Origin of the sequence: Rhodovulum bhavnagarense (assembly GCF_004343505.1) — a bacterium.
Classification (GTDB): domain Bacteria; phylum Pseudomonadota; class Alphaproteobacteria; order Rhodobacterales; family Rhodobacteraceae; genus Rhodovulum; species Rhodovulum bhavnagarense.
The window spans coordinates 54695-110708 of the sequence record NZ_SLXU01000001.1; the positions used below are offsets into that span (position 1 = coordinate 54695).

The 56014-nt window shown below is 66.2% G+C and carries 53 protein-coding genes (2 of these 53 cut by a window edge); 29 read left to right on the plus strand and 24 right to left on the minus strand.

Annotated features, from left to right (window positions below):
- From EV663_RS00285 to EV663_RS00295, 3 genes are all read left to right on the plus strand, one after another.
- Positions 1-211, plus strand: the 3' end of a protein-coding gene (locus EV663_RS00285) for an RrF2 family transcriptional regulator (protein ID WP_132949774.1). 224 nt of this gene lie to the left of the window's left edge; 211 of the gene's 435 nt are visible here — the last part of the coding sequence; its start codon lies beyond the left edge, outside the window; its stop codon occupies positions 209-211.
- A gap of 59 nt (positions 212-270) precedes the next feature.
- Positions 271-1575, plus strand: a complete 1305-nt coding sequence (locus EV663_RS00290; protein WP_425057110.1) for a glycerate kinase type-2 family protein — start codon at positions 271-273, stop codon at positions 1573-1575.
- A 111-nt stretch (positions 1576-1686) separates the two neighbouring features.
- Entirely contained in the window at positions 1687-2571 is an 885-nt protein-coding gene (locus EV663_RS00295) for a LysR family transcriptional regulator (RefSeq protein ID WP_132949775.1), read from the plus strand.
- On the opposite strand, the gene EV663_RS00300 is transcribed toward EV663_RS00295, so the two are convergent.
- A complete protein-coding gene (locus tag EV663_RS00300; protein ID WP_132949776.1) occupies positions 2568-2897 on the minus strand; it encodes an ArsR/SmtB family transcription factor in 330 nt (109 codons plus the stop codon). The genes EV663_RS00295 and EV663_RS00300 overlap by 4 nt on opposite strands.
- A gap of 194 nt (positions 2898-3091) precedes the next feature.
- Here EV663_RS00300 and EV663_RS00305 point away from each other — a divergent pair, with 194 nt between their 5' ends.
- The 5 genes from EV663_RS00305 to EV663_RS00325 all read left to right on the plus strand — a co-directional run bounded on the left by EV663_RS00305 (position 3092) and on the right by EV663_RS00325 (position 5653).
- Complete coding sequence (locus EV663_RS00305; RefSeq protein ID WP_132949777.1) at positions 3092-3427, plus strand: AtpZ/AtpI family protein; 336 nt, start codon at positions 3092-3094, stop codon at positions 3425-3427.
- Between the two features lie 2 nt (positions 3428-3429).
- Positions 3430-4179: a F0F1 ATP synthase subunit A gene (locus EV663_RS00310; RefSeq protein ID WP_279432529.1), complete on the plus strand. Its 750-nt coding sequence runs from the start codon at positions 3430-3432 to the stop codon at positions 4177-4179.
- A 46-nt stretch (positions 4180-4225) separates the two neighbouring features.
- Positions 4226-4462 (plus strand): F0F1 ATP synthase subunit C, encoded by a 237-nt coding sequence (locus EV663_RS00315; RefSeq protein ID WP_074220027.1) that lies wholly within the window; start codon positions 4226-4228, stop codon positions 4460-4462.
- 80 nt (positions 4463-4542) lie between these two features.
- Entirely contained in the window at positions 4543-5082 is a 540-nt protein-coding gene (locus EV663_RS00320) for a F0F1 ATP synthase subunit B' (RefSeq protein ID WP_132949778.1), read from the plus strand.
- A 4-nt stretch (positions 5083-5086) separates the two neighbouring features.
- Positions 5087-5653, plus strand: a complete 567-nt coding sequence (locus EV663_RS00325; protein WP_132949779.1) for a F0F1 ATP synthase subunit B — start codon at positions 5087-5089, stop codon at positions 5651-5653.
- A gap of 193 nt (positions 5654-5846) precedes the next feature.
- Here the strand turns inward: EV663_RS00325 and EV663_RS00330 are convergent, their stop codons facing one another.
- From EV663_RS00330 to EV663_RS00340, 3 genes are all read right to left on the minus strand, one after another.
- A complete protein-coding gene (locus EV663_RS00330; protein ID WP_132949780.1) occupies positions 5847-6617 on the minus strand; it encodes an FCD domain-containing protein in 771 nt (256 codons plus the stop codon).
- Between the two features lie 88 nt (positions 6618-6705).
- A complete protein-coding gene (locus tag EV663_RS00335; RefSeq protein ID WP_132949781.1) occupies positions 6706-7371 on the minus strand; it encodes a YiaD family glycine zipper/OmpA-like lipoprotein in 666 nt (221 codons plus the stop codon).
- Between the two features lie 38 nt (positions 7372-7409).
- A complete protein-coding gene (locus EV663_RS00340) occupies positions 7410-8318 on the minus strand; it encodes a methylated-DNA--[protein]-cysteine S-methyltransferase (protein WP_132949782.1) in 909 nt (302 codons plus the stop codon).
- A 127-nt stretch (positions 8319-8445) separates the two neighbouring features.
- On the opposite strand from EV663_RS00340, the gene nth reads away from it, so the two are divergent.
- Both nth and EV663_RS00350 read left to right on the plus strand, forming a co-directional pair.
- Positions 8446-9090: an endonuclease III gene (nth, locus tag EV663_RS00345; RefSeq protein WP_132949783.1), complete on the plus strand. Its 645-nt coding sequence runs from the start codon at positions 8446-8448 to the stop codon at positions 9088-9090.
- A complete protein-coding gene (locus EV663_RS00350; protein WP_132949784.1) occupies positions 9087-10082 on the plus strand; it encodes an adenosine kinase in 996 nt (331 codons plus the stop codon). The genes nth and EV663_RS00350 overlap by 4 nt, the downstream gene beginning before the upstream one ends.
- Before the next feature lie 278 nt (positions 10083-10360).
- Here the strand turns inward: EV663_RS00350 and EV663_RS00355 are convergent, their stop codons facing one another.
- A complete protein-coding gene (locus EV663_RS00355; RefSeq protein ID WP_132949785.1) occupies positions 10361-10909 on the minus strand; it encodes a pseudouridine synthase in 549 nt (182 codons plus the stop codon).
- Positions 10906-11850: an ABC transporter ATP-binding protein gene (locus tag EV663_RS00360; protein ID WP_132949786.1), complete on the minus strand. Its 945-nt coding sequence runs from the start codon at positions 11848-11850 to the stop codon at positions 10906-10908. Before EV663_RS00360 ends, EV663_RS00355 begins: the two co-directional genes overlap by 4 nt.
- Before the next feature lie 97 nt (positions 11851-11947).
- On the opposite strand from EV663_RS00360, the gene EV663_RS00365 reads away from it, so the two are divergent.
- From EV663_RS00365 to EV663_RS00375, 3 genes are all read left to right on the plus strand, one after another.
- Positions 11948-12157, plus strand: a complete 210-nt coding sequence (locus tag EV663_RS00365) for a zinc-finger domain-containing protein (RefSeq protein ID WP_132949787.1) — start codon at positions 11948-11950, stop codon at positions 12155-12157.
- 83 nt (positions 12158-12240) lie between these two features.
- A complete protein-coding gene (gene polA, locus EV663_RS00370; RefSeq protein ID WP_132949788.1) occupies positions 12241-15054 on the plus strand; it encodes a DNA polymerase I in 2814 nt (937 codons plus the stop codon).
- Between the two features lie 43 nt (positions 15055-15097).
- Positions 15098-16000, plus strand: a complete 903-nt coding sequence (locus EV663_RS00375; protein ID WP_132949789.1) for a cation diffusion facilitator family transporter — start codon at positions 15098-15100, stop codon at positions 15998-16000.
- 313 nt (positions 16001-16313) lie between these two features.
- Here EV663_RS00375 and EV663_RS00380 read toward each other — a convergent pair whose 3' ends face one another.
- Positions 16314-16880: a DUF1285 domain-containing protein gene (locus EV663_RS00380; protein ID WP_132949790.1), complete on the minus strand. Its 567-nt coding sequence runs from the start codon at positions 16878-16880 to the stop codon at positions 16314-16316.
- An 83-nt stretch (positions 16881-16963) separates the two neighbouring features.
- Between EV663_RS00380 and EV663_RS00385 the strand changes: the two genes are divergently transcribed.
- From EV663_RS00385 to EV663_RS00400, 4 genes are read left to right on the plus strand one after another with little or no spacing between them, the layout of a single operon-like run.
- Positions 16964-17971, plus strand: coding sequence for an AAA family ATPase (locus EV663_RS00385; protein WP_132949791.1), 1008 nt, complete (start codon positions 16964-16966; stop codon positions 17969-17971).
- Positions 17968-18840, plus strand: a complete 873-nt coding sequence (locus EV663_RS00390; protein WP_132949792.1) for a DUF58 domain-containing protein — start codon at positions 17968-17970, stop codon at positions 18838-18840. Before EV663_RS00385 ends, EV663_RS00390 begins: the two co-directional genes overlap by 4 nt.
- Entirely contained in the window at positions 18840-21602 is a 2763-nt protein-coding gene (locus tag EV663_RS00395) for a DUF4159 domain-containing protein (RefSeq protein WP_132949793.1), read from the plus strand. Before EV663_RS00390 ends, EV663_RS00395 begins: the two co-directional genes overlap by 1 nt.
- Positions 21599-23653, plus strand: coding sequence for a hypothetical protein (locus EV663_RS00400; protein WP_132949794.1), 2055 nt, complete (start codon positions 21599-21601; stop codon positions 23651-23653). Before EV663_RS00395 ends, EV663_RS00400 begins: the two co-directional genes overlap by 4 nt.
- 44 nt (positions 23654-23697) lie before the next feature.
- On the opposite strand, the gene EV663_RS00405 is transcribed toward EV663_RS00400, so the two are convergent.
- A complete protein-coding gene (locus tag EV663_RS00405; protein WP_132949795.1) occupies positions 23698-24399 on the minus strand; it encodes a DUF599 domain-containing protein in 702 nt (233 codons plus the stop codon).
- Positions 24400-24483: 84 nt separating this feature from the next.
- On the opposite strand from EV663_RS00405, the gene EV663_RS00410 reads away from it, so the two are divergent.
- From EV663_RS00410 to EV663_RS00430, 5 genes are all read left to right on the plus strand, one after another.
- Positions 24484-25917: an FAD-linked oxidase C-terminal domain-containing protein gene (locus tag EV663_RS00410; RefSeq protein WP_132949796.1), complete on the plus strand. Its 1434-nt coding sequence runs from the start codon at positions 24484-24486 to the stop codon at positions 25915-25917.
- A gap of 64 nt (positions 25918-25981) precedes the next feature.
- Positions 25982-27181 carry an FAD-binding protein gene (locus tag EV663_RS00415; RefSeq protein WP_132950382.1) on the plus strand — a complete coding sequence of 400 codons (1200 nt, stop codon included), beginning with the start codon at positions 25982-25984 and terminating at the stop codon, positions 27179-27181.
- 4 nt (positions 27182-27185) lie between these two features.
- A complete protein-coding gene (gene glcF / locus EV663_RS00420; RefSeq protein ID WP_132949797.1) occupies positions 27186-28478 on the plus strand; it encodes a glycolate oxidase subunit GlcF in 1293 nt (430 codons plus the stop codon).
- A 60-nt stretch (positions 28479-28538) separates the two neighbouring features.
- Positions 28539-29360: a trypsin-like serine peptidase gene (locus tag EV663_RS00425; protein WP_243697834.1), complete on the plus strand. Its 822-nt coding sequence runs from the start codon at positions 28539-28541 to the stop codon at positions 29358-29360.
- Positions 29361-29493: 133 nt separating this feature from the next.
- On the plus strand, positions 29494-29985 hold the full coding sequence (locus EV663_RS00430) for an Hsp20 family protein (protein ID WP_132949798.1): 492 nt from the start codon (positions 29494-29496) through the stop codon (positions 29983-29985).
- Between the two features lie 211 nt (positions 29986-30196).
- Here EV663_RS00430 and EV663_RS00435 read toward each other — a convergent pair whose 3' ends face one another.
- Both EV663_RS00435 and EV663_RS00440 read right to left on the minus strand, forming a co-directional pair.
- On the minus strand, positions 30197-31429 hold the full coding sequence (locus EV663_RS00435) for a glycosyltransferase family protein (protein ID WP_132949799.1): 1233 nt from the start codon (positions 31427-31429) through the stop codon (positions 30197-30199).
- Between the two features lie 18 nt (positions 31430-31447).
- On the minus strand, positions 31448-32230 hold the full coding sequence (locus tag EV663_RS00440; RefSeq protein WP_132949800.1) for an HAD-IIB family hydrolase: 783 nt from the start codon (positions 32228-32230) through the stop codon (positions 31448-31450).
- Positions 32231-32352: 122 nt separating this feature from the next.
- On the opposite strand from EV663_RS00440, the gene EV663_RS00445 reads away from it, so the two are divergent.
- The 3 genes from EV663_RS00445 to EV663_RS00455 are packed head-to-tail and all read left to right on the plus strand — an operon-like array spanning position 32353 to position 36653.
- Positions 32353-33060, plus strand: coding sequence for an ABC transporter ATP-binding protein (locus EV663_RS00445; RefSeq protein ID WP_132949801.1), 708 nt, complete (start codon positions 32353-32355; stop codon positions 33058-33060).
- A gap of 5 nt (positions 33061-33065) precedes the next feature.
- Entirely contained in the window at positions 33066-35429 is a 2364-nt protein-coding gene (locus EV663_RS00450) for an ABC transporter permease (RefSeq protein WP_132950384.1), read from the plus strand.
- A gap of 3 nt (positions 35430-35432) precedes the next feature.
- Positions 35433-36653 carry an efflux RND transporter periplasmic adaptor subunit gene (locus EV663_RS00455; protein WP_132949802.1) on the plus strand — a complete coding sequence of 407 codons (1221 nt, stop codon included), beginning with the start codon at positions 35433-35435 and terminating at the stop codon, positions 36651-36653.
- Here the strand turns inward: EV663_RS00455 and ppk2 are convergent.
- On the minus strand, positions 36647-37570 hold the full coding sequence (gene ppk2 / locus EV663_RS00460) for a polyphosphate kinase 2 (RefSeq protein ID WP_132949803.1): 924 nt from the start codon (positions 37568-37570) through the stop codon (positions 36647-36649). The two genes, EV663_RS00455 and ppk2, sit on opposite strands and share 7 nt — an antisense overlap.
- Positions 37571-37722: 152 nt before the next feature.
- Here ppk2 and EV663_RS00465 point away from each other — a divergent pair, with 152 nt between their 5' ends.
- On the plus strand, positions 37723-38499 hold the full coding sequence (locus EV663_RS00465) for a phosphoadenylyl-sulfate reductase (RefSeq protein WP_243697835.1): 777 nt from the start codon (positions 37723-37725) through the stop codon (positions 38497-38499).
- 118 nt (positions 38500-38617) lie between these two features.
- Here EV663_RS00465 and EV663_RS00470 read toward each other — a convergent pair whose 3' ends face one another.
- From EV663_RS00470 to EV663_RS00535, 13 genes are all read right to left on the minus strand, one after another.
- Complete coding sequence (locus tag EV663_RS00470) at positions 38618-39307, minus strand: ABC transporter ATP-binding protein (RefSeq protein ID WP_132949804.1); 690 nt, start codon at positions 39305-39307, stop codon at positions 38618-38620.
- Positions 39304-40059 (minus strand): ABC transporter ATP-binding protein, encoded by a 756-nt coding sequence (locus EV663_RS00475; protein ID WP_132949805.1) that lies wholly within the window; start codon positions 40057-40059, stop codon positions 39304-39306. Before EV663_RS00475 ends, EV663_RS00470 begins: the two co-directional genes overlap by 4 nt.
- Positions 40052-41035, minus strand: coding sequence for a branched-chain amino acid ABC transporter permease (locus tag EV663_RS00480; protein ID WP_132949806.1), 984 nt, complete (start codon positions 41033-41035; stop codon positions 40052-40054). The genes EV663_RS00475 and EV663_RS00480 overlap by 8 nt, the downstream gene beginning before the upstream one ends.
- Position 41036: 1 nt before the next feature.
- Positions 41037-41945, minus strand: coding sequence for a branched-chain amino acid ABC transporter permease (locus EV663_RS00485; protein ID WP_425057111.1), 909 nt, complete (start codon positions 41943-41945; stop codon positions 41037-41039).
- A 60-nt stretch (positions 41946-42005) separates the two neighbouring features.
- Positions 42006-43145: an ABC transporter substrate-binding protein gene (locus tag EV663_RS00490; RefSeq protein ID WP_132949808.1), complete on the minus strand. Its 1140-nt coding sequence runs from the start codon at positions 43143-43145 to the stop codon at positions 42006-42008.
- 336 nt (positions 43146-43481) lie between these two features.
- Positions 43482-43928 (minus strand): molybdenum cofactor biosynthesis protein MoaE, encoded by a 447-nt coding sequence (locus EV663_RS00495; RefSeq protein WP_132949809.1) that lies wholly within the window; start codon positions 43926-43928, stop codon positions 43482-43484.
- 4 nt (positions 43929-43932) lie between these two features.
- The gene (moaD, locus tag EV663_RS00500; RefSeq protein WP_132949810.1) at positions 43933-44181 is read right to left on the minus strand and encodes a molybdopterin converting factor subunit 1; all 249 of its coding nucleotides are present in this window, start codon (positions 44179-44181) and stop codon (positions 43933-43935) included.
- Positions 44178-44744 (minus strand): CDP-diacylglycerol--glycerol-3-phosphate 3-phosphatidyltransferase, encoded by a 567-nt coding sequence (gene pgsA / locus EV663_RS00505; protein ID WP_132949811.1) that lies wholly within the window; start codon positions 44742-44744, stop codon positions 44178-44180. The genes moaD and pgsA overlap by 4 nt, the downstream gene beginning before the upstream one ends.
- Positions 44745-44761: 17 nt before the next feature.
- Complete coding sequence (uvrC, locus tag EV663_RS00510) at positions 44762-46639, minus strand: excinuclease ABC subunit UvrC (protein WP_132949812.1); 1878 nt, start codon at positions 46637-46639, stop codon at positions 44762-44764.
- A gap of 297 nt (positions 46640-46936) precedes the next feature.
- The gene (locus EV663_RS00515; RefSeq protein ID WP_132949813.1) at positions 46937-47719 is read right to left on the minus strand and encodes an SDR family oxidoreductase; all 783 of its coding nucleotides are present in this window, start codon (positions 47717-47719) and stop codon (positions 46937-46939) included.
- Positions 47716-48690: a calcium/sodium antiporter gene (locus tag EV663_RS00520; protein ID WP_132949814.1), complete on the minus strand. Its 975-nt coding sequence runs from the start codon at positions 48688-48690 to the stop codon at positions 47716-47718. Before EV663_RS00520 ends, EV663_RS00515 begins: the two co-directional genes overlap by 4 nt.
- A 192-nt stretch (positions 48691-48882) precedes the next feature.
- The gene (locus tag EV663_RS00530) at positions 48883-49686 is read right to left on the minus strand and encodes a S49 family peptidase (RefSeq protein WP_132949816.1); all 804 of its coding nucleotides are present in this window, start codon (positions 49684-49686) and stop codon (positions 48883-48885) included.
- Between the two features lie 77 nt (positions 49687-49763).
- Positions 49764-53114 carry a transglutaminase family protein gene (locus tag EV663_RS00535; protein ID WP_132950386.1) on the minus strand — a complete coding sequence of 1117 codons (3351 nt, stop codon included), beginning with the start codon at positions 53112-53114 and terminating at the stop codon, positions 49764-49766.
- 147 nt (positions 53115-53261) lie between these two features.
- Between EV663_RS00535 and EV663_RS00540 the strand changes: the two genes are divergently transcribed.
- The 3 genes from EV663_RS00540 to EV663_RS00550 all read left to right on the plus strand — a co-directional run.
- Positions 53262-54680, plus strand: a complete 1419-nt coding sequence (locus EV663_RS00540; RefSeq protein ID WP_132949817.1) for a circularly permuted type 2 ATP-grasp protein — start codon at positions 53262-53264, stop codon at positions 54678-54680.
- Positions 54673-55653, plus strand: coding sequence for an alpha-E domain-containing protein (locus EV663_RS00545; protein WP_132949818.1), 981 nt, complete (start codon positions 54673-54675; stop codon positions 55651-55653). The genes EV663_RS00540 and EV663_RS00545 overlap by 8 nt, the downstream gene beginning before the upstream one ends.
- Positions 55654-55744: 91 nt before the next feature.
- Positions 55745-56014 carry the 5' portion of a proteasome-type protease gene (locus EV663_RS00550; RefSeq protein WP_132949819.1) on the plus strand. The gene runs 462 nt beyond the window's last position, so the window shows 270 of its 732 coding nt (coding positions 1-270); the start codon lies at positions 55745-55747; the stop codon falls past the right edge of the window.

Below are 56014 nucleotides of genomic sequence, written 5' to 3' on the forward strand. Positions count from 1 at the left end.
GGGCGAGGTCTTTCGTCATCTTGAGGCCGGGGTGCCCTTTGCCGAATGTTTCGACCCCGAGACGAATACCTGCCCGATCGCCTGTTCCTGCCGACTCAAGCTGACGCTGCACAAGGCGCTGGCCGAATTCTACGCGACGCTGGATTCCGTTACCCTGGCCGATCTGGTCGTGGGCAACCAGCGGCTGGAAGAAACCCTTCTTATGGTCTGAGCGGCCTTGTCAAAGGCCCTGGCCGAACTCGCCCGTTTCCTGACCGGAGCGTGCCCTTGATCGAACCCGGCTTTTTTTCTCCCGCCGATCCCGGCACCTTCTTGCGGGGTCTTTTCGATGCCGCCGTGGCGGCGGCAGATCCTATGCGCGTCGTGCCCGCCGCCCTGCCGCCGCGCCCCGGGGGGCGGGTGGTGGTGGTGGGCGCGGGCAAGGCCTCGGGCCGGATGGCCGAGGCGGTCGAGGCCGCATGGGGCCCCTGCGAGGGGGTAGTGATCACCCGCTATGGCCATGCCCGGCCGACGGCCGGCATAGAGATCGTCGAGGCCGCCCATCCGGTGCCGGATTTGGCCGGCGCGGCCGCGACCGCCCGTATTTTGCGCCTTCTTGAGGGGTTGGGTGAGGACGATTTCGTGCTGGCGCTGATCTCGGGCGGGGGGTCGGCCCTGCTGGTGCAGCCCGCGGGCGGGATCACGCTGGATGAAAAACGGCGGATCAATAGCGCGCTTCTGGCCTCGGGGGCGCCGATCGGCCAAGTCAACACCCTGCGCAAGCATCTGAGCGGCGTGAAGGGCGGGCAACTGGCGGCCGCGGCCTGGCCTGCGCGGATGCTGTCGCTGATGATTTCCGATGTGCCGGGCGATGATCCGGCCTTCATCGCCTCTGGCCCGACGGTTGGCGATGTCAGCACGCCCGCGCAGGCGTTGGCCATACTCGAACAGTGGTCGATCACACCGCCAGACTCGGTTCTCGCTGTGCTGAGGGGGCAGAGCGGCGTTCTTCCGCCCGGAGCCAAGGTTCTGGGTCGGGTGGACAACCGCGTGATTGCCGCGCCCGCGCGGTCGCTGAACGCCGCTGCCGATAGTGCCCGACGGGCAGGCTGCGAGGTGGATATCCTGGGCGATGCGCTGGAAGGAGAGGCACGCGAACTGGCGGCCGGGCACGCCCGGTTGGCATTGGCGCGGCAGGCGGCCATGTTGCCCGGGGCGGCGCCTTTGGTCCTGTTGTCCGGCGGCGAATGTACCGTCAGGCAGCGCGGCGACGGCCTGGGCGGCCCGAACGCGGAATATGCCCTGGCGCTGGCCTGCGCGCTGACGGGCGCGCGGGGTATTCATGCCCTTGCTTGCGATACCGACGGGGTGGATGGCGCGGCCGAGGTCGCGGGCGCCCAGGTCGACCCCGATACGCTGGCGCGCGCCCGTGCCGCGGGGCTAGATGCGCGCGCCGCGCTCGCCAGGAATGATAGTCACACGTTTTTTGCCGCGCTGGGCGCACAGGTCGTTTCCGGTCCCACGCTGACCAATGTCAACGATTTCCGCGCGATCCTTGTCCAGCCGCCCGCGTATCGGGGCCCCGCTGATCGGTGATCCGGGCCATCCCCTGTAAAGACGCGGGGCAGGCCATTTCGTAAAGAAAGGACGGCTCTGGAATCTTGCGTGAATGCACAATAGTTTTCTCTGGAAACGCGTTTTGTGAGGATGCGCACAGTGGGACTTGAGACATGGGACGAAATCCGTACCGCCTATCAGGTGGCGCGGTTGGGCACGGTCAGTGGCGCGGCAGAGGCGCTGGGCGTTCATCATGCGACCGTTATCCGTCATGTCGACGCCCTGGAATCGCGGCTGGGGGTCAAGCTGTTCCAGCGTCACGCACGCGGCTATACACCCACCGAGGCCGGGCAGGATCTGATGCAGGTCGCCCAGGTCACGGCCGAGCAGTTCAGCCAGCTCGCCGGACGGCTGAGAGGCCATGGAAGCGCGATGACCGGCGAATTGACGCTGACCACCGTGGAATCCCTGACGCCGCTGCTCGTGCCGGTGCTGGCCGAGTTCGAGGTCGAGCATCCCGACCTCTCGGTTCGCCTGTTGGCCGATCAGCGTCTGTTCCGGCTTGAATATGGCGAGGCCCATGTCGCGGTGCGCGCGGGCGCACGGCCCGACGAACCCGACAATATCGTGCAGGAACTGGGGGCGCTGCGCAGCGCGTTATGCGCCCATCGTCGATATGTCACTGCGCACGGGCCGCTGGGCGACGATTTCGGCGCCCATGATTTCGTAGGTCCGGCCGACGAACGCCATCGCGCCCCTTTCTATCGCTGGCTCGCGGCCCATGTGCCCGCCAGCCGGGTGCGGTTTCGCGCCTCCGATGCGCGCGCCTGCATAGAGGCGGTAGAGGCGGGTGCCGGGATCGGTTTCGTGCCCCTCTGGCGTGTCCGCAACAATCCCGACCTGGTGGAAATGCGCCCTGCCGAGGCTGATTGGGCGGTGCCGCTTTGGCTGGTGACCCACGTCGATCTGCACCGCACCGCCAAGGTGCAGGCGCTGACCGCGCGGCTGAAAGAGGCGGCGCGCACCTGGCCCTAGAATGCGCTTTTCAGCTCAGTTTCCAGGAATTTCTCGAAAGCGTCGAGGTTGACCGCCTCGAACTGGCCGAAACTCTGCATCCAGATGCTCGCATCGCGCAGGCTGTCGGGTTCCAGCTTGCACCACTTTACCCGTCCGCGTTTTTCCTGGCTGATCAGGCCGGCACGGGTCAGGATGGCAAGGTGTTTCGAGATCGCGGCAAGCGACATCTCGAACGGCTCGGCCACATCGGTCACGGCCATGTCATCCTCCAGCAACAACACCAGGATGGCCCGCCGGGTTGGGTCGGCAAGCGCCGAGAAAACGAGATCAAGCCTTTCATCCATCGCTGGATTCTGCGCGCTGGTGCGGTTTTCGTCAACCGATCGGTTGAATATGTTTGCGGGGCAACCGTTGCCATCCCCCGTCGTTATGAAAGATCGAAGTTGTTTATTTTCAATGCTTTGGGGCGTATTCATCGCGCTTGACTCCTGTCGGGTCGCTCTCTAGGTTCGCGGCGACTGTCCAGGGGGCAATCGCGATGATAGATCCGGCCGACAAAGAGCGGCTTGAGCGGCTGGAGGAGCGGCTCAGGCAAAAGCGAAAGGCCGAATTTGCTCAGACCGCGAAATCCCACCAGGACGAACATTATTCCCAGGCTCAACTGGCCTGGCGGATGGTGATCGAGCTTGTCGCCGGTCTTGGGATCGGTTTCGGCATCGGGTTTGCGGTGGATACCTGGTTGGGAACCATGCCGCTGTTCCTGGTGCTGTTCATATTGCTGGGCTTTGCCGCCGGGGTGCGCGTGATGATGCGTTCGGCACAAGAGGTCCAGGCACAACAGGCGGCGCAGGCCGCGGATGAGACGAGGGATTGAACGTGGCGGAAGAAGCGACCGGCGGCCTGCAAATCCACCCGATGGACCAGTTCATCGTGAAGCCTCTCTTCGGTGGTGATGCCATTCACTGGTATACGCCCACCAACGTGACGCTGTGGATGGCGATTTCGGTGCTGTGTGTGGTGCTGCTGCTGGTCATCGGCACGCGCGGTCGGGCGATCGTGCCTTCGCGCATTCAGTCGGTTGCGGAACTTGCCTATGGCTTCGTCTACAAGATGGTCGAGGATGTCGCGGGCAAGGACGGTCTGAGGTATTTCCCCTACATCATGACGCTGTTCATCTTCATCGTCTTTGCCAACTTCCTTGGCCTGATCCCGACGGCCTTCACCACGACTTCGCATATCGCGGTCACCGCGACGATGGCACTGGGCGTGTTTTTCTTCGTGACGGTTCTCGGTTTCGTAAAGCATGGCGCCAGCTTCCTGCGCCTGTTCTGGATCGACCAAGCACCGCTGGTGCTGCGCCCGATCCTTGCGATCATCGAGATCATTTCTTACTTCGTGCGGCCGGTCAGCCACTCGATCCGACTTGCCGGCAACATGATGGCCGGGCACGCCGTGATCAAGGTGTTCGCGGGCTTTGCGGGCGTCCTTGGCGTGGGGGCCGTGTTCCCGCTGGCCGCCATCACTGCCGTCTACGCGCTGGAGACTTTGGTGGCCTTCATCCAGGCCTATGTCTTCGCGATCCTCACCTGCGTCTACCTGCGCGATGCGCTTCATCCGCATCACTGAGGCGCAATCACAGAATCTGCCAATTCCAACGTAAGGAGTAATCGACATGGAAGGCGATATCGTTCAAATGGGTGCCTACATCGGTGCCGGTCTCGCGTGCACCGGCATGGGCGGCGCCGCCGTCGGTGTGGGCCACGTTGTCGGCAACTACATCTCTGGTGCGCTGCGCAACCCTTCGGCGGCCGCGTCGCAGACCGCCACGATGTTCATCGGTATCGCGTTTGCCGAAGCCCTGGGGATCTTTTCGTTCCTCGTCGCGCTTCTGCTGATGTTCGCCGTCTAAGGCGCGCCTGATCCGATCCTTACGGCCGGGTGGGGGCAGATGCGCCCGCCCGGTGTAATTCCGGGTTGCAGGGGGACGTCATGGCAACAGAAACGCAAGTGGCCGAAGGCGCCGCGCATGCCGCTGAACAGGTGGGTATGCCGCAGCTCGACTTCGCGACCTTCCCGAACCAGATCTTCTGGCTCGTCGTCACGCTGGTCGTGATCTATTTCGTGCTGTCGCGCATCGCGCTGCCGCGCATCGGCGCGGTTCTGGCCGAACGCCAGGGCACGATTTCCAATGATATCGCCACCGCCGAGGAGCTGAAGCTTCAGGCGCAGGAGGCAGAGCGCGCCTATCAGAAGGCGCTGGCCGACGCCCGCGCCGAGGCGCAGCGGATCGTGGCGGCCACCAAGGCCGAGATCAAGGCCGATCTCGACGCGGCGACCGCCAAGGCAGATGCCGAGATCGGCGCAAGGTCGGCCGAGGCTGAAAAACAGATCGCAGAGATTCGCGCCGGCGCCTTGCAAAGCGTCACCGAGGTCGCAAAGGCCACGGCACTCGACGTTGTCGCCGCCATGGGTTTTCGTGCCGACCCCACCGTGGTCGACGCGGTGGTCGATGCCAAGCTGAAAGGGTAGACCGATGAAGAAACTCGCTCTCGCGCTGCCCCTCGCCGCCGCGGCCAGCCCCGCGCTGGCGGCCTCGGGGCCGTTCTTTTCCTTGTTCAACACCAATTTTGTGGTCCTGATCTCGTTCGTCGCCTTCATCGCGGTTCTGGTTTACCTGCGTGTGCCGGGCAAGCTGATGGCGATGCTGGACAAGCGCGCCGAGGGCATCCAGTCGGAACTGGACGAGGCCCGCGCGCTGCGCGAAGAGGCGCAGACGATCCTGGCGTCTTACGAGCGCAAGCAGAAAGAGGTTCAGGAGCAGGCCCAGCGGATCATCGATACCGCGCGCACCGAGGCCGAGTCGGCTGCCGCCAAGGCCAAGCAGGATCTCAAGGTCACGATCGAGCGTCGCCTCGCCAGCGCTGACGAACAGATCGAACAGGCAAAGGCGGGCGCTGTAAAAGAGGTCCGGGACCGTGCCATTACCGTGGCGGTTTCCGCCGCGCGCGAGGTGATCGCCCACCAGATGACCGCGCAGGCAAGCGATACCCTGGTCGATCGCGCGATCGCCGATGTGCAGGGCAAGCTGAAGTTGCACTGACAAGTCGAGTCGTTACCAAGAGCATTGAAAAGTTCTCGTGCAGGGCCCGTCGATATTCTCGTCGGGCCCTTGCCATTTGTGTGGCCCCTGTCGTTTTCAACCCCGCCCGCGTTTCCGGCCTCGAAGGCGGTATCATGGGTATTTTCGCCAAGAAGAAGACAAGCTCGGCGCGGTGCCTGAAGGGGGCGGAGGCTCAGCCCCTGCCGAGTTCGTGTTCCAGCCGCTGACGGGCGATGGCCTCGTTGCGTTCGGACAGGAGGTGGTCGTGAAGCGCGTTCTCGACATAGTTCAGATGCTGTTCCACCGCGGCGCGGGCGGCGCGCGCGTCACGGGCCTGGAGTGCGACATTGATCGCGCGGTGCTGGTCCAGCAGCATCGCGCGGGTTGTGCGTTGGCGGAACATGACCTGGCGATTGTAGAACACCCCCTCGCGCAGCAGGTCGAACATCGCCCGCATCATGTGCAGCATCACAACGTTATGGCTGGCCTCGATGATGGCGAGGTGAAACTCGGCGTCGAGCCCGGCCTCGTCTGCGGGGTTGCGTTTTTTATGGGCGCTTTCCATCTTGCGAAACACTGCGTCGACCACCTGGAGATCGGTATCAGAGGCCAGGCGCGCCGCGCGTTGCGCGGCCAACCCTTCGAGGTCACGACGAAAGGCTATATAGTCGAACAGGGCCTCCTGGTGGGTGCCCATCAGCCGCAGCAGCGCGTCGGAAAAGGCGCTGCCCAGGACTTCGGCGACGTAGATCCCCGCGCCTGCGCGGCTGACCAGCAGGCCGCGATCTTGCAACTGGGCAATGGCCTCGCGCAGCGAAGGGCGCGAGACGCCCAGTTTTTCTGACAGGTCGCGTTCGGAGGGCAGGCGTTCGCCCGGCCGCAGGATGCCGCGCAGGATCAGAAGCTCGATCTGGCGGACCACGGCATGCGAGAGCTTTTCGGGCTGGATTTTCTGGAAGGGCATGGGCTGGCTCCTGAACTGGTCAAGATATATGACCAGCCCGGTGCGCGCGCAATGGCGGGCGCCCCAGCAGAGGCGCCCGCGCCATGGCTCAGGCCGTGGGCCGGATCACGATTTCCACCCGACGATTCTGCGCCCGACCCTCGGGCGTGAGGTTCGAGGCAATCGGCGCATCCTCACCCCGGCCGTAAGAGCGTATCCGCGAGGGCGCGACGCCCGAACCTGTCAGGACCGCTGATACCGCGGCCGCGCGGCGGGCTGAGAGATCCTGATTATAGCCGGCCGCGCCGGTATTGTCGGTATGGCCGATGACGTCCACGGTCGAGGCGGGGTACTTGTTCAGATTGGCCGCCAGAACCATCAAGTCGGACCGAAGATCGGGTCGCACGGCGGCGCTGTCGGTGGCGAACAGGATATCCTGGGGCATGGTCACCACCAGTTCCGAGCCGGTATTGACCACGTTGATATCGTCATTGTCAAAGCCCTGGCGCAGGTCGGCGGCCTGTTGGTCCAACGCGTTGCCGATGACCCCTCCGGCGATCGCCCCGCCGACAGCCCCGATAACCGCGTTCTTGGCATCATCGCCCCCCTCTTTGGACAACAGAAGCCCGGTAAGCGCGCCAAGGCCTGCCCCGATGGCCATGCCCTCCTTGGTGCGCTGGCGCGGGTCGCCGGTATTGGCAGAGGGATCGGTGCAGGCGCTGAGCGCCAGCAGGCCGGCACTGGCCAGCAGGAGAATGCGGGGGACTCGGGTCATGTCTGCCTCTTGGTCAGGGCCGGTTACCGGCATCATGTCTAGAATATAGTCCGCGCTGGAGCTGGCTGCGAGGGGGTATGGGCGCGATATTGCCGATGGGTTTGTTCGCAAGGGATCGCATCGGCGCGCGCCGCCTCCCAGGCCAGCATGGCGCGCTTGACCGGAAGGCCCCAGTGATATCCGCCAAGCGCACCGCTCTTGCGCAGCGCCCGGTGGCAGGGGATCAGGTAGCCGATCGGGTTGCGGCCAACCGCCGTACCCACCGCGCGCACCGCGCGGGGATGGCCCACGGCGCGGGCGATCTCGGAATAGGTCGTCACATGACCTTGGGGAATCGCCATCAGAGCCTCCCAGACCTTGATCTGGAAAGGCGGGCCGATCAGGTGGAGCCGCGTCATGCCGTGGCGCGAAAGGGCCGTCGCGGCCAGCGCGCTCGCCCTGTCAGGGGCGTGGAGGAACTCGGCCTCGGGCCAGCGGGCCATCATGTCGGCCAAAGCCGCGTCGCGCCCGGTTTCTTCGGTGAAGGCCAGCCCGCATAATCCCTTGTCGGTGACCATGGCCAGCGCCTCGCCAAATTGGCTTGGCAGGACACCGTAGCAAACCGTCAGGCCGGCGCCGCGGCGGGCATACTCGCCCGGGGTCATGGCCTCCCAGCGCAGGAAAAGGTCGTGCAACCGGCCTGTGCCCGACAGCCCCAGCGCGTCCGCGGTCTCAAGCGTGGTGAATCGCGCGCGCATCAGTGAACGGGCGTGATCGAGGGTGAGGTATTGCTGATAGCGCTTGGGCGAGACGCCGACCCAGCGCGAGAACAGCCGCTGGAAATGCGCCGGGCTCATGTTCATTTCGGCGGCAAGTCGATCAAGCGTCAGCGCCTGTCCCCCGGCCGCGTCGATGCACTCGATCGCGCGGCGAATGACGGCATAATGATAATGCTCGTCCTGCTCCATGCCTGGTCTCCCCTTGGGCTGTTGTCGCAAGATAACCCGACCGGGCCGACCGGGCGACCCGGAACCTGCGTGAAGCGGCATCCGCCACGGCCTTGCCCCGGCCGCACCGACAGGGCATAGACGGCGCATGGCAAAGCCGCTGGACTATCATACGATCAAGGCGATCTTCACCCGGTTTCACGGGGTCGAACCCGAACCCAAGGGCGAGCTTGAGCATGTCAACGCCTATACCCTGCTGGTCGCCGTGGCGCTGTCCGCGCAGGCGACGGATGCGGGGGTGAACAAGGCCACGCGGTCCCTGTTTGCCAAGGTCGACACGCCCGAGGCGATGCTGGCCCTGGGCGAGGAAGGCCTGATCGAGCATATCAAGACCATCGGTCTCTACCGCAACAAGGCAAAGAACGTCATCAAGCTCAGCCGCATCCTGGTGGAGGAGTATGGCGGCGAGGTGCCGTCCTCGCGCGCGGCGTTGCAGGCGTTGCCGGGGGTGGGGCGCAAGACGGCGAACGTGGTGCTGAACATGTGGTGGGGCCTGCCCGCGCAGGCGGTCGATACCCATATCTTCCGCGTCGGCAACCGCACCCGCATCGCGCCGGGCAAGACGGTGGATATCGTGGAACGCGCCATCGAGGACAACGTGCCGGCCGAGTTCCAGCGCCACGCCCATCACTGGCTGATCCTGCACGGGCGCTATCACTGCAAGGCGCGCAAGCCGATGTGCCCCACCTGCCTGATCCGCGATCTCTGCCCCTATGAGGACAAGACAGAATGACCAAACCCTATCACGTCGTCGGCATCGGCAACGCCCTTGTCGACGTTCTGGCCCATGCCGACGAGTCCTTCCTGGACTCGCACAGCATCGAAAAAGGCATCATGCAGCTTATCGACATGGAGCGTGCGGTGCATCTTTACGGCCAGATCGGGCCGGCTCAGGAAATCTCGGGCGGCTCCGCGGCCAACACGATTGCCGGGATCGCCCATCTGGGCGGGCGGACGGCCTATGTCGGCAAGGTCAAGGACGACCAGCTAGGCGCGATCTTTGCCCATGACCTGCGTGCGCAGGGGGCCGATTACGACACGCCCCCCGCGCCGAAGGACACCGATGGCGAGACCGGGCGCTGCATCGTGCTGGTCACGCCCGATGGCGAGCGGTCGATGAACACCTATCTCGGCGTGACCGAGCATCTGACGCCCGCCGATATCGACGAACGCCAGGTCGCCGGGGCGGAGTGGATCTATCTCGAAGGCTATCGTTTCGACGGCCCGGAAAGCCACGAGGCCTTTGCCAAGGCCATCGGGGCGGCCAAGGCTGCCGGGGGGCGCGTGTCGCTGACCCTGTCCGATCCGTTCTGCGTGGAACGCCACCGCGATGCGTTCCGCAAGATGATCCGCGAGGATGTGGACATGCTGTTCGCCAACCGCGCCGAGATCCTGTCGATGTACGAAACCGACGATTTCCACGAGGCGCTGAGCCGCGCCGCGGCCGAGATCGACATCGTCGCCTGCACCGATTCCGAGAACGGCGCGCATATCCTTTCCGGGGGCAACCACTGGCACGTCCCGGCGGTGCCCACGCAGATCGTGGACGCGACCGGGGCGGGCGACCTGTTCGCGGCGGCGTTCCTTTACGGCGTCACTCATGGGCATGACCTGGAAACCGCCGGCCGGATGGGCTGCGTCGCGGCCAGCGAGATCATCAGCCATATCGGCGCCCGGGCCGAGGCGGATCTGACCGCGCTGTTCAAGGACCACGGGCTGGTCTGACGCGATTGGTTCAGGGGTGAACGTCCGGGCCGCTTGCGGCCCGGGCAGCGCCCGACCCACCGCCATGGGGCAGACGTTCTGCGGTGCCCATCATGGGCGGCCGCTGGCGCTTTTCGCGTTGCCGGCGGAAGGGATCTGTTCCGTGCAGCACGATCCGGGGCGTGTGCGTCCGGTCGGCGTTGGCCGGTTCGGCAGGCTGCGCCGACCTGCTGGCGCAACGGTCCTGTCTCAAGCCGCCGGGTGGCTGTTCCCCGTCGTGTGGGCCGTGTGCAGGCCGATCACCCGTCCCGCCATTCCCCCGGCGGCAGATCCCCCAACTCCCATTGTCCGATCCGCGCCCGGATCAGCCGCAAGGTGGGGTGGCCCACGGCCGCCGTCATCCGCCGTACCTGCCGGTTGCGGCCCTCGGTGATCGTCAGTTCGATCCAGGTGTCGGGCACGGATTTGCGATAGCGCACCGGCGGGTCACGGGGCCACAGGCCCGGTGGTTCGTCGATACGGCGCACCCTGGCGGGCCGTGTCGGGCCGTCCTTCAGGCGCACGCCCCGGCGCAGCGCGTCCAGCGCGGCCGCGTCCGGCACCCCCTCGACCTGCGCCCAGTAGGTCTTGGGGCTCTTGTGCCTGGGGTTCGCGATCTTCGCCTGCAACCGCCCGTCATCGGTCAGGATCAGCAACCCTTCGCTATCGCGGTCCAGCCGTCCCGCCGGATAGACGCCGGGCACATCTATGAACTCGGCCAGCACGCGCCGGTCGGGCCGGGGCGGGCCGTCATCGGTGAATTGCGACAACACCCCCCAGGGCTTGTTGAACAGGATCACCCGGCTCACGCCGCGCCTTTCTTCTCCGAGGTCAGTTCCACGAAGACGTCCTGCAGATCCGGTTCCTCGGTGCGGATGTCGCGGATCACGATGCCCGCCTTGCGCACCGCCTCGACCACGGCGCCGGTGGCGATCTCGGACCGGCGGTAGGTGAAACAGAACGCCCCGTCGGCGCGCTGGCAGCTTTCCACGCCCGCCGGCATCTGCGGCAGCGCGACCTCTTCCTCGGGGTGGATGACCAGCGTCTTGGCATCCATCCGCCCGATCAGCGCCGACGTGCTGTCGCGCGCGATCACCTCGCCGTGGTTGATGATCGCGATCTCGTCGCACATCTCCTCGGCCTCTTCCAGGTAATGGGTGGTCAGGATGATCGTGGTGCCCTGTTCCTGGTTCAGACGCCGGATATTGGCCCACAGCATCTGGCGCAGCTCGATATCCACGCCGGCCGTGGGTTCGTCCAGCACCAGCACATGGGGGCGATGGACCAGCGCCTTGCCCAAGAGCAGGCGCCGCCGCATGCCGCCCGACAGGTTGCGGGCATAGGCCTCGGCCTTGTCCTCCAGCCCGATGGCCTTGAGGATGCGGTCGGTCACGCGCCTGGACTTGGGCACACCATACAGACCCGCCTGCACCTCCAGCGCCGCACGCGGCGTGAAGAACGGGTCGATGTTCAGCTCTTGCGGCATGACGCCGATCGAGGCCCGGCTCTGGCGCGGGTTCACGTCCTGATCGAATCCCCAGATGCGCACCTTGCCCGATGTCTTGACCACCAGCCCGGCCAGGATGTTGATCAGGGTGGATTTACCCGCCCCGTTCGGTCCCAGCAGGCCAAAGATGGACCCTGCCGGAATCTCCAGGTCAACGCCCTTCAGGGCATGCTTGGGCGGCTGGCTGCCGCTGGCGGCATAGGTCTTGGTCAGCCCCTCGATCTCGATCGCGTTCTCGCCCATCCTGGCCCCCTTGCCGCTTGCCCAACCCTGCCCATTCGCTATCATGCCCCTTCAGTTAAGGCGACCCCGTCGCCCCGGCAACGAGGAGCGCAAGTTCATGGCTGCGGAAACCGAAAAAGAACCCCAGACCATCGCCCCCCCCGAAACCGAAGTCGTCAGCGCATGGCGCGTATGCTGCGACGGCTCGGGTCCCGGCCTCGGCCACCCACGCGTCTGGCTGAGCATTCCGCATGACACCGGCTTTGTCGAATGCGGCTATTGCGACAAGCGGTTCGTGCATGAAAGTTTCGCCGACAAGGTGGGCTGAAATCCCGAACCCCCGGCAACCGTCTGGCACCGCGCGCCGCTTCGTGGCAAGAGCTGGGTAAGACGGCCAAGGGGGAAGCGATCATGAGCGTCAATTTCGGCAAGGGCTGCCATCTGCATCTGATCGACGGATCGGCCTTCATATTCCGCGCCTTTCACGCGCTGCCCCCGCTGACGCGGAAATCCGACGGGCTGCCGGTAGGCGCGGTGTCCGGTTTCTGCAACATGATCCACAAATATGTCGAGGATAATGCCGGCCCCGACGCGCCGACCCATGTGGCGGTGGTGTTCGACAAGGGCAGCCACACCTTCCGCAACGACCTTTACGATCAGTACAAGGCGAACCGGGACGAGATGCCCGCTGATCTGCGCCCGCAGATCCCCCTGACCCGCGAGGCGACGCGCGCCTTCAACATCGCCTGCATCGAGAAGGAGAATTACGAGGCCGACGACATCATCGCCACCCTGACCCGCCAGGCGGTCGAGGCCGGCGGCCGCGTGACGATCATCAGCTCGGACAAGGACCTGATGCAGCTGGTGGGCAATGGCGTCGAAATGCTGGACGCCATGAAGAACAAGCGCATCGGCGTCGAGGAGGTCGAGGAGAAATTCGGTGTGGGCCCGGATCGCGTGGTGGACGTGCAGGCCCTGGCCGGCGATTCCGTCGACAACATCCCCGGCGCGCCCGGCATCGGGATCAAGACCGCCGCCCTGCTGATCCAGGACTATGGCGACCTGGAAACCCTTCTGGACCGGGCCGAAGAGATCAAGCAGCCCAAGCGCCGCCAGACCCTGATCGAGAATCGCGCGCAGATCGAACTGTCGAAGAAACTGGTGACGCTCGACGCGGCCACACCGCTGGATTTCACGCTGGACGACCTCGAGGTGAAGGAGCCCGACGCGGAAACCCTGCTGGGCTTCCTGACGCAGATGGAATTCCGCACGCTCACCAAGCGCATCGCGGATGGCCTGGGCGTCGAACCGCCCGTCATCGCCGATACCAACCCGGCCGGGGCCAACCCCGCCGATACCCCCTCTGCGCCGTCGAACCTGCCCTTCACGCCTGACAATTACGAATGCGTCCGCGATGCCGGGGCCCTGCAGGCGTGGGTCGACCGCGCGAACGCCCGCGGTTGGGTCGCCGTCGACACCGAAACCACCGGGTTGGACGAGATGCGCTGTGACCTCGTCGGCATTTCGCTGGCGGTGGAACCGGGCGCGGCCTGTTACATTCCGCTGGGCCATCGCGGCGCGGGGGACGACCTGTTCGGCAGCGACGCGCTGGCCGAGGGGCAGATGCCGCTGGACGACGCGCTGGCGATGCTGAAACCGCTCTTGCAAGACCCCGCGGTTATGAAGATCGGCCAGAACATGAAATACGACGCCAAGGTCCTGGCCCGCTACGGCATCGACATCGCCCCCATCGACGACACCATGCTGATGTCCTACGCGATGAACGCAGGGCTGCACGGCCATTCGATGGACGCGCTGTCCGAACGCTACCTGTCCCACGACCCGATCCCGATCAAGTCGCTGCTGGGGTCGGGCAAGGCGCAGATCACCTTTGACCGCGTGCCGATCGACGAGGCGGTGAAATATGCCGCCGAAGACGCCGACATCACCCTGCGGCTGGCGCACCTGTTCAAACCCCAGCTGCACCAGCGCAAGGTCACGACCGTCTACGAAACGCTGGAACGCCCGCTGGTCCCCGTGCTGGCGCAGATGGAAATGACCGGCATCAAGGTCGACCGCGACACGCTCAGCCGCATGTCCAACGCCTTCGCCCAGAAAATGGCGGGGCTGGAGGCCGAGATTCACGAACTTGCCGGGGAAACCTTCAATGTCGGCAGCCCCAAGCAGCTTGGCGAAATCCTGTTCGACAAGATGAGCCTGCCCGGCGGCAAGAAGGGCAAGACCGGCGCCTATGCCACCGGTGCCGACGTGCTGGAAGACCTGGCCGCCGAGGGCCACGACCTGCCCGCCCGCGTGCTCGACTGGCGCCAACTCAGCAAGCTGAAATCGACCTATACCGACGCGCTGCAGGACCACATCAACCCCGAAACAGGCCGCGTGCACACGTCCTATGTCATCACCGGCGCGGTCACCGGGCGGCTGGCCTCGACCGACCCGAACCTGCAGAACATCCCCGTGCGCACCGAGGAAGGCCGCCGCATCCGCGAGGCCTTTGTCGCCGAAGACGGCAAGGTGCTGGTCTCCCTCGACTATTCCCAGATCGAGCTGCGCATCCTTGCCCATGTCGCGGATATCGACGCGCTGAAACAGGCGTTCCGCGACGGCCAGGACATCCACGCCATGACCGCCTCGGAAATGTTCGACGTGCCGATGGAGGACATGACCCCCGAGATCCGCCGCCAAGCCAAGGCGATCAATTTCGGCGTGATCTACGGCATTTCCGGCTTCGGCCTCGCCCGCAACCTGCGCATTCCCCGGTCCGAGGCGCAGGGCTTCATCGACCGCTATTTCGAACGTTTCCCCGGCATCAAGGCCTACATGGACGACACCGTCGCCTTCGCCAAGGCGCACGGCTTCGTCCAGACCCTGTTCGGCCGCAAGATCCACACCCCCGAGATCGGCGCCAAGGGGCCGCAGGCGGGATTCGCGAAACGTGCCGCGATCAACGCGCCGATCCAGGGCACCGCGGCCGACATCATCCGCCGCGCGATGATCCGCATGCCCGACGCCATCGCCGACCTGCCGGCGAAGATGCTGTTGCAGGTGCATGATGAACTGATCTTCGAGGTGGACAAGGGCGCCGAAGAGTCCACCATAAAGGCCGTGCGCGAGGTCATGGAGGGCGCCGCGATGCCCGTGGTCAAGCTGGACGTGCCGCTGGAGGTCGATGCGGGGCAGGGGGCGAACTGGGCCGAGGCGCATTGAGCCGCGCCACGAATCGCCGGGTGGCATAGTTCGGATGACAACCATGCCCCATGCTCACCACCATCCCCACCTGGACCCCGCGGCAGGAGACCGCCGTGTAGCCTGGGCGGTGGCGGTTAACCTGGCGCTGACCGTTGCGCAGATCGCGGGAGGCGTGCTCTCGGGTTCGCTCGCGCTGGTTGCGGATGCGATCCACAATCTCTCCGACGCGGTGTCTCTGGTGATCGCGCTGTGCGCTCGCCGGATCGCGAGAAGACCGGCGGACGCGGCGATGACCTTCGGCTATGGCCGCGCCGAAGTGGTGGCCGCGCTGGTCAACTACACCGTGCTGATCGCGATCGCGCTGTATCTCGTGGCCGAGGCCGCGATGCGGCTGGCCGATCCGCCGGGCGTGAGCGGGTGGATCGTGGTGATCGTGGCCGGGATCGCACTGGTCGTGGACGTGATCACGGCCTTGCTGACATGGCGGATGGCAAAGGACAGTGTAAACATCCGCGCCGCCTTCCTGCACAATCTCGCTGACGCGTTCGGCTCGGTCGCGGTGATCGCGGCGGGAAGCCTGATCCTGCTTTATGATTGGCGGCTGGTCGACCCCTTGGCGACCTTCGGCATCGCGGCCTACATCCTGTTGCACGCTGCACGCGAGGTCGGTCCCGTCATGCGCATCCTGATGCTTGGCAGCCCCGATGCGCCCCCGCTGGAGGTTCTGCGCGCGCGCCTTGCGGAGGCTGAGGCGGTCAAGGACGTCCACCATCTGCACCTGTGGCAGATCGATGAGCATCGCTGCGCGTTGCAGGCGCATCTCGTGGTGACACAAGGGGCCGACTTCCCGACCGAAATTACCCGTGCCAAGGCGTTACTGGCGCGTGAATTCGGCATCACCCACGCCACATTGGAACTTGAAACCCCGGTCTCGGGTTGCGCGGATCAGAAGGCCTGCCAATGACCGATGACGGCGCGCGCGCTGTCGCGTTTGGCCATGGGTATTTTCACCAAGAAGAAGAGCAGGGCGCGCCTCCCCCTTCTTCTTGGTAAAAATACCCGGATCCTGCCTTTGTCTGCCCCGTACCTCCGCCGGGGGACGGGGGAGGTGACCACGCAAGGTTCGCCGGAGAAAGCCGTGATCCGGTCTTGCCCGTCTAGGTGCCCTGGAAAGTGTGGCGCATGGTCTTTTCCCGCCGCTCTGGTCCTGGGGCGACGATCGAGCAAGCTGGATCTGCAAATGTCAATTGGCGTTCGGTGCGCAAAAGCGATCTTGTTCAGTCGAGATCTGAGGAAGGTATAAGCGGGAAAAACACTTCACCAGAGCGAATGCCGAACCAGGCGCGGCCCTCGAACTCGCCCGCTTCGCCGATGTCCACCAGCCGGTAAAAGCTCTTGCGGTCGATCAGCGCCTCCAGCCCGGCGCGGACATGGAGATAGGGCGCAGGTTCGCCCGTCTGCGGATCACGCTCCACCCGGATGGGATGATCGGGGCCGGCGGCGACCCGGTCGCCCACATTGGTGGTGAAGCTCAGGACGCCGTCCTCGCCGCGTTCGAAATCGACGGCGACGAAGGGGGCGTCGTCGACCGTGATCCCGACCTTTTCGACCGGCGTGACAAGGAAATAGCGATCGCCCTCGCGTTTGAGGATGGTGGAGAACAGCCGCACCAGCCCGGGCCGCCCGATCGGCGTGCCCTGGTAGAACCAGGTGCCATCCCGTGCGATGCGCATGTCCAGATCGCCGCAGAAGGGCGGGTTCCACTTGTGCACCGGCGGCAACCCGTCCCCGGCTGCCGCGCGCGCCGCGTTTGCCAGCGCCTCGGCGTCGGGTTTCACGATCATTTGTCTGCCTTTGGTTTTTGCCATTTGTGCCGCGCGCGATATCTGCCTTTAATACCACATATATGGGAACAGGGAGTTTTGTCATGTCCGACGACACCGCACTTGTGGCCGAGATCGAGGCACTGGGCGAACGTCTGGCCGAGGCCAAGGCCAGCATCACCCGGCGTTTCATCGGGCAGGAACGGGTGGTCGACCTGACCCTGTCGGCGCTGCTTTGCGGCGGGCATGGCCTGCTGATCGGCCTGCCGGGGCTGGGCAAGACGCGGCTGGTGGACACGCTGTCCACCGTGATGGGGCTGAACGGGGCGCGGATCCAGTTCACCCCGGACCTGATGCCCGCCGATATCCTCGGCTCGGAGGTGCTGGAAACCGGCGCCGATGGCGCGCGCGCCTTCAAGTTCATCGAGGGGCCGATTTTCTGCCAGTTGCTGATGGCCGACGAGATCAACCGAGCCTCGCCCCGGACGCAATCGGCGCTGTTGCAGGCGATGCAGGAGAAAACGGTCACCATTGCCGGCGAGGTGCATCCGCTGCCCCCGCCTTTCCACGTGCTGGCGACCCAGAACCCGATCGAACAGGAGGGCACTTATCCGTTGCCCGAGGCGCAACTTGACCGGTTTCTCGTGCAGATCGACGTACCCTATCCCGACCGCAAGACCGAGCGTGACATCGTCATGGCGACAACCGGGATTGCAGAAGGTGAGGCCCACGCGGTTTTCTGTGCCGCGGAATTGATCGCCGCGCAAAAGACCGTGCGCCGGATGCCGGTGGGCGAGGGCGTGGTCGAACTGATCCTTGACCTGGTGCGTGCCTGCCGTCCCGATCAACCCGAGGCCGCCCCCATCGTGCGCGAGAATGTCGCCTGGGGGCCGGGGCCGCGCGCGGCGCAGGCCTTGATGATGACGGTGCGGGCGCAGGCATTGCTGGAGGGGCGGCTGGCGCCCTCGGCCGATGACGTGATCAAGATGGCCGGCCCCGTACTGACCCACCGCATGGCGCTGAGTTTCGCCGCGCGCGCGCGCGGCGAAACCCTGGCCGACCTGATCGAGGTGGTGGCGCGCGACACAATGCGGGTCAAGGCTGCGGCGTGAACGATCCCGCCACGCTCCGCGCCCATGCGGAGGGCCTTGCCGAGGCCCTGCCGCCGCTGCTGGCCGAGGCCGAGCACCTGGCGCAGGCCGTCCTGCTGGGCGGGCATGGGCGACGGCGTGCGGGCATGGGCGACGAGTTCTGGCAATACCGGCCTGTCCATGCGGGAGACGAGGCACGGATGATCGACTGGCGCCGCTCGGCCCGGTCGGATTCGCATTTCGTGCGGGAAAAGGAATGGCAGGCGGCGCAAAGCGTGCTTCTGTGGGTCGATGACGCGGCCTCCATGGGGTTTTCCGGGGAAAGGAACCATCCCACCAAGGCCGAACGCACCCGCGTGCTGGCGCTGGCCGTTGGCGTGTTGCTGATGCGCGGGGGCGAACGCGTGGGGCTGACGGGCACCGGGTTGCCGCCGCGCCGCGGGCCGCTGCAACTGCTGCGCCTGGCCGAGGCCCTGGGCGCGGGCGGCAGCGCCGATTACGGTGCGCCCGACGCAAAGGGAATGCCGCCCCATGCCCGCGCCGTTTTCCTGTCGGATTTCCTGGGCGATCTCGCCCCGGTCGAGGCGGCCTTGACCGAGGCCGCCGACCGCGGCGTCAAGGGCGCGTTGCTGCAGATCCTGGACCCGGCGGAAGAGGCGTTTCCCTTCGACGGGCGCACGATTTTCGAAAGCATGGGCGGAACGCTGACCCATGAGACGTTGAAAGCCGGCGATCTGCGCGACCGCTATCTGGCCCGCCTGGCCGAGCGCAAGGCGCGGCTGGCCGACCTGGCCCGCCTGACCGGCTGGCATTATTCCACCCATCACACCGGCGAGGGCGCGCAAGGGGCGCTCTTGTGGCTCTATCGCGCGCTGGAGCGGAACCGCTGATGTGGACCCTGGGCCCCATAGGATTTTCTGCGCCGCTCCTGCTCTGGGCGCTGGTGGCGCTGCCCGCGCTGTGGCTGATCCTGCGCGCGGTGCCGCCCGCGCCGATCCGGCGGCGGTTTCCCGGCGTGGCGCTGCTGCTGGGGCTGACCGATGACGAGACGCAGACCGACAAGACGCCCTGGTGGCTGTTGTTGCTGCGGATGCTGGCGGTGGGCGCGCTGATCTTGGGTTTTGCGGGGCCTGTGCTGAACCCGCAGGATCGCGAGCCGGGGCGCGGGCCGCTGCTGGTCTTCATCGACGGGACGTGGGCGGATGCGCGCGACTGGGCGCGCCGCATGGACCGGGTCGGGGCTGCGCTGGACGAGGCTGCGCGCGATGGCCGGCCCGTGGCGGTGGTGCAGGCGACGGACCTGCCCGAAATGGGCCTGCCCTTCCAGGCGGCAGAGGTCTGGGCGGCGCGGCTGGCCGGGCTGACCCCGGCGCCCTGGTCGCCCGATCCGCAGGCTTTGAACGACTGGGCCGAGGGGCTGGAAGGCGGGTTCGACACGTTCTGGGTGTCGGGGGGCATGGACTATCCGGGCCGGCGCGACGTGTTGTCGACCTTCGAGGCGTCGGGCGACGTGCGGGTGTTCGAAAGCCCGCGACCGCTTCTGGCGCTGCGCCCCGCCATTTTCGAGGACGGGGCCATCACGCTGACCGCCCTGCGCGCCCGCGCGGGCGAGGCGTCCGAGGTCACGCTGGCTGCCACCGGGCGCGACCCGGCGGGGGTCGAACGGGTGCTGGCCCGGGTGCCCGCCACTTTCGAGGCGGGCGCGACCCAGGCCGAGGCCGCGCTGGTGCTGCCCCCCGAGTTGCGCAACCGGATCAGCAGTTTCTCGCTCGAGGGCGTGCGCTCGGCCGGTGCGGTGGCCTTGACCGACGATAGCCTGAAACGGCGAGAGGTCGCGTTGATCGCGGGACGCGACAACCGCGAGGGGCTGGAGCTTCTGTCGCCCTTGCATTACCTGCAAAAGGCGTTGGTGCCGACCGCCGATATCATCGACGGCGCGTTGGCCGACGTGATCCCGGCCAATCCCGATGTCATCGTTCTGGCCGATCTTGCAACGCTGTCGCAGGCCGAGGCGGAAGGTCTGCGTGCCTGGGTGGAAATGGGCGGCTTGTTGCTGCGCTTTGCCGGGCCGCGGCTGGCCGCATCCGACGTCAGCCGCACCGAGAAAGACCCCCTGATGCCCGTGCGCCTGCGCGCGGGAGGACGCACCGTTGGCGGCGCGATGAGCTGGGGAGAACCAAAGCGCCTGCGCCCCTTTGCCGAGACTTCGCCGTTTTTCGGCCTTGCCGTGCCGGACGATGTCCAGGTCAGCGCGCAGGTTCTGGCTCAGCCCGATCCCGATCTTGCCGAACGTTCCATTGCCGCGCTCAGCGATGGGACACCGCTTGTCACCCGCGTGCGGCTGGGGCAGGGACAGGTGGTGTTGTTCCATGTCACCGCGAATGCCGAATGGTCTACCCTGCCGTTGTCGGGCCTGTTCGTGCAGATGCTGGAACGGCTGGCCGTTTCCACCCGTCCCCAACGCCCCGAGGCGGAAGAACTGGCCGGGACGACCTGGATGGCCGAGGCGGTGCTGGATGGCTTTGGTGCGGTCGGCGAGGCGGGCAGTCGGCCCGGCGTGGCGGGTGAGACACTTGCCGAGGCCCGCCCCGGCCCCGACCTGCCGCCCGGCCTGTATGCGGGCGAGGATCGGCGCCTGGCACTGAACGTGATCGGTGCGGATGTTGCGCTTGCCCCGGCCGAATGGCCTGCCCGCATACCGGTCGAAGGGTTGTCCGTGGCGCGCGAAACGCTGTTGAAAGGGTGGCTGCTTGCCGGGACGCTGGTGCTGCTGGCGGGCGATATCCTGGCCTCGCTCTGGGTGTCGGGGCGATTGCGGGGTACGCGGCGGCCTGGTGTCGTGGCCGCACTGATCCTGGCGCTTCTGCTGCCGGTGGACGGGCAGGCGCAGGCCGACGACGATCTGGCGCTGCGCGCCACCTCCGAGGTGGTTCTGGCCCATGTGGTCACCGGCGATGCGCAGGTGGACGCCATCGCGCAGGCGGGGATGCGCGGGCTGTCGCAGAAGCTGTTCCAGCGCACCTCGATCGAACCGGCCGATCCCATTGCGGTGGACCTGGAAAATGACGAGCTATCCTTCTTCCCCTTCCTCTACTGGCCCGTGACGGCGACCCAGCCGCTGCCCTCGGACGCGGCCTATGCCAAGCTGAACCGCTATCTGCGCACCGGCGGCATGATCCTGTTCGACACGCGCGATGCCAATGTCGCGGGCTTCGGCGGCGGCTCGCCCGAGGGGCGGCGGCTGCAACAGATCGCCCGCCCGCTGGACATCCCGCCGCTGGAACCGGTGCCATCCGATCACGTTCTGACCCGAACCTTCTACCTGTTGCAGGACTTTCCTGGCCGTCACACCAGCCGCGATGTCTGGGTCGAGGCCGCGCCCCCCGAGACGGTTCGCGCCGAGGGGATGCCGTTTCGCGACCTCAATGACGGGGTGACGCCGGTTGTGATCGGCGGCAACGACTGGGCGGCGGCCTGGGCGGTGGATGACAGCGGCGGCGCGCTGTTTCCCGTTGGCCGCGGCTATGCCGGCGAACGGCAAAGGGAAATCGCGGTGCGTTTCGGGATCAACCTGCTGATGCATGTGCTGACCGGAAATTACAAATCCGACCAGGTCCATGTCCCCGCGCTGCTGGACAGGCTGGGCCAATGAGCGGTGCGGTGATCTTTGATCCGCTCTTGCCCTTGCCGGTTTTGTGGGGCGCTCTGGCGCTGGTCGTTGCGATGGTGGGGTTTGCATCTTGGCGGGGGCTGGCGGGCTGGTGGTTGCGCGGGCTGGCTGCGGGGGTGGTTCTGGCGGCGCTTGCCAACCCCTCGCTTCTGACCGAGGAGCGCACCCCCTTGTCGGATATTGTCGTTCTGGTCGTCGACGAAAGTGCCAGCCAGCGGCTGGCCGACCGCCCCGATCAGAACGCCGAGGCGATCGAACGCCTCCGGGCCGAAGTTGCGGCCCTCGACAATACCGAATTACGCATCTTCAGGCTGGGCGATGGCGAGGGGGACGAGGGGACGGCCCTGATGACCACGCTGGCCGAGGCGCTGGCCGAAATCCCGCGCGCCCGGCTGGCGGGTGCGATCCTGCTGACCGACGGTCAGTTGCACGATCTTGACCGTGCCCCCGACATGTCCGCGCCCCTGCATGCTCTGCTGACCGGCCGCGAGCAGGATTGGGACCGCCGCCTGGTGATCCGCAATGCCCCGGCCTTTGCGATCCTGGGCGAGGAATTCACCCTGGCCCTGCGGATCGAGGATCAGGGTGCCGTGCCGCCCGGAACCGCCGCCACGACCCAGATCGCCATCGCCATCGACGGGGCCGAGCCGCAGACCTACACCGTGCCCCTGAACCGCGACCTGGAATTGCCGCTGACGCTGGATCATGCCGGGCGCAACGTGATCCAGTTCTCGGTTGAGGCGCAGCCGGGCGAGCTGACCGACCGCAACAATGCTGCCGTGGTGCAGATCAACGGCGTGCGAGACCGGCTGCGCGTTCTGCTGGTCTCGGGCGAGCCCCATCCGGGGGAACGGACATGGCGTAACCTGCTGAAATCCGACAGTTCGGTGGACTTGGTGCATTTCACCATTCTGCGCCCGCCGGAAAAACAGGATGGCGTGCCGGTCAGCGAATTGTCCCTGATCGCCTTTCCCACGCGAGAGCTGTTTCTTGAAAAGATCGACGAGTTCGACCTGATCGTGTTCGACCGCTACAAGCGGCGCGGTATCCTGCCGATGCTCTATCTTGAAAACGTCCGCGATTATGTCCGGCGGGGCGGGGCGGTTCTGATTGCCGCGGGGCCCGATTTTGCGGGGGCGGATTCGATCTATCGTTCGCCCCTGTCCGAGATATTGCCGGCGAGGCCGACCGCGCGCGTGATCGAGGAAGGTTATGCACCCACGATTACCGAACTGGGCCAGCGCCACCCGGTGACCCAGGGCCTCAAGGCCGAGGCGGGTGGCGATTGGGGCCGCTGGTTCCGCCTGATTGAACTGGAACCGCAGGGCGGACAGGTGGTGATGAGTGGGCCGGGCGAGCGTGCGCTTTTGGTGCTGGACCGGGTGGGAGAGGGGCGCGTTGCTCTTCTGGCCTCGGACCATGCCTGGTTGTGGAGCCGTGGCTTCGAGGGAGGTGGTCCGCAATTGGAATTGCTGCGCAGGCTGGCCCATTGGATGATGCGCGAACCCGAACTGGAGGAAGAGGCGCTCAGCGCCGAGGCCGAGGGCCAGACCATGACGATCACCCGCCGCTCGCTCGGGCGGGGTACGCGCAGCGTGAGCGTGACACGGCCCGATGGTGAAACCGAAACCCTGGCGCTTGACGAGGTTACGCCGGGGCGATTCCAGGCAACCTACGATGGGCCGGAAATGGGGTTGTACCGTCTTTCGGACGACGACCTGGAAACGGTCATTGCGCTTGGTCCTGCCGCCCCGCGCGAGTTCGAGGAAACGATTGCCAGCGGCGACCGGCTGGCCGGGCCGGTTGCCGCCACGCGCGGCGGCATCGTGCCGCTGTCGACAACAAGGGTGGACCTGCGCAGCGTTCGCGCGGGACGTATCGCCGCCGGGCGCGGCTGGATCGGGATCACGCCGCGCGGGGCCTACCTGACGTCGGACGTGCGGATCACGCCCCTGACGCCGGCCTGGGTGTTGCTCGCTCTGGCCGCAGCCTTGAGCCTGGGCGCCTGGCTGCGCGAAGGGCGGCGGCGTTAGGCGCGGCGCTTGGGAGAAGGGGGTGGGGGAACTGCCGGTCGCGATCATCCCTCGGGATGGGTCATCAGTGCCATGCGCGAATTCGAGACGAATTCACGCCGCCACAAAACGAAAAGCGTGATGGCGGTCGCCACCATCAGGGGCACCGCGCCCAGTAGCCAGGCAAGACCTCCCAGTGCGAAATAAAGCGACCGCATCCCCCGGTTGAAGCTGCGCGCGGCGTTGATGTTGATCCTGGCGGCCTGCTCGGCACGATGCTGCGCCTCCGGGCTGCGACCGTCATTGGGCACCGCCGCCATGATCACCGCGCAATAGCCGAACAGACGGTGCGACCAGACGAATTTCAGGAACGCGTTGGCGACCAGAACCAGCAGCGCCATGATCTTGAATTCCAACACGATCGCAGGCGAATCGGGCAGCGTCAGATCTTCGGCAATTCCCAACAGCCGCTCGGTATTGCCGATCAGTGCCAACCCGCCGCCAATGATGATCATCGAGGCCGAGGCAAAGAACGTGGTTCCCTGGCGCAGCGTCGAGAGAATGTTGGAATCGAAGATACGCGATTCGCGAGCCGCAAACTGGCGCATCCATTCCCGGCGGAATCGCGTCATCAGGATCGAGACCGAGGGCCTGCCCGCGGGGGGATGTTCGATCAACCGACCGATGGCAACCCAGGCCGCCAACCACAGCGCAAGGGCCGCGGCATCCAGAGGCGTGAAAAGGGCGAGGCGTTCCAAAAGTTCCATGGCATGACCCTGCCGCAAGGGAATTTCCTTGTCAGCGGGAAATATTGGTTATAATTATTTACCAATATGTACTGGAGTGCGTCGATGGATATGCCCGCGCCCAATGCCGTCGTGATGGCCCGTAAACAAAAGATCGTCGCCCGACTGGCAAGTGTGCTGCCGCGCGACGCAGTGATCGACGATCCCGCCGAGACGAGGGCCTATGAATGCGACGCGCTGACCGCCTATCGCTGTCCGCCGCTTGCCGTGGTGTTGCCATCCTCGACCGAGGAGGTGGCCGCGGTGCTGCGCATCTGCCACGAAGAGGGCGTGCCGGTGGTGCCGCGCGGGTCGGGCACGTCGCTCGCGGGCGGTGCGATGCCGACCGCCGACAGCGTGATTTTGGGTGTGTCGCGCCTGACCGAGGTGCTGGAGGTCGATTACGACAACCGCTTCATCCGGGTGCAGGCCGGGCGCACGAACCTCTCGGTCACCGGCGCGGTCGAGGAGGAGGGATTCTTCTATGCTCCCGACCCGTCCTCGCAACTGGCCTGCGCCATCGCGGGCAATATCGCGATGAACTCGGGCGGGGCGCATTGCCTGAAATACGGGGTGACGACGAACAATCTGCTGGGGGTGACCCTGGTGCAGATGGACGGCACCGTGGTCGAGATCGGCGGCGCCTACATGGATGCGGGCGGCTATGACTGGCTGGGGCTGATCTGCGGGTCCGAGGGCCAGCTGGGCGTGGTGACCGAGGCGACCCTGCGCATCCTGCCGAAACCCGAGGGCGCGCGGCCCGTTCTGATGGGGTTCGACAGCTCCGAGGTGGCCGGGGCCTGCGTCGCCGACATCATCAAGGCGGGCGTCCTGCCCGTGGCGATCGAGTTCATGGACCGCCCCTGCATCCGCGCGACCGAGGCCTTCGCCGGCGCCGGCTATCCCGATTGCGAGGCGTTGCTGATCGTCGAGGTCGAGGGCAGCGCGGCCGAGATCGACGAACAGCTGGGCGTGATCCTTCAGATCGCGCGCAAGCATGACCCGGTGGAATTGCGCGAAAGCGGGTCCGCCGAGGAAAGCGCGCGGATCTGGCTGGGCCGGAAATCGGCCTTTGGCGCGATGGGGCAGATCAACGATTACATGTGCCTGGACGGCACGATCCCGGTCTCGGCCCTGCCGCTGGTGCTGCGCCGGATCGGCGAGATGTCGAAGGAATACGGGCTGGGGGTGGCCAACGTGTTCCACGCGGGCGACGGCAACATGCACCCGTTGATCCTGTTCGACGCGAACAAGCCCGGCGACCTGGAACGTTGCGAGGCGTTCGGGGCGGATATCCTGAAGCTGTGCGTCGAGGTGGGCGGCTGCCTGACCGGCGAGCATGGCGTGGGCATCGAGAAGCGCGACCTGATGAACGTGCAGTTCGACCCGGCCGATATCGAGGCGCAATTGCGGGTGAAGGACGTGTTCGATCCGAAATGGCTGTTGAACCCGGCCAAGGTGTTCCCGCTGGCGGCGACGGCGTCGCGGCGGGCGGGCTAGGGGGCGCTGCCCCCTCTTGTCCTGCGGACAATTCACCCCCGGGGTATTGGGACCAAGAAGAATGATCAGACTCGAGACAGAGGCCGACCTGGCCGAGGCGGTGGCGACGGCCGAGGGGCCGCTGCGCATCCTGGGAAGCGGCACGCGGCCCGTGGGCCGGCCGCTGGAGGGCACGGCGCTGTCGGTGGCGGGGCTGACGGGCGTGGAGCTTTACGAGCCGGGTGCGCTTACACTGGTGGTGCGGGCGGGCACGCCGCTGGCCGAGGTCGAGCGCGTGCTGGCCGCCGAGGGGCAGCGGCTGGCCTTTGAGGCGATGGATCACCGCGGGTTGCTGGGCACCGGGGGGGAGCCGACGATCGGCGGGGTGGTGGCGGCGAATGTTTCGGGGCCGCGACGCATCCAGGCCGGCGCCTGCCGCGACGCGCTGATCGGGGTGCGCTTCGTCGACGGGCGGGGGCAGGTGGTGCGAAATGGCGGGCGGGTGATGAAGAACGTTACCGGCTATGACCTGGTCAAGCTGATGGCGGGCAGCCGCGGCACGCTCGGCGTGTTGACCGAGGTGGCCTTCAAGGTGTTGCCCGTGCCCGAGGCGGTGGCGACGGTCACGCTGTATGGCGCGGGACGGGACGGGGCCTTTGACGCGATGACGCGCGCGCTGAAAAGCCCGTTCGAGGTATCGGGCGCGGCGTGGGTGCCTGGCGCGGCGGCGGTGCATCTGCGGCTGGAGGGCTTTGCCGGGTCTGTGGCCTATCGCGCAGAACGGCTGACAGCGCTTCTGTCGGATCTGGGTGAGATCGCGGTCGAGACCGGAACGGAGGCCAATGCTGCCCTTTGGCGGACGATCCGCGATGTCGAGGCACTGGCCGACCTGCCCTATGTCTGGCGGGTGTCTATGGCGCCCGGGGCGCTGCGGGCCGGTATCCGGGGCGATCTGGACCGCACAGCGCGGGTCGAGCGGCTCTACGACTGGGCGGGCGGCCTGTGCTGGATCGGGATGAGCGCGGAACAGGCCGCCGAATATGCGCCGCTTTATGGCGCCGATGACGCGGCGTCGGGGGCGATCCGATTCCACCGCGACCTGCAAGAGGCGATGGCCGATCCCGAGTTCGGCGGCGGGCACGCGACACTGGTAAAGGCGCCGGAAGAGGTGCGTGCGCAGGTCTCGGTGTTCCAGCCCGAGCCCGCGCCGCAGGCCGCGCTGGCCCGTGGCCTGCGCGCGCAGTTCGACCCGCGCGGTATCCTGAACCCCGGGCTTATGGGCTGAGATCATGCAGACGAATTTTTCCCAGGAACAACTGGACGATCCCGGCATCGCACGCGCGAACGAGATCCTGCGCGCCTGTGTCCATTGCGGGTTCTGCACCGCGACCTGCCCGACCTACCAGGTGCTGGGCGACGAACTCGATTCCCCGCGCGGCCGGATCTACCTGATCAAGGACATGCTGGAAAACGACCGGCCCGCGGACGAAAAGACCGTCAAGCATATCGACCGCTGCCTGTCCTGCCTGGCCTGCATGACCACCTGCCCCTCGGGGGTGCATTACATGCACCTGGTCGACCACGCCCGCGCCCATATCGAAAAGACCTACAAGCGGCCCTTTACCGACCGGGCGCTGCGCTGGGTGCTGGCGCATGTGCTGCCCTATCCGGCGCGGTTCCGGCTGGCGATGCGGCTGGCGAAGATCGGCAAGCCCGTCGCCGCGCTGCTGCCCGATGCGCGGATCAAGGCGATGATGGCGATGGTGCCAGAGACCCTGCCGAAGCCCAGCCCGAACGACGCGCCGCAGGTCTTCCCGGCGCAGGGCGCGCGCAAGATGCGGGTGGCGCTGTTGACCGGCTGCGCGCAGCGGGCGCTCGATACCGATATCAACGACGCCACCATTCGGCTGCTGCGGCGGCTGGGCTGCGAAGTGGTGATCGCGCGCGGCATGGGCTGCTGCGGGGCGCTGACCCATCACATGGGGCGTGAACAGGACAGTCACGCCATGGCCGCCCGCAACATCCGCGCCTGGGGGGCCGAGATCGCGGGCGAGGGGCTGGACGCCATCGTCATCAACACCAGCGGTTGCGGCACCACGGTCAAGGATTACGGCCACATGTTCGCGGGTGATCCGCTGGCCGACCAGGCGCAGGCGGTGGCGGATCGCGCGATGGATGTGTCCGAACTGCTGGCCCGGCTGGACCTGCCGGCAGGCGCGGGCGGCCTGCGCGTCGCCTATCACGCCGCCTGTTCGCTGCAGCATGGCCAGCAGGTCAAGACCGCGCCCAAGGACTTGTTGAAACGCGCGGGCTTCGAGGTCGTGGAGCCTGCCGACAGCCACCTGTGCTGCGGCTCGGCCGGCACCTACAACCTGCTGCAGCCGGAGATTTCGGCGAAGCTCAAGGATCGCAAGATCCGTACCCTGGAGGCCCGCGCGCCCGAGGTGATCGCGACAGGCAATATCGGGTGCCTGATGCAAATCGGTTCGGGCACCGAGGTTCCGGTGGTCCATACCGTGCAATTGCTGGACTGGGCGACCGGCGGGCCGTGGCCGCGTGCGCTGGAACTGACGCCGACCTGAGGCCGCGCCATAATATTGCTCCGTCCCGCCGCTAGCGTGGCACTGACCAGGAGGTTGGCGATGCCGCGCAAGACGGTGATGTTCTCGATACTTTGGCTCTTGTTGCTCTGGGTGTCCCCGGCGGCGGCAGGGTCCACCTTGCAGGTCTTGCAGACCGGCGACGATGCGCGCGGGTGGCAAGCGGTCGGACGGCTGGAACTGGGTGGCGGCGGGTTTTGCACCGGAACGCTGATCGCCCCCGACCTGGTTCTGACCGCGGCGCATTGTCTTTACGACACCGATAGCGCGAAGGCGATTGATCTGGGCCGGGTCCGGTTCCTGGCGGGGCTGCGCAATGGCCGGGCCGAGGCCTACCGTGACATCCGGCGCGCGGTCGTGCATCCGCGCTATCAAGATCTTGACGCCGACCGGATGACACGGGTCGCCAATGACCTCGCGTTGTTGCAGCTGCAACACCCGATCCGCCTGCCTGGCCTGGTCCCTTTTGCTACCGTTTCCGACATCTCTGCGGGAGACCCGGTCGACGTGGTGTCCTATGCGCGTGAACGCGAAGAGGCGCCATCTCTGGAACAGTCCTGTCGCGTGATGGCCCGGCGCACGGCGATTCTCGTCCTGTCGTGCAGCGTGGATTTCGGGGCCTCGGGGGCTCCGGTTTTCCATGTTGACGGCGGGGTGGCACGTATCGTCTCGGTGGTTTCGGCCAAGGCCGACAGCAACGGCCAGCCGGTCGCCCTGGGTGCGCGGGTGCGCGACGAGGTGGCGGTGTTGCAGGCCCGTCTGGCGGCGGATGAGGGCGTGATCGGCCCCGGCGTGCCGCCGCTGCGCCGTTTTGGCCAAGGTACGGCGCGAGGAACGGGCGGGGCGAAGTTCGTCACGCCCTGACTCGCCTTGAAAGCTCGCGAACCCATTCCCAGATCGAGTCCGCGGGTGCCGAAACGGGCCCGCTTGGTCCCAATCGGCCCATCCCGAAAGGGCAGGCTTGGCAGGACCTTCATCGCTCAAGAGAGGATGTAACATGCGACATTACGATTTCGGCCCGCTCTACCGGGCAACAGTCGGCTTTGACCGTGTGGCCGACATGATGGACCGGGTGCTGTCCAGCGACATGACCCAGCCCAGCTATCCCCCCTACAATATCGAGAAGACCTCTGAGGACAGCTATCGCATCTCGATTGCCGTGGCAGGCTTTGCCGCCGAAGAGCTTTCGGTCGAGGTCAAGGAGGGCGCGCTGGTGATCGCCGCACGCAAACACCCCGAAGACTGCGAACGCACCTACCTGCATCGCGGCATCGGCACCCGCGCCTTCGAGCGCCGCTTCGCACTGGCCGACCACGTGCGGGTCAGTGGCGCGGCCCATGCCGACGGCATGTTGCATGTCGAACTGGGGCTCGAGATGCCAGAGGCGCTCAAGCCGCGCAGGATCGAAATCGTCAGCGGCCCGGCGCGTGTGCTCGACGCCAGGCAGGACATGGCCGATCCCCCCGCGGGGGATGGTGCGCCGGTCTGAGGCCGCACTCGGACCGGTCCGTCCGCAGGCGTTGGTTTGCGCGCGGCCTCGCACGCGTCTCAAGGCGCAGTCCGGGCGCTTTTCCGGTCCCCCGTCTTCTTCTTGGGTCAAATACCCCGGGGGTCCGGGGGCAGCGCCCCCGGTTTTTCGTTCTGCCCGTCGGGCTGCGTGATCTGTCGCTGCGCGGGGCCGGCCCCGCTGGCATGCAATTTCAGTCCGGCGGCTGGCTGAATTCCGCGGTATCCGCGGCGACCGCCAGAAGCATGTCATCCATCAGGGTTGGATCGGCGGCGTGGACCCTGCTCCATGTCGGTATGAAGGGCATCTCGGCGGGACTGTCTAGAAAGACCTGGCCGGCCTGCATGATGTTCGTCGCGAACAACTCTATTATCTTTTCTTCGCGGTGCCGGTCCAGGTTCAGCCCGTTCATCGCGGCATCGTTGTAATAGCCCTCCAGCATGTCCAGCGCGACGCGGTAATAGGTGGCCTTGAGCGTGCGAAAGATCTCTTCGCTAAAGACCGTGCCATCTGCGGCCAGCTTTCGAAAGATCGACTTGCAGATGTCGATGGACATGCGCGACAGGCCCTTGGCGGTGTCTTCTTCCGATACCGGTTGATGCTTGTGGTCGTAGGTGTCGGCGATCTCAACCTGGCAGACCGATTGCGGCGCGAGGTTGCGCCAGGCCTCGGACAGGACGCCGATTTCCAGCCCCCAGTCCGAGGGGATGCGCAGATCGGGCAGCGGCGCGGTGCGCATCGCGAATTCGCCCGATAGCGGATAACGGAAAGACCGCAGGTAATCGAGGTAATCGCGATCTCCGATCACCTTTTTCAAGGCGATCAGGATCGGGCTGACCAAGAGGCGGCTGACGCGCCCGCCCAGCTTTCCATCGGCGATGCGGGGATAATATCCCTTGGCCAGTTGGTAGGGGAAATTGGGATTGGCCACGGGATAGACAAGCCTTGCCAGCATCTCTCGCGAGTAGGTCAGGATATCGCAATCGTGCAGGGCAACCACCGCGCTGTCCTTGCAGGCCATGACATAGCCAAGGCAGAACCAGACATTGCGGCCCTTGCCCGGTTCGCCTGCATTCAGGCTGAGCGCCTCCAGCCGGGCGTGAATGTCGCGCATCCGCGGACTGTCGTTCCAGATCACCACATGGTCCTGTGGTAACCGGCCGAAAAATTTCAGCGCATGCGCGTATTGATCGCCATCCGCGCGGTCCAGCCCGATGACGATGCGGTGCAGGTAGGGCACCTGGGCCAGTTCGTTCAGGATCTCGGGCAGCGCGTCGCCTTCGAGTTCGGAAAACAGCGAGGGCAGGATAAGCGTGATCTTGCGGCTTTGGGAAAAGGTGGTCAGCGCATGGGTCAGCGCCTCGGGCGTGGTCGATCGCAGGTTGTGCAGTGTCGTCACGTTGCCGTTCTGATGAAAATCCGCCACACGCTTGCCTCCGCTGCCTCACATGCCGAATTCAGTCATAACGCGTTCGATCGCCGCGTTCCAACCTTTCGGGCCGGGCGTGTCGATACGGTGGATATGGCCATGCGGTTCGCCCCTGAGCATGGGCAGGGGCGGGTGCGCCGGATTGGCGATCACAAAGCCCATATCGGCCTGTTCCAGCATCTCGGCATCGTTGGCCGCGTCGCCAAGGGCAACGATAAAGGGCGTACGGTGGCGCGCGGCGATCTCTGCCATGCGCCCGGCCTTGGTTCCGCCGAAAGACAGCGTCAGGAACCGTCCGCCCTCGCGCGCGGTCACGCCCTGGGCGCGCAACGCGGCGACAAAGGCAGCCTTGCCCGTATCGTCGCCCGACCACAGGCCCGGCTCGGAATGCTGGCGCCGGGCGGCGCGGGCGGCATGGGTTTCGGGCAGGCCGGTGCGGCGTGCGATCTCGGCCACGTCCCAATCTCCGAAGCCCCGGTACTGGGCACGCAGTGCGGCGGGCACCCGGTCCAGCGCGGCGCGCAATTCCGCGTAACGGCCACCGCCTTGCGGCGGTTCGGCCCTGCCGGGCTCCAGGATGCCTGCCCCGTTTTCCACGATGGCTGGAAAGGCGCATAGCCCCAGTTCGCACCGCAGCGGCGCGATTTCGGCGGCGGTTTTCGACGAGGCGAGGATGACCGGTATGGCCGCGGCCCTGAGCCGGTCCAAGGCCGGGCGCGCGGGGGCGTGAGAATAGGTGTCGTGGTCCAGCAGGGTGCCGTCGAGGTCGGTAAAGATCAGCAGGGCGGGGCGGGGCATCATTTGTCTCGGATCGTCTATCGTCTTGCCAGATTATGTATTTTTTAACAAAGTGCCACCCTTCGCGCTTGCCCCTTGCCCTGTTCGCGCGCCGATGCCTTACTGGGGTCAAGGGGGGCGCGATGGACCGGCCGATCTTCCGCATGCAAGCCGTCACCAAGGTCTATGATACCGGCGGCACCAAGGTGCATGCGCTGGCAGGCGTCGATCTGGACCTGTTCGGCGGTGAACTGGCGGTGCTGCTGGGCCCCTCGGGGTCGGGCAAGTCGACGCTTCTGAACATACTCGGGGGGCTGGACCATGCGACAAGCGGGCATGTCTGGTTCCGCGATCTCGATCTGAGCGTTCTGAAAGAGAGCGCCCTGACGCGTTATCGCCGCGATCACGTGGGATTCGTGTTCCAGTTCTACAACCTCGTGCCATCGCTGAGCGCGCGCGAGAATGTCCAGCTTGTCACCGATGTGGCGCGTCATCCGATGCCGCCTGACGAGGCGCTGGCACTGGTGGGCCTCGATCACCGGCTTGACCATTTCCCGGCGGAATTGTCGGGCGGCGAACAACAACGCGTCGCGATCGCCCGCGCCATCGCCAAGCGGCCCGAGGTGCTGTTATGCGACGAACCGACCGGCGCGCTGGATAGCAAGACCGGCGTGCAGGTGCTTGAGGCGATCAGGGATATCAACGAGCGTTTCGGGACCACGACCATCGTCATCACCCATAATGCGGCAATCCGAAAGATGGCCCATCGGGTGGTGCGTTTCCATGACGGACGGATCACCGGGGTCGAGGTCAACCAGACCCGCCTTGCCCCCCGTGACATCTCGTGGTGAGCGGAATGCAGGCGCTGGACAAGAAGCTGTTTCGCGATTTCCGGCGGCTCTGGGCGCAGGTGCTGGCGATCGCGCTGGTTCTGGGCTGTGGGGTGGCGATCTTTCTGACCTCGTTCGGAATGTACCGCGCGCTGGAGGATACACGCGCGGCCTATTACGAACGAAATCGTTTTGCCGATGTCTTTGCCGAGATGCGTCGCGCGCCCGCGATGCTGGTCGGCGAAATCGCCGCGATCCCCGGCGTTGCAGCCGTCGAGAAGCGGGTGACGGGCACGGTTGTGCTGGACATTCCGGGGCGGGTGGAAACCGCCATGGGGCGGGTGATCTCGATCCCCGATACAGGCCTGCCCCTGCTCAACCGTCCCGTCTTGCGCGCGGGGCGCCTGCCGGACCCGTCCAGCAATACCCAGGTCGCGGTGAACGAACCTTTTGCCAAGGCGCACGGGTTTCGTCCTGGCGACGGTTTTGCCGCCATGATCAATGGGCAGAAACGGCAATTGACCATCACCGGCACGATGCTGTCGCCCGAATTCATCTACACGATCGGGCCAGGCCAATTGATGCCGGACAACAAGGGGTATGGCATCTTGTGGATGCCGGAACGCGCGGCCGCTGCGGCCTTTGACATGACGGGGGCGTTCAATTCGGTCAGCTTGAAAACCGCCCGCGCGACGAACGAGGCAGAGGTGATCGACCGCCTCGACAATTTGCTCGAGTCCTATGGCGGGTTCGGGGCCCATGGCCGCGATATCCAGCTTTCCAACAGTTTCATCGACGCCGAGATCGCCTCGCTTAGGGCGACGGCGGCGGTTTTGCCTCCTGTTTTCTTCGGCATCTCGGCATTTCTCGTGAACATGGTTCTGGGCCGGATCGTCGCGTTGGAGCGCGCGCAGATCGGCCTGATGAAAGCGGTGGGCTATACCAACCGCGAGGTGGCGACGCATTACCTGATGCTGGCTGGGCTGGTGGGGCTGGCAGGTGTCGTGATCGGCTGGGCCGCGGGCAGTTGGCTCAGCCATGCGCTGGCGGTTCTATACGCCGATTTCTTTGACTTTCCCTACCTGGTCTACCGCGTATCGCCCGATGTTTATGCCATCTCGGCGGCAATCGCGTTCGCGGCGGCGGGCCTGGGGGCATTGCGCGCGGCCCTCTCGGCGACGCGCCTGTCGCCCGCGGTGGCGATGGCCCCGGCCGCGCCACCGCAATTTTCGCGCGGGGGGATCGACCGGCTGTTGGGGGCGTTGCGCCTGTCGCAGCCGGCGATGATGGTCCTGCGCGGCATCCTGCGCTGGCCGTTGCGTTCGGGGCTGACGGTGGTGGGCCTGGCGCTGGCGGTGGCGGTGATGATGGCCGCGACCTTTACCGACGATTCTATGGATGAGATCATTGACGGCTTTTTCTACCAGTCGAACCGACAGGACGCATTGTTGCTGTTTTCCGAGGACAGGCCCGCCTCGGTGCTGGAAGAGGTGCGCCGCCTGCCGGGTGTTCTGGCCGTAGAGGGGCACCTTTATCTTGCCGCGGAGTTGCGCCACGGCCACTTGTCAAAACGTACCCCGGTCGAGGCTCGTCGTCCCGACAGCGACCTGTCGCGCGCGGTGGATACGGCCGGCAAGGGGGTCGTGCCGCCGCCCGGCGGGCTGGTGCTGTCGCGGCGGCTCGCGGCCGCGCTGAAGGTGGAGCCCGGCGACCTTCTGGAGGTGGAATTCCTCGGTTCCCGACGCCAGACCCATCTTTTGCCGGTGAGCGGGCTGGCTGTGCAGTATCTCGGCCTTGGCGCCTACATGGATTACGATACCGCCAACCGTCTGTTCGGCCAGGCCCCGCAGGTCAGCACTGCCTCGATCCTGGTCGATTTCGCGCAACAGGATGCGTTGCATGCCCGGCTCAAGGATCTGCCGGGGCTGACAGGGACGATCATGCTGACCGATGCGCGCCGCTCGTTTCGGGACACGCTGGCCGAGAACGTACTGATCATGATGGCGGTTTACGCCACCATCGCGGTGCTGATCACGGTGGGCGTGGCCTATAACGGGGCGCGGGTGCAATTGTCCGAACGCGCGCGCGAACTTGCCAGCCTGCGCATCCTGGGGTTCAGCAAGGCAGAAGTTTCCGCCATCCTGATCGGTGAGACCATGCTGTTGGCGTTGCTGGCCCAGCCCTTGGGATGGATGCTGGGTTGGGGGATCGCGCTGGCGATCACGGCGGGGTTCTCGTCAGACCTTTACGCCGTGCCGTTGGTGTTGCGCGCGTCCTGTTTCGCCACGGCCAGCCTGGTGGTTCTGGGCGCAAGCCTGGGCGCGGTGCTGATCGTGCGGCGGCGGGTGGACGGGCTGGACCTTGTCGCGGTGATGAAAACGCGGGAGTAAGCGATGAAACTGTCTGCGCGAAACCTGGTCACGGGCGCGGTGTTGGCGGCTTTGCTGGGCGGGCTGGTCTACACTGCACTTCGCAGCCCGCCGGTGCCCGTTGACCTGCATGTCGTGACACGTGGCCCGATGCAGGTCACGGTGAATGCCGATGGCAAGACGCGCATCCGCGACATATACGAGGTGGCCGCCCCTATCGCCGGCACCGCGCGCCGATCCCCGGTGGAACCAGGCGACCGGGTGGTCGCAGGTGAAACGGTCGTTGCGGTCGTGGAACCGGCGGCGCCGACACTGCTGGACAGTCGCGCGAGGCGCGAGGCCGAGGCCGCCGTGAACGAGGCGCGGGCTGCACTGCACCTGTCCGAAACCGACCTGCGCAAGGCCGAAGAGGATCTCGCATATGCCCAAGGTCAGTTCGAGCGGGCTCAGGCCCTGGTCGAAAGGGGCGTTTCGTCGATAACCCGCCTGGAAGATGCCGGCCAACAGCTTGCCATCGCGAGGGCGGCCCGCGATGCCGCGGCCTCGGGCCTGGACATGGCCGAAAGTTCGCTCGAACGCGCCCGCGCCGCGCTGAGCCCGCCCCGGGAGGATGCGTCGGGTTCGTTCAACGGGGAGTGTTGCGTGCAGATCCACGCGCCTATCGACGGCACGGTTCTCGAGGTTGACGTGATCTCGCAACGCCCCGTCGGCATCGGGACGCGGCTTTTGGCGATCGGCAAGCCTGACGACCTGGAAATCGTCGCGGACCTTTTATCCGCCGACGCGGTGCGCCTGCCGCCCGGGGCGCAGGCCAGGGTAGAACGCTGGGGCGGCGCGGGTGTTCTTGATGTGCGCCTGCGCCGGGTTGAACCGGTGGCGTACACCAAGGTCTCGGCCCTGGGAATCGAGGAACAACGCGTTGATGCGCTGTTCGATATCCTGACCCCGCCTGCCGAGCGCCCCGGCCTGGGCGAGGGGTTCTACGTCTTTTTACGCATCGTCGAATGGGAAACGGACGATGCCTTGCAGGTACCGCTTTCGGCGCTGTTCCGGCATGCCGGGGGCTGGGCGGTCTTTGCCGTGCAGGACGGCATCGCCACCCTCGCCCCTGTCGAGATCGGGCGGCGCGGCGAAACCATGGCAGAACTGCGATCGGGTCTTGCAGAGGGCACCCGCGTCGTCACCCACCCCTCGGATGCGATCGTCGATGGCGGTGCGGTACTCGATCGCGCCAGGCTTCAGTAACGCTGGGGCACATACAGGTCGTCAGGCAGCACCTTGCGCTCGTAATCGGGGTTGAACACCCGCTCCGGCAATTCGACCCTTTCGCCGGGCACCTCGGCATAGGGTATCTGGTCAAGAAGGTGCGCGATACAGTTCAGCCGCGCGCGTTTCTTGTCGTTGCCGGGCACGATGTACCAGGGCGCCTCGGGGATGTTGGTGCGCGCCAGCATTTCCTCCTTGGCCTTGGTGTAGTCTTCCCAGCGGACGCGGGATTGCAGGTCCATCGGCGACAGCTTCCACTGTTTGAGCGGGTCGTGAATGCGCATCAAGAACCGCAGCTGCTGTTCCTCGTCGGTGATCGAGAACCAGTACTTGATCAGGATGATGCCCGAGCGCACCAGCATCCGTTCGAAATCTGGCACGTCGTCGAAGAACTGCTCGACCTGATCCTCATCGGCAAAGCCCATCACCCGTTCGACGCCCGCGCGGTTGTACCAGGATCGGTCGAAAAGAACCATCTCGCCGCCCGCGGGCAGGTGTTCGACGTAGCGCTGGAAATACCACTGTGTCTTTTGCCGGTCCGATGGTGCGGGTAGGGCGACCACGCGGCAGACGCGCGGGTTCAGCCGCTGGGTGATCCGCTTGATCGTGCCGCCCTTGCCGGCGGCATCGCGCCCTTCGAACAGGACGACGACCTTGGCCTTGCTGGCCTGGACCCAGTCGTGCAGCTTGATCAGCTCGGCCTGAAGCCTGAGAAGTTCAAGCATGTAATCCCGACGCGGCATCGTGTCGGGGTGCTTGAACTTGTAGAGCTTTTTCAATTCCAGCGTCGGCAGCGTGTCCTCGAGATCGATTTCGAGATCTTCGATCAGCGTGTCCTCGAGTTCGGAAGAGACCCAATCGTCGTAGAGTTGGGCCAAGTCGTCGGATCTGGTCATGTCAAAACCTCGCGCGTGCCTGGCCGCAGCCACACACGCAAAGATGACAGGCGTTTGACAATCGGGGAAAATCCCGCGGTCGCATTGCCGCGCGGTCGCGCGTCTCAGGTGAAACCATTTTCCTGACCGGTTCGATCTGGTATTGCTCTGCCATGCGAGACGATACCCGATACCGCGATCTTCCCACCACCGATTGGCCCGTTGCCCGGTCCGACGACCTGCTGGACGCGTTGCAGGCAGATTACTTGCCCGATCTGGATCATGTCGACATGCGCGGCCTGTTGGTCGATCCGCGGCTGGGCCGGGTGGCGCTGGTGTCATCGTTCGGCGCGGAAAGCGCGGTGCTGTTGCATTACGTGACGCAGGTCTTTCCCGACATTCCGGTCCTGTTCATCGACACCGGCACCCATTTCCCCGAAACGCTGGAGTATCGTGACCGGCTTGCCGCGCGGCTGAAGTTGAACCTGGTCAACCTGCGCCCCGACCCGTCGCTGATCGCCGGGGAAGATCCCGCAGGCGACCTGGCGCGGCGCGATCCCAACATGTGCTGTACCCTGCGCAAGACCTTTCCGCTGGCCGATGCGCTGGAGGGCTTCGATACGTGGATCTCGGGGCGCAAGCGATACCAGGGTCAGACCCGCGCCGCCCTCCCGGCGCTGGAGCGCGATGGCGGTCACGTCAAGGTGAACCCGCTGGTGTTCTGGTCGCCCGACGAGATCGCCGCCTATTTCCGCAAGCATGAGTTGCCGCGCCATCCGCTCGTCGACAAGGGATATGTCTCGATCGGATGCGCCCCCTGCACCCGGCCGGTCCGGGCCGGCGAGGACCTGCGCGCGGGCCGCTGGGCGGATAACCCTGACAAGACAGAATGCGGTATCCACCTTGGGCCGGACGGGCGGTTCGTGCGCGGATGGGCAAGGCGGGATTGACCGTTTTTCGTTTCGCTGCACGCCGCGATCGAAAAGGGTATTTTTACCAAGAAGAAAACAGGGGTTGGGACAGAGGCGGGACAGGAGCGCGAGTCTGTCAGAGCCACCGCGCCGGCCCTCATACCCCCAGATAACGGTCTGCCAGATCCTGGGTCACATCCGCCATCGGCCCGGCCCAGGCGGTGCGCCCCTTTTCCAGGATGACCGCGCGGTCGGCGACCTGGGCCAGTTCCTTGAGCGACTTGTCGACGACCAGGATCGAGAGCCCGGTTTCATCCTTCAGCCGGTGGATCGCTGCCCAGATCTCGGCCCGGATCAGGGGGGCGAGGCCCTCTGTCGCCTCGTCGAGGATCAGCAGGCGGGGATTGGTCATCAGCGCGCGCCCGATCGCCAGCATCTGCTGTTCGCCGCCCGAGAGCGAGCCGGCGCGCTGGGCCCGCCTTTCGCCCAGCCGCGGAAACAGCGCGGTGACGCGGGCCATGTCCCAAGGACCCGGCCTTGCGGCGGCGATCAGGTTTTCCTCCACGCTGAGGGGGGCAAAGACGCGCCGCCCCTCGGGGACCAGCCCCAGCCCCAGCCGGGCGGCGCGGTGGGGCGGCAGCCCGGCAAGGGCGTGCCCGTCAAAGCGGATGGCGCCGTCCCGGTGGGGCAGAAGCCGCGTCAAGGTGCGGATCGTCGTGGTCTTTCCCATGCCGTTGCGGCCCATCAGGGCCAGGACTTCGCCCTCGGCCAGGGTCAGATCGACGCCGAACAGCGCCTGTGAATGCCCGTAAAAGGCGGTGATGCCCTCCATGGTGAGCAGCGTCATGGCAGCCGCTCCTCGCCCAGATAGGCGGTCTGGACCTGGTCGTCGGCGCGGATCTGGTCCACCGTGCCGCTGGCGATGATCCGGCCCGCGACCAGCACGCTGATCCGGTCGGCCAGCCGGAATACCGCGTCCATGTCATGTTCGACCAGCAGGATCGGGGCTTCGTGGCGCAAGTCGTCCAGCAGCACCGTCATCTCGCGCGCGCCGTCCGGGCCCATGCCCGCCATCGGTTCGTCAAGCACGAAGGCGCGGGGGCGCTGGGCCAGCGCCATCGCCAGTTCCAGCCGCCGCCGCTGGCCATGGGCCAGGTCGCCCGCAGGGATGGCGCGGCAGGGCGCAAGGCCGACGCGGTCGATCTGGGCCGTTGCGGTCTCGGTCAGGGACCGGTCCGACAGGGCGCGGCGGAGAAAGCGGTAGCTGCCGCCCCGCGCCCCCTGGACCGCCAGCACAACGTTCTGCAGCACGGTCAGGTCGGGGGCGACCGCCGAGACCTGGAAGCTGCGGGCAAGCCCCGCGCGGGCGCGGGCGGCGACATCCTGGCCGGTCACGTCCTGCCCGTTCATCCGGACCTGCCCCGCATCGGGGGACAGGCTGCCGGCGATCAGCCCGATCAGGGTCGATTTGCCCGCCCCGTTGGGCCCGATCAGGGCGTGGATCTCGCCCGCGCGCAGGGTCAGCGAGACGCCGTCCGTGGCCTTCAGCGCGCCGAAGGCGATATGCAACTCGCGGACCTCCAGCACCGGTTCAGTCATGGGCCACCTCGCGGCCGGCCAGCGTGCCGATCAGCCCGCCACGGGCAAACAGCACGATACCCAGCAGGATCAGTCCGAGGAAGAATTGCCAATGCTCGCTGATGCCACCCAGCAGGTGTTCCAGAAGGATGTAAAGCGCTGCGCCCGCCACAGGTCCGAACAGCCGCCCGACCCCGCCCAGGATCACCAGCACCATGATCTCGCCCGAGGTGTGCCAGCTGAGCATCGAGGGCGAGACGAAGCGGTTGAGATCGGCGTAAAGCGCACCCGCCAGCGCCGTAACAGCGCCCGAGAGGACAAAGGCGGTGAGTTTCAGCGAATAGGGACGGATGCCCAGGGCAGCCACCCGCGCGGGCGCCTGCCGAGCCCCGGCCAGTGCCAGCCCGAAGGGCGAGGCGCCCAGCCGATGGGCCAGCAGAAGCGCCAGCAGAAGCACCGCGTAGGCGAGGGCGAAGAATTGCAGCGGGTCCAGCGTGTTCAGCCCCGGAAAGCCGTTGCGCACGTAGATCGCGATCCCGTCCTCGCCGCCGTAGGCGGGCCAGGAGATCGCGAAGTAATACAGCATCTGGCCGAAGGCGAGCGTGATCATGATGAAATAGACCCCGCTGGTGCGTAGTGACAGCGCCCCGATGGCCAGCGCCCCCAACGCCCCCGCGATCACCGCGCCCAGCCAGATCAGCGGCATCGACTTGGTGCCGGCAAGCTCGATAGGCCATGTCATCAGCGGCTCATAGGCCTGCACCGGGGCGGCCAGCACCGCCATCATGTAGCCGCCGATGCCGAAGAACGCCGCGTGGCCCAGCGAGACCATGCCGCCCAGACCCAGCGCGATGTTCAGCCCCACACCGGCCAGGGCGAGGATCGCAACCTTGGTGGCCAGCGTGACGATGAACGGTTCGTCCATCGCCTGCGCCGTGAGCGGTACCGCCAGCAGCAGAAGGATGATGACGAGGTTGATCAGGGGTTCGCGCCGCATCTTACACCCGCCCGTACAGGCCGCCGGGGCGGATCACCAGGATCGCCGCCATCAGGATGTAGATCAGCATCGAGGCCAGCGCCGCGCCGATGGACGTGGCCTCGGACGGGGGCAGAAAGGTGCCGAAGGCCGCGGGCAGCAGGAACCGGCCCAGCGTGTCGGTCAGCCCCACCAGGATCGCGCCCACCAGCGCCCCCTTGATCGACCCGATCCCGCCGATCACGATCACCACGAAGGCGAGGATCAGCACGGGTTCGCCCATGCCGACCTGTACCGATTGCAGCGCGCCGACCAGCGCCCCGGCCAGTCCCGCCAGCGCCGCGCCAAGGGCGAAAACGATGGTGTAGAGCCGCGAGATATCGACGCCGAGGGCGGCGATCATCTCGCGATCCGCCTCGCCCGCGCGGATGCGAACGCCCAGCCGGGTTGCCCCGATCAGCCAGAACAGGCCCGCCGCCACCGCCAGCCCGATGCCGATCAGCACAAGGCGGTACAGCGGATACTCGATCCCCCCGGGCAGGGTGATCGGCCCGGCCAGCGCGGCGGGAATGTCGAGATACAGCGGAAAAGAGCCGAACAGCCAGCGCGTGCCCTCGGAAAACACCAGGATCAGGGCGAAGGTGGCCAGTACCTGGTCCAGGTGGTCGCGCGCGTACAGCCGGCGGATCACCGTCAGTTCCACGATGGCACCCGCGGCGGCGGCGGCGGCCAGGCTGGCCGCGAGGCCAAGCCAGAAACTGCCCGTGGCTGCCGCAACGCCTGCGCAGGCAAAGGCGCCGACCATGTAAAGCGACCCGTGCGCGAGGTTGATCAGTCCCATCACGCCGAATACCAGCGTCAGCCCCGCCGCCATCAGGAACAGCATGACGCCGTATTGCAGGCCGTTCAGGGCCTGCTCGATCAAGAGCATCGCGGACAAGGGGGGACTCCTTGGAGGCGCGGGCGGGTCAGGGCCGCCCGCGCGGGGGGCTTACATCTTGCACTCGCCCTCATAGGCGTTGCCGCGATCCTCCATCGCGGTGCCCACGATGCGGTTGGTCAGGATGTCGCCGTCGCGGACCACTTCGCGCACGTAGAGATCCTGCACCGGGTGGTTGCTGGGGCCGAAGGCGAACTTGCCGCGGACCGAATCGAAATCGGCCTCTTTCAGCGCGGCGCGGAAGGCGTCGGCATCCGCGACGCTGGCCTTGGCCATGGCCGAGAGCAGCAGGTTCGCCGTGTCATAGCCGTAAGAGGCATAGACCGATGGCAGGCGGCCATATTCGGCGCTGAACGTCTCGACAAAGGTGGCGTTGGCGGCGTTGTCCAGGTCGGGCGACCAGTTGGCCCCGTTCAGTACGCCGAGAGCGGAATCGCCCATCGCCTGGATGATCGATTGGTCAAAGGAAAACGCCGGGCCGATCAGCGGCAGGCCGACGCCGGAATCGGCATATTGCTTGACGAAGGAAATCCCCATGCCGCCGGGCAGGAAGATGAACACGCCATCGGCGCCAGAGGCGCGGATCTGGGCGATCTCGCCCGCGTAATCGGTCTGGCCCAGCTTGGTATAGACCTCGCCCACGACCTCGCCCTCGTAGAACCGTTTGAACCCGGTAAGAGAGTCCTTACCCGCCGGGTAGTTCGGCGCCATGATGAAGGCCTTGGTGATGCCGGCGGTGGCGGCATAGGCGCCCGCAGCCTCGTGCAAATTGTCGTTCTGGTAGCTGACCGAGAAATAATTGGGGTTGCACCCCTTGCCCGCCAGCGCCGAGGGCGCGGCGTTGGTGGAGAGGTAGAACTTGCCCTGGGCGGTTGCCGCCGGCACCACGGCCATGGCCAGGTTGGACCACACGATGCCGGTCAGCACATCGACCTTGTCGGACTGGATCATCTTGTCGGCCAGTTGCACCGCGATATCCGGCTTGCGCTGGTCGTCCTCGATCACGACCTCCAGGTCGGGGTTGTTCGCCTGCTTGACCGCCAGCATGAACCCGTCGCGGGTGTCGAGCCCGAGGCTCGCGCCGCCGCCCGACAGGGTGGTGATCATGCCGACCTTGACCGGTTCGGCCAGGGCGGCCCCGGCTGTGACAAGCGCCGCGGCGGCGGCCAGAAGGGTTTTCGTCGCGTTCATCTCTACACTCCCCAGATGCGTTGTTCTTGCCGCCCGGCCGGGCGGATTGCCAGCGGCATGCTATGCCGCGCATGCGGCGGGTCGCAAGCGGGGAGTGTTGCGGGACGTAGATTGCCAGAAGGGTGACGTTTGGCGGGATGAGCCGCGCCTACCACCCGCCTTGGTCCGGGCGACCAGCCCGGGCCGCGCCCGACCCTCCCCACGGGAGGGCGCATTGCAGCGTTGCAAATCGCGACAAGCAGAGGAAGGCTTGCAACATAAAGCAAGCAGATCAGGCCGGACAAAGCGCCCTCCCAAGGTCGGACGCGGCCCTTCTCAAGTCGATCGAATGGGCGACTAGTCCCCATCCCACCGGCCCAATGCCGCCTCGTCCGCATCCTTCGCGGCGACCCAGTCCTCGGCGCCCTCGCGGTATTCCTTCTTCCAGAAGGGCGCGCGGGATTTCAGGTAGTCCATCAGGAATTCCGCCGCGGCAAAGGCGTCGGCGCGGTGGCGGGCGGCGGTGGCGACCATCATGATCGCCTCGCCCGGCACCATGGGGCCGTGGCGGTGGATCACAAGGCAATCGGCAAGCGCCCAGCGGTCCATCGCCTGGCCTGCGATCTTTTCCAGCGCGCGTTCGGTCATGCCGGGGTAATGCTCGATCTCCATCCGTGTCAGGCTGTCGTCGCCGCGCACCACGCCGGTAAAGGTCACGATGGCCCCGGCCTGGGTATGCCCCTCGGCAAAGGCCCCGGCCTCGGCGCCGAAATCGAAGGGGGCGGCTTGCACGCGGATGTCCATGGGCTCAGCCCCCGGTCATCGGCGGGAAGAACGCCACCTCGCGCGCGCCCGCCAGCGGGGCGTCGAAATCGGTCAGGTCCTGGTCCACGGCAACGCGCAGGGCCGAGAGGTCGGAAAACGCCAGCGCATAGCGCTCTTCGCGGGCCTTCAGTTCCTCGACCAGGTCGGCCACGGTCGCGGCCTGCGTCTCGATCCGCTCTTTCGGCAGGCCGATGCGTTCGCGCACCCAGGCGAAGTAGAGCACATCGATCATGTCGCCTTCTCCTCGCGCAGGAAGGGCCAGGCCTTGATGAAGTAATCCGCCCCGGTGATCAGCGTCAGCACCGCCGCGACGGCCAACAGCCCACTGCCCAGCATCGCCACGGCCCCCGAGGCCACCAGGCCCTGGGCCAGCAGCACGGTCAGGGCCACCATCTGGACGGTGGTCTTCCACTTGGCCAGTTTCGTCACCTTCAGCTTGCCCGCATCGGCGCCCAGGAATTCCCGCAGACCCGAAACGAACACCTCGCGGAACACGATCACCCCGGCGGACACGGCCAGCACCGGGTTGAACCCGATCTGCGCGACCACCGCGACCAGCGCGATCAGCACCATGGCCTTGTCCGCGATCGGGTCCACCATCGCGCCGAACCGGCTGGTCTGGTTGAACTTGCGCGCGATATATCCGTCCACCCAGTCGGTGGCCGAGGCACCGACGAACACCGCCAGCGCCACCGCATGGGCCGTGGTCCCGTCCCAGATGACGTAGATCAGCGGGAACAGCAGCGCCAGGATCAGGCGCGCGACCGACAGGATATTGGGGATCGTCCATCTCATGGGGGCGTCATAGCGCGTCAGCCGCGCTCATGGAAGAAGCCGTAGATGGTTTCGGCCAGGCTGTCGGAAATGCCGTCCACGGCCTTCAGATCCGCCAGCCCCGCGCGGGATACCGCCTTGGCGCTGCCGAAATGGGTCAGCAGGGCGCGTTTGCGGGTGGCGCCGACGCCGGGGATCTCGTCCAGCGGCGTGGCGCCGACCGCCTTGGCCCGTTTCGCGCGGTGGGTGCCGATGGCAAAGCGGTGCGCCTCGTCCCGCAGGCGCTGGATGAAATAAAGCACGGGATCGGTGTGGCGCAGGGCAAAGGGGCGCTGACCGGGGCGGTGAAATTCCTCTTTCCCGGCATCGCGGTCGATGCCCTTGGCCACGCCGACGATGGGGATGTCCGTAACCCCCAGATCGCCCATGATCTGCGCCACGGCCCCAACCTGCCCCGCGCCGCCGTCGATCAGCAGCAGGTCCGGCCATGTGTCGCCCTGGCGGTCCGGGTCTTCTTTCAGCAGGCGCTTGAACCGGCGGGTCAGCACCTCTTTCATCATGCCGAAATCGTCGCCCGGCGTCAGGTCGTCGCCGCGGATGTTGAACTTGCGGTACTGGCTTTTGACGAACCCCTCTGGCCCCGCCACCACCATGGCGCCGACAGCGTTGGTGCCCTGGATGTGGGAGTTGTCGTAGATTTCCACCCGGTTCGGCGGGGCCTCCAGCCCAAAGGCTTCGGCCAGCCCTTTCAGCAATTTGCCCTGCGCCGCACTCTCGGCCATCTTGCGGCCCAGGCTTTCCTTGGCGTTGCGCAGGGCGCCTGCCACCAGCTCCGTCTTTTCGCCGCGCTGGGGAAAGGCGATCTCCACCTTGCGGCCCGCGCGTTCGGACAGGGCGGCTGCCATCAGTTCCCGATCCTCGATGTCGTGGGAGGTCAGGATCAGGCGGGGCGGCTCCTTGTTCTCGTAGAACTGGCCAAGAAAGCCCTGCAGCACCTCCTCGGGCCCCGCACCGGCCCCTGTGCGCGGGTAGTAGTCCCGGTTGCCCCAGTTCTGGTTGGCGCGGATGAAGAAGACCTGCACGCAGGCCTGCCCGCCCTCCATGTGCAGGGCCACGATATCGGCCTCGGCCACGCCGCGCGGGTTGATGCCCTGCACCGATTGCACTTGGGTCAGCGCCCGGATGCGGTCGCGCAGGGCGGCGGCACGTTCGAATTCCAGCGCCTCCGATGCGGCCTCCATCTCGGCGGCCAGCGCCTCTTGCACGCCGGTGGACTTGCCTTGCAGGAAGCGTTCGGCATCGCGCACAGCGGCGGCATAATCCGCCGCGCTGATCTTGCCCACGCAGGGGCCGCTGCACCGCTTTATCTGGTACAGCAGGCAGGGCCGCGTGCGGCTGTCGAACATGGAATCCGAGCAGTTGCGCAGCAGGAATACCTTTTGCAACTGGTTCAGCGTCCGGTTCACCGCGCCCGCGCTGGCAAACGGGCCGAAATAGGCGCCCTTGCGGGTCTTGGCGCCGCGATGCTTGGTGATCTGGGGAAAGGCGTGGTCCCTGGTGATCAGGATGTTCGGAAAGCTTTTGTCGTCGCGCAGCAGCACGTTGTAGCGCGGCTTGAGTTGCTTGATGAGGTTCTGTTCCAGAAGCAGCGCCTCGGTTTCCGTGCGCGTGGTCAGGAACATCATCGAGGCGGTTTCGGAAATCATCCGCGCGATACGGGGGGAATGCCCCGAGGGCTTGGCGTAATTCGCGACCCGCTTCTTCAGGCTCTTGGCCTTGCCGACGTACAGAACCCGGCTTTCGGCATCCAGCATCCGGTACACGCCGGGCGAGTTGTCCAGCGTCGCCAGATAGGACTGGATACAGGCATGGCCAGTGGGATGCTCGGCGGTATTGTCGGCGGGGGGCTGGGTCATCGCGCGCAGGTCATGATTCCGCCGCGGGCTGCATCACATGCGACGGATGGGCAAGCGGAAACCTGTCCACGAATTCTGTGGATAAGTCTGACGATAACTTGGGGGAGCAGGGAATTTTTCATTTGATCCTGACGTGTTCCTTGCTTTGCCTAAAATTTAGGCCATCATGTAAGTAGCTGTTTTGGATTGATAAAAAAATAGTGGTAGTCAACTGTCTGAAATTTCTAAAGAATGGCTGAAGGTTTTGTGACTGACTTGTCCTTGGTGGAAAACTTGCGGCACCTGATCGACGCGGGCCTATTCCACACCCAGGACATCGGGGGTCTGCCAGCCCAGGTGCTGGCCCCCGTCCACGCTGATCATCTGCCCTGTGACGGCGGGGGCAGCCAGCAGGTAATCCAGCGCTGCGCAGATATCCTCTGCATGCGCGCCACGGCCCAGAACGGTCGCCGCGCGCTGGCGGGTGAAATGATCCTCGGACTGTCGGCCGCCGCGCAAGGTGGGGCCCGGCCCGATCGCATTGACCCGGATGCCCGGTGCCAGTGCCTGGGCCGCGGTCCGGGTAAAGGCCCATAACCCCATCTTGGCGATGGTATAGGTCATGAATTCGGGTGTGGGTTTGAGAACCCGCTGATCGATCATGTTCACCACCAGCCCGGTTGCGCGCGGTTCGCCGTTTTCGTCGGCTTCAGCGCCGGGCGCCTGGGCGGCGAAGGCTTGCGTCAGCACGAAAGGCGCGCGCAGGTTGGACCCGATATGCCGGTGCCAGCTATCGCGGGTGGCGCTATGGATCGTGTCATATTCGAAGATCGAGGCATTGTTGACCAGCACCGTCAACGGCCCGCCAAGGGCTGCGGCCGCGCGCGGGACCAGGTCAGCGGCCTGTTCCTCGTCCAGCAAGTCGGCGCCAAGCGCCACGGCCTGCCTGCCCATTGCCCGCAACTCGGCTACCACCTTGTCGGCATCCGTGGTGCCGCTGGCATAGTGAACAGCCACGTCGATCCCCTGTTTGCCCAGGTGCAGCGCCATCGCGCGGCCCAGTCTCCGCGCCCCCCCGGTGACCAATGCGCGTTTCGTCATGTCAGAAGAACCCCCAGATAGCCCGCATATCCCGCAAGAAAGGCCGCGCCCCAGGCCCTGTTCAAAGGCCAGCGGAAAAAGACGAAGGGCGCCAGCAGCGCCGAGGCTGCAAGCATCACCCACAGATCGAGGCGCAGTATTTCGGGCGGAACCGGGATGTCGCCCACCACGCCGGCAATGCCGATGATGGCAAGCAGGTTGAACATGTTCGACCCGATCACGTTACCTAGCACGACATCCGCCTGCCGGCGCAGCGCGGCCATGACCGTGGTCGCCAGTTCCGGCAGTGAGGTGCCCACCGCGACCAGCGTCAGGCCGATCACGGTTTGCGAAATGCCGATCTCCGTGGCGATGTCGACCGCGCCATCGACGAGCAGATCGGCGCCCAGCGGCAGGCCCATCAGGCCAAGGGCGATGAACATTGCGATCTTGAACCAAGACAGGGTCGGGTCCACGCCCTCCAGCTCGGTCAGCGGGTCTTCTTCCGGGGCGAGCGTGTCGGCCTCGGCATTGTCACGCCGGTGTTTGCGCGCGGACAGGAAAGCGTCGAAAAGGATCAGGCAAAGGGCGAATAACAGCACCAGGCCATGCATCCAGGTCACGGGGCCGAGCAGGCAGACCATCAGAAACAGCAGGCTGGCCCCGATCATCATCAAGAAGGTACGCCGCGTGTCGCTGTCGCGGGTGTCCAGCCCCACGATCAGTGCCGGCAGGCCCAGCACCAGCAGCACGTTCGCCGTGTTGGAGCCCACCACGTTGCCCATCGCGATGCCCGGCGCGTTATCCAGCACCGCCTTGATCGCGATCAGCAATTCAGGCGCCGAGGTGCCGAAGGCCACGATGGTCAGGCTGACGATCAGCGCGGGTACGCCTAGCCGCAGCGACAGGTTCACCGCGCCTTTCACCAGGCTGTCACCGGCAAACAGCAGCAGGGAAAGGCCCAGCGCGACATAAAGGAGGTCCATCGCCATGAGCGATCAGCCCTTTTCGCAGGGGCACCGCCCCCGGCCGATGCGATGGCGCCCGCAATTGGGGCATTTTTCGGGGCGGCGGCGGTGCAGGGAAAGCGGGGGAGTGCCCGGCCGGGGTAGGCGCAGCCGTCCGAACATGGCCAGCACGGCCATGCCGATCAGGAAGACTGTGACGATCTTTATGATCATGACCTAAAGCCCGTAGCGCGCCCAGAGCGCGCGTGTTTCCAACTCGTCGGCAAGGGTCGCAACCGCCTGTCCGCCAAGTCGGGACAAAAGACCCTTGCGCGGGGCATGCAGTGAAAACCGGGTCTTGTCGCCAAAACGCGTTTTCATTGTCGGCACGAGGTGCCCGATACCATCGGCCAGCCCCAGATCGACGGCCTGCTGGCCGGTCCAGACATCGCCGGTGAACAGATCGGCATCCTGTTTCAGCTTTGCCCCGCGCCGGGCGCGGACATGGGCCTTGAACGTCTCGTGGATCGGCGTCTGAAGCGCCATCAGCCGTTCCACATCCTCGGGTTTCTCAGGCTGGAACGGATCCATGAAGCTCTTGCTTTCGCCGGCAGTATGCACGCGCCGCTCCACCCCCTGGCGGGTCAGCAACTCGTGGAAGCCGAAGCTGGCATAGATCACCCCGATCGAGCCGACCAGAGAGGCGGCGTCGGCATAGATCTCATCCGCCGCGCAAGCCAGCCAGTAGCCGCCCGAGGCCGCCACATCCTCGACGAAGGCGATCACGGGGGTTTCGGTTTCCTCTGACAGCCGGCGGATGCGGGCGGCGATCAGGGCGCTTTGCACCGGCGAGCCGCCCGGAGAGTTGAGCTGCAGCGCGACCGCGTCGGGCCTGGCCTTGCGAAAGGCCCGCTCGATGATCGGGGCCAGGGCCGCATCCGACAGGCCCGAGCCCGCCCGGGGATTGGCCACAATGGTTCCGGCCAGGCGAAGCACCGCCACATGCGGATCGGGTTTGACGAAAGGAAGCCAGCGTTTCATGGCAACGCATGTAGAGTGCCGGGCGCAGGCGAACAAGGCGGGCCGTGAAATGGCCGCGCCCTGTTGCGCCGCTGCCCTCAGGTCCGCCGCAGGTCCAGCGTGTAGGGGAAGGCCCGATTGACCCCGCGCCAGCCGGGCGTGGTGGCGCCGGCGCTGTGCCCGCCGGTCTCGAACCGGGCCAGGCGGCGGCCTTCGGCCTCCAGCGCGTTGATCGGGCGGGTTTCGTGGGCGCGGCCGCCCGGATGGGCGACATGGTAGGTGCAGCCGCCCTGCGACCGTCCCGCATGGCGGTCATACAGGTCGAAGACCAGCGGCCCATGGGCGGGGATCGTGGGGTGCATCGCCGACCAGGGCTGCCAAGCGCGGTAGCGGATGCCGGCGATGTGGCTGCCATCGGCCTGGGCCTGCAGCGGCACCGCCAGCCCGTTGCAGGTCAGGGTGAACCGGTCGGGGTCATGGCCGGTCAGTTTCACCTGCACCCGCTCTACCGAGCTGTCGACATAGCGCGCGGTCCCGCCCGCGCCGGCCTCTTCGCCCAGGGTCAGCCAGGGCTCGATCGCGTTGCGCAATTCGATATCGACGCCCGCGACCCGGGTCCGACCGACGATGGGGAAGCGGAATTCGCGCTGGGCCTGGAACCAGTCGGGCGCGAAGGCAAAGCCGTGGGCGCGCGAAAGATCCTCCAGCACCTGGCCGAAATCGGCCCAGACCGGGTCGGGCAACAGGAACCTGTCGTGCAGATCCGTGCCCCAGTCGCGCATCTCGCCGCGCCAGGGCGTGTCCCAGAACCACGCGATCAGCCCGCGCAGCACCAGCGCCTGCGCCAGGCTCATCTGCCAGTGGGGCGGCATCTCGAAGCCGCGGAATTCCACCAGTCCCAGCCGGCCGGTCGGGCCGTCGGGCGAAAACAGCTTGTCGATGCAGATTTCGGACCTGTGGGTGTTCCCGGTCATGTCGGTCAGAAGGTGCCGGAACAGCCGGTCCACCAGCCAGGGCGCGGCATGGCCCTGTCCGGCCAGCCGGTCCAGTTCCGACATCGCGATCTCCATCTCGTAGATCGCCTCTGGCCGGCCCTCGTCAAATCGCGGCGCCTGGCTGGTCGGGCCGATGAAGGTGCCCGAGAACAGGTAGGACAGCGAGGGATGCGCCTGCCAGTAGCGGATGATCGAGGCCAGCAGATCGGGGCGGCGCAGGAACGGGCTGTCAGACGGCGTCGCGCCGCCCACCACGATATGGTTGCCCCCGCCCGAGCCCACGATGCGCCCGTCCACCATGAAGCTGACGCTGTCCAGCCCGCATTGGCGGGCCTCCTCGTACAGGGCGGCGGTGATTTCTCGCAACGCGTCCCAGCCGTGGGCGGGGTGGATGTTGACCTCGATCACGCCGGGATCGGGGGTCACGCGGATCACGTTCACCCGCGGATCGCGCGGCGGCTCATACCCCTCGTTGCGGATCGGCAGGCCCAGTTCGGTCGCGGTTTCCTGCACCGCGTCCAGCAGGTCGAGATATTCCTCGACCGACCCGGTCGGCGGGTAGAACACATGCAGGATGCCGTCGCGCGGTTCCACCGTCAGGGCGGTGCGGATCGGCGTGCCCGGTTCCCAGACCTTCGCGCCGTCCGTCAGCCAGTCGCCGGACGGACCCGGCTTGTGCAACGCGGTGTCCGCGTCCCTCCGGTCGGCGGGCGCAGGCGCGGCGTCGCTGGCCGACTGGCGCACGGTCTGGGGCCGCAGGCTGCCCGCATCGGCCATCGGGTCGCGCTGGAAGGGGCGGGGGGCCTCGTCGCCGATCCAGTTGAGCGAGGCCAGCGGCAGCCGGAATCCCACCGGGCTGTCGCCGGGGATGGAAAACAGCCGCCCGCGCCGGGTTTCCCATTTCTCGGACGCCCAGCGATAGCGCCGGCCATCGCCCACGGCCTGCGCCTGGGCCAGTTGCAGCGGCAGCACATAGCCCGAGGGCGTGGTGAACCCGGTCGAGAACACGCGCGCCAGCCGGGCGCGTTCCTGCGGGTCGTCCAGCTTGCTGTCCTCGGGGGTGACATTGGCGGGCAACAGGGTTTCGCGGCCCAGGAATTCCATCGGGTCCTCGTAGACCGGCTGGGCGAATTCCGATGGCAGCCCCAGCTTTCCGGCCAGCGTCGCGCCAAAGGCCCGCGCGGCCTCGGCATCGGCGCCTTTCGCGCCCTCGGGGGCGATCAGGTCGGGTTCGGACCACAGCGGCGCCCCATCGCCGCGCCAGATCAGGGAATAGGCCCAGCGCGGCAATTGCTCGCCCGGGTACCACTTGCCCTGCCCGTGGTGCAGCACGCCATGGGGCGCAAACCGGGCCTGCAGGCGGCGGATCAGCGCGTCGGCCTTGTCGCGCTTGGTGGGGCCCACGGCCTCGACCGTCCATTCGCCGGCATCGCGGTCGGTGGCGGACACGAAGGTCGGCTCGCCGCCCATGGTCAGGCGCACGTCGCGGTCGGCCAGCGCCTTGTCAACGGCCTGGCCCGCGCGGTCGATTTCCGCCCATTGGGCGGGGGTCAGCGGGCGGGTGATGCGCGGCGGCTCTTTCAGGCGCATCACCTGCATGTCAAAGCCGAACGTGACCTCCGCCGGTTCATGCGCGCCGGTGATCGGTGCGGCGCTGCCCGGTTCCGGCGTGCAGGCCAGCGGGATATGCCCCTCGCCCGCGAACAGGCCCGAGGTCGGGTCCAGCCCGACCCAGCCCGCGCCGGGCAGGTAGACCTCGGTCCAGGCGTGCAGGTCGGTGAAATCGGCCTCGGGGCCAGAGGGGCCATCCACGGCCTTCTGGTCGGCGGCCAGCTGGATCAGGTAGCCGGACACGAACCGCGCGGCATAGCCGAATTCGCGCAGCATCGCCGCCAGCAGCCAGCCGGAGTCGCGGCATGACCCCAGCGCACGCTGGATGGTTTCGGTCGGCGTCTGCACGCCCGGTTCCATCCGCACCGTGTAGGCGATGGCCTGCTGCACATACTGGTTCAGCGCGACCATCCAGTCATTGGTGGACCCGGCCGGCTGCGGTGCCGCGGCGACGAAGGCGCGGAAGGTCTCGCTGTCGTCGATGCGCTTCAGATACGGGATCAGATCGTGGGCCAGCCCCGCATCGTAGGCAAAGGGCACCTCTTCGCAGCCCTCTTCGAGGAAGAAGTCGAACGGGTTGATCGCCACCATGTCGGCGACGACATCGACCGTGACCTCCAGCTTCTGCACCCGCTCGGGAAAGACCAGCCGCGCCTGCCAGTTGGCAAAGGCATCCTGTTGCCAGTTCATGAAATGCCCCGGCGGGTCGATCCTCAGGCTGTAGCTGCGGACTGGCGTGCGCGCATGCGGCGCGGGGCGCAGGCGCACGACATGGGGGGCAAGACCGACTGGGCGGTCATAGGCATAGGTTGTGCGATGGGTGAGGGCGATGGTGATGCTCATCGGTTCAAAGCCTGCCGATTCCTTGTGCAACCGGCGCAGGATCGCGCCAGTTGTGTTCAATCTATTCAGATCGCGGGCGAAAACGGCAGCGCCGATTGCGCGTATCTCGGGCTGGCGGCAGTCTGATAAGGCCCAAGAGGTGAAATAATGTTCGACGAAATGTACGATGGCGCGAAAACGCGCAGAGAATACAAGATCATCGAGGAATGGGTCGCGCGCCAGGGGATCGAGGCGCTGTTGACCAAGCGCGACGAGGCGGAATCCCTGTTCCGCCGCATCGGGATTACCTTTGCCGTTTATGGCGAGGGCGGCGATCCCGACAGGCTTATCCCCTTTGACATGGTGCCGCGGATCTTTGGCGCCTCGGAATGGGAGAGGATCGAGCGGGGTTCGATCCAGCGGGCCGATGCGCTGAACGCCTTCCTGCGCGACATCTACAGCGACCGCGAGATCATCAAGGCGGGCAAGGTGCCCGAGGCGATGATCACCGGCAACGAGGCCTATGAGCCGGTGGTCGCGGGCTATTGTCCGCCGCTGGGCATCTACTCCCATGTTGTGGGGGTCGATCTGGTGCGGGTCTCGGCCGACGAGATCTACGTGCTGGAGGACAATTGCCGCACGCCCTCGGGCATCTCCTACGTGCTGCAGAACCGCGAGGTGATGTCGCGGATGTTCCCCGAGCTGTTCCAGAGCAACATGATCCGTCCCGTCGACGGCTATGGCGACATGCTGGCCGAGGCGATGCAGGCAGTGGCCCCGCCCATGTGCGAGGGCGAGCCGACACTCGCCCTGCTGACGCCAGGTCACTACAACTCGGCCTATTTCGAGCATTCCTTTCTGGCCGACCAGATGGGGATCGAACTGGTCGAGGGGGGCGATCTGTTCGTCAAGGACAACCGGGTCTACATGCGCACCACCCAGGGGCCGGAACGGGTCGACGTGCTGTATCGCCGGATCGACGATGCCTTTCTCGACCCCAGGGCGTTCCGCCCCGACAGCATGCTGGGCGTGCCGGGCATCATCGACGCGATGAAGGCAGGCGGCGTGACCATCGTGAACGCCCCCGGCGCGGGCGTGGCCGATGATAAGGCGATCTATACATACGTGCCCGACATGATCCGGTTCTACCTGGGCGAAGAACCGATCCTGCCCAACGTGCCGACCTGGCGCTGTGCCGATGACGAGGATTACAAATACGTCATGGCGCACCTGCCGGAACTGGTGGTGAAAGAGGTGCATGGCTCGGGCGGGTACGGGATGCTGATCGGCCCGGCCGCGACGCAAGAGGAAATCGCCACCTACGCCAAGCGGATCGAGGCCGACCCCGACGGTTTCATCGCGCAGCCCACGCTGGCGCTCTCGACCGCGCCGGTGCTGACCGAACACGGGCTGGCGCCGCGGCATGTCGACCTGCGCCCCTTCGTGATCTCGGGCAAGACCACGCGGCTGATCCCCTCGGGGCTGACGCGGGTGGCCCTGCGCGAAGGGTCCCTGGTGGTCAATTCCAGCCAGGGCGGCGGCGTAAAGGATACCTGGGTTCTGAACGCGGAGGCTTCCGATGCTTAGCCGGACCGCCAACGGGCTGTTCTGGATGTCGCGCTATGTCGAGCGGATGGAAAACGTTGCCCGCCTGCTGGATGCGGGCCACAGGATGGAAAACCTGCCACAGCTTCAGGGGGCCAAATCCACCGAATGGCGGTCGATCGTGATCGCCTCGGGCTGTCGGACGACCTTTCCCCAGCCGTTGGAACAGGCCAGTCGGAACACCGTCCCGCACCATCTTGTGTTTGACGATGCCAATCCCTCGTCGATCCGCCAATGCGCTCGCGCCGCACGCGAGAATGCGCGCGCCATGCGCACCGCGCTGACCTCTGAGGTGTGGGATACGCTCAACCAGAGCTGGGCCGATCTTCGTCATCGCCGTCCCGAGGATACGCTGGGCGGGCGCGAGCTGACCGAGTTCCTGGATTGGGTTAAATCCCGTGGTGCACTGGTGCGCGGTCATATCGACGCGACGATTTTGCGTGACGAGGGATATGCCTTTATCGAGCTGGGCAAGTGGATCGAACGGGCCGATGCGACAGCGCGCATTCTCGATGTCAAATACCATGTCCTGCTGCCCAAAAGCAGCGATGTGGGCGGGGGCCTGGATTATCTGCAATGGCTCCAGGTTTTGCGCGCGGCCAATTCAGCGACCGCCTATCGCCATCTCTACCGCCGTACCATCGATCCCGAGGGGGTTGTCGACCTGTTGGTGCTGAATGCCCGCAGCCCGCGTTCGCTCGTGACCGGTGTGCAGGGGATTTGCGCGGCGCTTGTGGCGATCGGGGTCCATACCGGGGCACAGCGCGCCACCCATGCCCGCGCGGTGGCCCTGCGCGAGGATCTGCGCTCGACCGGGGTCGACGCGATCATCATGGCGGGGCTGCATGAATGGCTCACGGGCTTCATCTCGGAAATCAACGCCCTGGCGACAGAGCTCGGCGCGGCCTATGGCTTTGATGGGCACGAGGTGACGCCGGGCGAGTCGCTGCAATAGGCAAAGGTTGCGCCGACCCGCATTGCTTTCACTTGAACCGCGGTATTCTCCGGACATAGATGGAGCGTTCATCGCGGAGTCGGATCTGACCATGACCTATTGCCTTGCGCTGAAACTGACCGAGGGGCTGGTCTGCCTCTCCGACACGCGCACCAACGCGGGTGTCGACAATATCGCGAAATATCGCAAGACCTTCACCTGGTCGGTGCCCGGCGACCGCGCGATCGTGATGATGACCGCAGGCAACCTGGCGGTCACGCAGGCGGTGATGAGCCTCTTGCAGGAAAACATCGACCACCCCGAATCGGGAATCGAGACATTGTTCACCGCACCCTCGATGTTCCGCGTGGCCGAGATCGTG

Bases quoted from the DNA above. Each gene is read 5' to 3' on its own strand.
- EV663_RS00530 (WP_132949816.1), bottom strand. From the start codon at position 49,686: ATGAAACGCTGGCTTCCTTTCGTCAAACCCGATCCGCATGTGGCGGTG.
- EV663_RS00430 (WP_132949798.1), top strand. From the start codon at position 29,494: ATGCGACATTACGATTTCGGCCCGCTCTACCGGGCAACAGTCGGCTTT.
- EV663_RS00490 (WP_132949808.1), bottom strand. From the start codon at position 43,145: ATGAACGCGACGAAAACCCTTCTGGCCGCCGCCGCGGCGCTTGTCACA.
- EV663_RS00440 (WP_132949800.1), bottom strand. From the start codon at position 32,230: ATGCCCCGCCCCGCCCTGCTGATCTTTACCGACCTCGACGGCACCCTG.
- EV663_RS00330 (WP_132949780.1), bottom strand. From the start codon at position 6,617: ATGCCCTTCCAGAAAATCCAGCCCGAAAAGCTCTCGCATGCCGTGGTC.
- EV663_RS00320 (WP_132949778.1), top strand. From the start codon at position 4,543: ATGGCAACAGAAACGCAAGTGGCCGAAGGCGCCGCGCATGCCGCTGAA.
- EV663_RS00495 (WP_132949809.1), bottom strand. From the start codon at position 43,928: ATGGACATCCGCGTGCAAGCCGCCCCCTTCGATTTCGGCGCCGAGGCC.
- EV663_RS00515 (WP_132949813.1), bottom strand. From the start codon at position 47,719: ATGACGAAACGCGCATTGGTCACCGGGGGGGCGCGGAGACTGGGCCGC.
- EV663_RS00380 (WP_132949790.1), bottom strand. From the start codon at position 16,880: ATGATCGTGAAACCCGACGCCGAGGCGCTGGCAAACGCGGCGCGCGCG.
- EV663_RS00470 (WP_132949804.1), bottom strand. From the start codon at position 39,307: ATGACGCTGCTCACCATGGAGGGCATCACCGCCTTTTACGGGCATTCA.
- EV663_RS00305 (WP_132949777.1), top strand. From the start codon at position 3,092: ATGATAGATCCGGCCGACAAAGAGCGGCTTGAGCGGCTGGAGGAGCGG.
- glcF (WP_132949797.1), top strand. From the start codon at position 27,186: ATGCAGACGAATTTTTCCCAGGAACAACTGGACGATCCCGGCATCGCA.
- moaD (WP_132949810.1), bottom strand. From the start codon at position 44,181: ATGATCGATGTGCTCTACTTCGCCTGGGTGCGCGAACGCATCGGCCTG.
- ppk2 (WP_132949803.1), bottom strand. From the start codon at position 37,570: ATGACCAGATCCGACGACTTGGCCCAACTCTACGACGATTGGGTCTCT.
- EV663_RS00485 (WP_425057111.1), bottom strand. From the start codon at position 41,945: ATGCTCTTGATCGAGCAGGCCCTGAACGGCCTGCAATACGGCGTCATG.
- polA (WP_132949788.1), top strand. From the start codon at position 12,241: ATGAGCGTCAATTTCGGCAAGGGCTGCCATCTGCATCTGATCGACGGA.
- EV663_RS00540 (WP_132949817.1), top strand. From the start codon at position 53,262: ATGTTCGACGAAATGTACGATGGCGCGAAAACGCGCAGAGAATACAAG.
- EV663_RS00450 (WP_132950384.1), top strand. From the start codon at position 33,066: ATGCAGGCGCTGGACAAGAAGCTGTTTCGCGATTTCCGGCGGCTCTGG.
- EV663_RS00455 (WP_132949802.1), top strand. From the start codon at position 35,433: ATGAAACTGTCTGCGCGAAACCTGGTCACGGGCGCGGTGTTGGCGGCT.
- EV663_RS00535 (WP_132950386.1), bottom strand. From the start codon at position 53,114: ATGAGCATCACCATCGCCCTCACCCATCGCACAACCTATGCCTATGAC.
- EV663_RS00295 (WP_132949775.1), top strand. From the start codon at position 1,687: ATGCGCACAGTGGGACTTGAGACATGGGACGAAATCCGTACCGCCTAT.
- EV663_RS00475 (WP_132949805.1), bottom strand. From the start codon at position 40,059: ATGACTGAACCGGTGCTGGAGGTCCGCGAGTTGCATATCGCCTTCGGC.
- EV663_RS00480 (WP_132949806.1), bottom strand. From the start codon at position 41,035: ATGCGGCGCGAACCCCTGATCAACCTCGTCATCATCCTTCTGCTGCTG.
- EV663_RS00315 (WP_074220027.1), top strand. From the start codon at position 4,226: ATGGAAGGCGATATCGTTCAAATGGGTGCCTACATCGGTGCCGGTCTC.
- uvrC (WP_132949812.1), bottom strand. From the start codon at position 46,639: ATGACCCAGCCCCCCGCCGACAATACCGCCGAGCATCCCACTGGCCAT.
- EV663_RS00410 (WP_132949796.1), top strand. From the start codon at position 24,484: ATGGATATGCCCGCGCCCAATGCCGTCGTGATGGCCCGTAAACAAAAG.
- EV663_RS00300 (WP_132949776.1), bottom strand. From the start codon at position 2,897: ATGGATGAAAGGCTTGATCTCGTTTTCTCGGCGCTTGCCGACCCAACC.
- EV663_RS00425 (WP_243697834.1), top strand. From the start codon at position 28,539: ATGCCGCGCAAGACGGTGATGTTCTCGATACTTTGGCTCTTGTTGCTC.
- EV663_RS00340 (WP_132949782.1), bottom strand. From the start codon at position 8,318: ATGGAGCAGGACGAGCATTATCATTATGCCGTCATTCGCCGCGCGATC.
- EV663_RS00400 (WP_132949794.1), top strand. From the start codon at position 21,599: ATGAGCGGTGCGGTGATCTTTGATCCGCTCTTGCCCTTGCCGGTTTTG.
- EV663_RS00325 (WP_132949779.1), top strand. From the start codon at position 5,087: ATGAAGAAACTCGCTCTCGCGCTGCCCCTCGCCGCCGCGGCCAGCCCC.
- nth (WP_132949783.1), top strand. From the start codon at position 8,446: ATGGCAAAGCCGCTGGACTATCATACGATCAAGGCGATCTTCACCCGG.
- EV663_RS00465 (WP_243697835.1), top strand. From the start codon at position 37,723: ATGCGAGACGATACCCGATACCGCGATCTTCCCACCACCGATTGGCCC.
- pgsA (WP_132949811.1), bottom strand. From the start codon at position 44,744: ATGAGATGGACGATCCCCAATATCCTGTCGGTCGCGCGCCTGATCCTG.
- EV663_RS00360 (WP_132949786.1), bottom strand. From the start codon at position 11,850: ATGGGCGAGAACGCGATCGAGATCGAGGGGCTGACCAAGACCTATGCC.
- EV663_RS00335 (WP_132949781.1), bottom strand. From the start codon at position 7,371: ATGACCCGAGTCCCCCGCATTCTCCTGCTGGCCAGTGCCGGCCTGCTG.
- EV663_RS00365 (WP_132949787.1), top strand. From the start codon at position 11,948: ATGGCTGCGGAAACCGAAAAAGAACCCCAGACCATCGCCCCCCCCGAA.
- EV663_RS00545 (WP_132949818.1), top strand. From the start codon at position 54,673: ATGCTTAGCCGGACCGCCAACGGGCTGTTCTGGATGTCGCGCTATGTC.
- EV663_RS00405 (WP_132949795.1), bottom strand. From the start codon at position 24,399: ATGGAACTTTTGGAACGCCTCGCCCTTTTCACGCCTCTGGATGCCGCG.
- EV663_RS00520 (WP_132949814.1), bottom strand. From the start codon at position 48,690: ATGGCGATGGACCTCCTTTATGTCGCGCTGGGCCTTTCCCTGCTGCTG.
- EV663_RS00375 (WP_132949789.1), top strand. From the start codon at position 15,098: ATGCCCCATGCTCACCACCATCCCCACCTGGACCCCGCGGCAGGAGAC.
- EV663_RS00350 (WP_132949784.1), top strand. From the start codon at position 9,087: ATGACCAAACCCTATCACGTCGTCGGCATCGGCAACGCCCTTGTCGAC.
- EV663_RS00385 (WP_132949791.1), top strand. From the start codon at position 16,964: ATGTCCGACGACACCGCACTTGTGGCCGAGATCGAGGCACTGGGCGAA.
- EV663_RS00445 (WP_132949801.1), top strand. From the start codon at position 32,353: ATGGACCGGCCGATCTTCCGCATGCAAGCCGTCACCAAGGTCTATGAT.
- EV663_RS00395 (WP_132949793.1), top strand. From the start codon at position 18,840: ATGTGGACCCTGGGCCCCATAGGATTTTCTGCGCCGCTCCTGCTCTGG.